Source organism: Streptomyces sp. NPDC033229 (assembly GCF_055576875.1).
This window is the reverse complement of sequence record NZ_JBVIQR010000014.1, coordinates 70,585-128,255: the sequence shown is the minus strand read 5'-3', so window position 1 is coordinate 128,255 and position 57,671 is coordinate 70,585. Positions and strand designations below refer to the sequence as shown.

35 protein-coding genes and 1 pseudogene (1 of these 36 running past the window's edge) are annotated in these 57,671 nt (G+C 70.0%); 19 read left to right on the top strand and 17 right to left on the bottom strand.

All coding sequences use genetic code 11. The features are described from left to right. From ACZ53N_RS15285 to ACZ53N_RS15240, 10 genes are all read left to right on the top strand, one after another. A protein-coding gene (locus ACZ53N_RS15285; protein WP_469141322.1) for a condensation domain-containing protein crosses the window boundary here: on the top strand, window positions 1-115 show its final stretch. It extends 1,256 nt beyond the left edge of the window; only the last 115 of its 1,371 coding nucleotides appear in the window; its start codon lies off the left edge, out of view; it ends in the stop codon at window positions 113-115. Between the two features lie 535 nt (window positions 116-650). Further along, the gene (locus tag ACZ53N_RS15280; protein WP_469141321.1) at window positions 651-7,886 is read left to right on the top strand and encodes an amino acid adenylation domain-containing protein; all 7,236 of its coding nucleotides are present in this window, start codon (window positions 651-653) and stop codon (window positions 7,884-7,886) included. Next, window positions 7,883-24,061, top strand: coding sequence for an amino acid adenylation domain-containing protein (locus ACZ53N_RS15275; protein WP_469141320.1), 16,179 nt, complete (start codon window positions 7,883-7,885; stop codon window positions 24,059-24,061). Before ACZ53N_RS15280 ends, ACZ53N_RS15275 begins: the two co-directional genes overlap by 4 nt. Further along, entirely contained in the window at window positions 24,054-24,938 is an 885-nt protein-coding gene (locus ACZ53N_RS15270) for a proline iminopeptidase-family hydrolase (protein ID WP_469141319.1), read from the top strand. Before ACZ53N_RS15275 ends, ACZ53N_RS15270 begins: the two co-directional genes overlap by 8 nt. Before the next feature lie 253 nt (window positions 24,939-25,191). Continuing rightward, the gene (locus ACZ53N_RS15265; RefSeq protein WP_469141318.1) at window positions 25,192-26,391 is read left to right on the top strand and encodes an MFS transporter; all 1,200 of its coding nucleotides are present in this window, start codon (window positions 25,192-25,194) and stop codon (window positions 26,389-26,391) included. 148 nt (window positions 26,392-26,539) lie between these two features. Next, entirely contained in the window at window positions 26,540-27,514 is a 975-nt protein-coding gene (locus tag ACZ53N_RS15260; protein WP_469141317.1) for a diiron oxygenase, read from the top strand. Window positions 27,515-27,584: 70 nt separating this feature from the next. Continuing rightward, window positions 27,585-28,502 carry a class I SAM-dependent methyltransferase gene (locus ACZ53N_RS15255; protein ID WP_469141316.1) on the top strand — a complete coding sequence of 306 codons (918 nt, stop codon included), beginning with the start codon at window positions 27,585-27,587 and terminating at the stop codon, window positions 28,500-28,502. A 161-nt stretch (window positions 28,503-28,663) separates the two neighbouring features. Continuing rightward, complete coding sequence (locus tag ACZ53N_RS15250; RefSeq protein ID WP_469141315.1) at window positions 28,664-30,259, top strand: ABC-F family ATP-binding cassette domain-containing protein; 1,596 nt, start codon at window positions 28,664-28,666, stop codon at window positions 30,257-30,259. Further along, complete coding sequence (locus ACZ53N_RS15245; protein WP_469141314.1) at window positions 30,256-31,143, top strand: alpha/beta fold hydrolase; 888 nt, start codon at window positions 30,256-30,258, stop codon at window positions 31,141-31,143. Before ACZ53N_RS15250 ends, ACZ53N_RS15245 begins: the two co-directional genes overlap by 4 nt. 194 nt (window positions 31,144-31,337) lie before the next feature. Next, the gene (locus ACZ53N_RS15240; protein ID WP_469141313.1) at window positions 31,338-32,048 is read left to right on the top strand and encodes an aspartate/glutamate racemase family protein; all 711 of its coding nucleotides are present in this window, start codon (window positions 31,338-31,340) and stop codon (window positions 32,046-32,048) included. 57 nt (window positions 32,049-32,105) lie between these two features. Here ACZ53N_RS15240 and ACZ53N_RS15235 read toward each other — a convergent pair whose 3' ends face one another. After that, a complete protein-coding gene (locus tag ACZ53N_RS15235) occupies window positions 32,106-33,140 on the bottom strand; it encodes a PucR family transcriptional regulator (RefSeq protein ID WP_469141312.1) in 1,035 nt (344 codons plus the stop codon). Between the two features lie 165 nt (window positions 33,141-33,305). Between ACZ53N_RS15235 and ACZ53N_RS15230 the strand changes: the two genes are divergently transcribed. Then, a complete protein-coding gene (locus ACZ53N_RS15230) occupies window positions 33,306-33,431 on the top strand; it encodes a hypothetical protein (RefSeq protein WP_469141311.1) in 126 nt (41 codons plus the stop codon). Between the two features lie 82 nt (window positions 33,432-33,513). Beyond that, entirely contained in the window at window positions 33,514-33,903 is a 390-nt protein-coding gene (locus ACZ53N_RS15225) for a cupin domain-containing protein (RefSeq protein WP_469141310.1), read from the top strand. Between the two features lie 241 nt (window positions 33,904-34,144). Here the strand turns inward: ACZ53N_RS15225 and ACZ53N_RS15220 are convergent, their stop codons facing one another. Beyond that, the gene (locus tag ACZ53N_RS15220) at window positions 34,145-36,907 is read right to left on the bottom strand and encodes a discoidin domain-containing protein (protein WP_469141309.1); all 2,763 of its coding nucleotides are present in this window, start codon (window positions 36,905-36,907) and stop codon (window positions 34,145-34,147) included. Window positions 36,908-37,083: 176 nt separating this feature from the next. On the opposite strand from ACZ53N_RS15220, the gene ACZ53N_RS15215 reads away from it, so the two are divergent. The 3 genes from ACZ53N_RS15215 (at window position 37,084) to ACZ53N_RS15205 (ending at window position 39,723) form a co-directional block, all read left to right on the top strand. Beyond that, entirely contained in the window at window positions 37,084-37,737 is a 654-nt protein-coding gene (locus tag ACZ53N_RS15215; RefSeq protein WP_469141308.1) for a maleylpyruvate isomerase N-terminal domain-containing protein, read from the top strand. A gap of 274 nt (window positions 37,738-38,011) precedes the next feature. Then, on the top strand, window positions 38,012-39,016 hold the full coding sequence (locus ACZ53N_RS15210) for a helix-turn-helix transcriptional regulator (protein WP_469141307.1): 1,005 nt from the start codon (window positions 38,012-38,014) through the stop codon (window positions 39,014-39,016). 158 nt (window positions 39,017-39,174) lie between these two features. Beyond that, window positions 39,175-39,723, top strand: coding sequence for a hypothetical protein (locus ACZ53N_RS15205; RefSeq protein WP_469141306.1), 549 nt, complete (start codon window positions 39,175-39,177; stop codon window positions 39,721-39,723). A 77-nt stretch (window positions 39,724-39,800) separates the two neighbouring features. On the opposite strand, the gene ACZ53N_RS15200 is transcribed toward ACZ53N_RS15205, so the two are convergent. After that, window positions 39,801-40,463 (bottom strand): MerR family transcriptional regulator, encoded by a 663-nt coding sequence (locus ACZ53N_RS15200; protein ID WP_469141305.1) that lies wholly within the window; start codon window positions 40,461-40,463, stop codon window positions 39,801-39,803. 133 nt (window positions 40,464-40,596) lie between these two features. Here ACZ53N_RS15200 and ACZ53N_RS15195 point away from each other — a divergent pair, with 133 nt between their 5' ends. Further along, window positions 40,597-41,940, top strand: coding sequence for a YhgE/Pip domain-containing protein (locus ACZ53N_RS15195; protein ID WP_469141304.1), 1,344 nt, complete (start codon window positions 40,597-40,599; stop codon window positions 41,938-41,940). A gap of 114 nt (window positions 41,941-42,054) precedes the next feature. Here the strand turns inward: ACZ53N_RS15195 and ACZ53N_RS15190 are convergent, their stop codons facing one another. The 14 genes and pseudogenes from ACZ53N_RS15190 to ACZ53N_RS15125 all read right to left on the bottom strand — a co-directional run bounded on the left by ACZ53N_RS15190 (window position 42,055) and on the right by ACZ53N_RS15125 (window position 53,731). Continuing rightward, window positions 42,055-42,597, bottom strand: coding sequence for an RICIN domain-containing protein (locus ACZ53N_RS15190; RefSeq protein ID WP_469141303.1), 543 nt, complete (start codon window positions 42,595-42,597; stop codon window positions 42,055-42,057). A gap of 268 nt (window positions 42,598-42,865) precedes the next feature. Further along, on the bottom strand, window positions 42,866-43,465 hold the full coding sequence (locus ACZ53N_RS15185; protein ID WP_469141302.1) for a 2'-5' RNA ligase family protein: 600 nt from the start codon (window positions 43,463-43,465) through the stop codon (window positions 42,866-42,868). A 127-nt stretch (window positions 43,466-43,592) separates the two neighbouring features. Then, entirely contained in the window at window positions 43,593-44,804 is a 1,212-nt protein-coding gene (locus ACZ53N_RS15180; protein WP_469141301.1) for a cytochrome P450, read from the bottom strand. A gap of 144 nt (window positions 44,805-44,948) precedes the next feature. Continuing rightward, window positions 44,949-45,215 carry a DUF4235 domain-containing protein gene (locus ACZ53N_RS15175; protein ID WP_469141300.1) on the bottom strand — a complete coding sequence of 89 codons (267 nt, stop codon included), beginning with the start codon at window positions 45,213-45,215 and terminating at the stop codon, window positions 44,949-44,951. Then, a complete protein-coding gene (locus tag ACZ53N_RS15170; RefSeq protein WP_469141299.1) occupies window positions 45,215-45,652 on the bottom strand; it encodes a DUF3618 domain-containing protein in 438 nt (145 codons plus the stop codon). The genes ACZ53N_RS15175 and ACZ53N_RS15170 overlap by 1 nt, the downstream gene beginning before the upstream one ends. Continuing rightward, a complete protein-coding gene (locus ACZ53N_RS15165) occupies window positions 45,649-46,068 on the bottom strand; it encodes a phage holin family protein (protein ID WP_469141298.1) in 420 nt (139 codons plus the stop codon). The genes ACZ53N_RS15170 and ACZ53N_RS15165 overlap by 4 nt, the downstream gene beginning before the upstream one ends. 89 nt (window positions 46,069-46,157) lie before the next feature. After that, complete coding sequence (locus ACZ53N_RS15160) at window positions 46,158-46,739, bottom strand: phosphatase PAP2 family protein (protein ID WP_469141297.1); 582 nt, start codon at window positions 46,737-46,739, stop codon at window positions 46,158-46,160. Between the two features lie 32 nt (window positions 46,740-46,771). Beyond that, the gene (locus ACZ53N_RS15155; RefSeq protein WP_469141362.1) at window positions 46,772-48,625 is read right to left on the bottom strand and encodes an ABC transporter ATP-binding protein; all 1,854 of its coding nucleotides are present in this window, start codon (window positions 48,623-48,625) and stop codon (window positions 46,772-46,774) included. Between the two features lie 74 nt (window positions 48,626-48,699). After that, window positions 48,700-49,134 (bottom strand): lasso peptide biosynthesis B2 protein, encoded by a 435-nt coding sequence (locus ACZ53N_RS15150; protein ID WP_469141296.1) that lies wholly within the window; start codon window positions 49,132-49,134, stop codon window positions 48,700-48,702. Beyond that, window positions 49,131-49,388 (bottom strand): lasso peptide biosynthesis PqqD family chaperone, encoded by a 258-nt coding sequence (locus ACZ53N_RS15145; protein WP_469141295.1) that lies wholly within the window; start codon window positions 49,386-49,388, stop codon window positions 49,131-49,133. Before ACZ53N_RS15145 ends, ACZ53N_RS15150 begins: the two co-directional genes overlap by 4 nt. 76 nt (window positions 49,389-49,464) lie before the next feature. Beyond that, window positions 49,465-51,308: pseudogene (locus ACZ53N_RS15140) on the bottom strand (lasso peptide isopeptide bond-forming cyclase). A gap of 25 nt (window positions 51,309-51,333) precedes the next feature. Beyond that, complete coding sequence (locus ACZ53N_RS15135) at window positions 51,334-51,444, bottom strand: keywimysin-related RiPP (RefSeq protein WP_469141294.1); 111 nt, start codon at window positions 51,442-51,444, stop codon at window positions 51,334-51,336. A 412-nt stretch (window positions 51,445-51,856) separates the two neighbouring features. Beyond that, entirely contained in the window at window positions 51,857-53,212 is a 1,356-nt protein-coding gene (locus tag ACZ53N_RS15130) for a phosphatase PAP2 family protein (RefSeq protein WP_469141293.1), read from the bottom strand. Window positions 53,213-53,545: 333 nt separating this feature from the next. Beyond that, window positions 53,546-53,731 (bottom strand): hypothetical protein, encoded by a 186-nt coding sequence (locus ACZ53N_RS15125; protein ID WP_469141292.1) that lies wholly within the window; start codon window positions 53,729-53,731, stop codon window positions 53,546-53,548. 566 nt (window positions 53,732-54,297) lie between these two features. Between ACZ53N_RS15125 and ACZ53N_RS15120 the strand changes: the two genes are divergently transcribed. From ACZ53N_RS15120 to ACZ53N_RS15110, 3 genes are all read left to right on the top strand, one after another. Then, a complete protein-coding gene (locus ACZ53N_RS15120; protein ID WP_469141291.1) occupies window positions 54,298-55,842 on the top strand; it encodes an alpha/beta fold hydrolase in 1,545 nt (514 codons plus the stop codon). A gap of 66 nt (window positions 55,843-55,908) precedes the next feature. Further along, a complete protein-coding gene (locus ACZ53N_RS15115) occupies window positions 55,909-56,616 on the top strand; it encodes a response regulator transcription factor (RefSeq protein WP_469141290.1) in 708 nt (235 codons plus the stop codon). Continuing rightward, window positions 56,616-57,671 (top strand): HAMP domain-containing protein (locus ACZ53N_RS15110; RefSeq protein ID WP_469141361.1); only part of this gene is annotated, 1,056 nt, incomplete at its 3' end. The genes ACZ53N_RS15115 and ACZ53N_RS15110, both read left to right, overlap by 1 nt.

Below are 57,671 nucleotides of genomic sequence, written 5' to 3'. Positions count from 1 at the left end.
CCTGGTGGTCAGCATGCCGGACACCCCGGAGGCCGCGACGGGGGTGCCGAAGTACCTCGACCGGGTGCGGGAGATCATGCTCACCGCCTTGGCCGGTACGCGCCCGGCGCCCTGATGGGCGCCCGGGCCGACCGGCAGGCCCACGACGTCGCGACCGAGTCCCGCATGCGCGCCGTATCGCCGCGCTTCGCCATTTTGACGTTCCCAGCCCCCGGGAACGCACGGCGGGGGCGGCGACCCGGCGAATATAAGTCCGGCTATCAGAATCTCCTATGCAGCCTTATGCCGCGAAAGTGAGTGGGCCCGGCGCGATCAACTGACCAGTTTTCTCTTGACAGTCGACGACGGCGGCTGTTTCCTTGACCGTGGCCGATACACCCAACTGATAGATGCAACTCGAAATACGATGACGCACTCGCCGAGTGCATAACTCGGGTACCCCTCATTCGGTGCACGTCCGACCGCAATGACGGGTCCCGCCATTCATCCTGTGCTCTCTTGCATGTCGCGCACAGGAGAATTCAAAGCAAACAGTCGGGTACCCGGCGTTTTCGCTGAAAGGTGCCCGTGCACGGGGGAGCACGAGCCGATGACACTCCCTGCGTGCCGCCATATCGTGGAAGCAGGGGGCAACAGTGAAGGTTCTCCATGTGTTGGTCGGCGCAGAGTTGGGCCTGCTGGGCCAGGACATCGCCGATTATCTTGTGGATGCCGGCCACTTTGTTTATGCGCTGGACGGTGACCCGTCGGTCGACTCCGGCGTATGGCGTGAGCGCTTCACGCACAATGCGAGCGTCATCGGGGAGGACGCGTTAGCGGCTTCGCACATCGACTACGAATTAGCCCCCGCAGGCTCCCCGGGCCGCTCCTCGGCCCCCGTCCTGGCGCTCGAACTCCAGTCGGCCGAGAGCGAGTCGGCGTACCGCTGCTTCCTCCAGACGCCCGACCGCGAGGCCCTCCTGTGCAGCGGCACCGACGCAGGACACCGGCCCGGCGGTGCCGCCGGCCCCTCGGCGGGCGACCTTCGCGCCGGGCTCCTGGACACCTGCGTCGACGCGCTGATACGCCTCTCCCGCGAGGGCCACGAGTCCCTTGAATTCCACCCCCGGCAGAAACGTCCCCATGGCCTTTCCGAGCTGATCGGATGGGAATCGACTGCCGCCACACTTGCCGAGCGCTCCCGTTCCGCGGATGAACGCGAGGACCGCTTCGACATCGCGGATCTGATCGGCGCCGACCACCCGGGCCGTTCCGCCGACGTCTTCGAGTATCGGCTGGGCGAACACGCGGAGCCGCTCACCGTCGACCGGCTGGAGTGGCTCTGCGTCGCTCTGCAGATGCTGCTCAACTCCCGTAAGGCGGGCATCTACAGCTACGATGTGAGCACCCCCCAGGGCCGTGTGCGCAAATATGTGGAGGCGAACCGGAGTCTTCGGTCCGCTGATGTGAAAAGGCAGCTCGACCACCCGGTCCACCATGCGCACACCAATCCTTTCTATGATTTCGGCGCCGTTTACCAACACGCCCGGGACCCACGGGTCACAGTGGAGTTCGACACCGCCGAGATCACGGCCGATGCCGCCGACCGCGCGCCCGTGCTGAGCCTGCGCTACCGCAGCGGCAGCGATTCCCTGGACATCGTCACCACCGGCCGGCTCCCCTTCCTGAGCGTGCTGCGCGAGCACCTGGACAGCTTCTTCGCCGGACTCCACCGATTCGCCGAGGGTGCTGCCACCCTGGGCGAGCTCCTGGCACTTCCCCCGGAGCTGCACCGCCGTTTCCATGCCGAGCTGCACCGGACGCGCGCACCGTTCCGCGACGACCAGCCCATCCACCACCTGATCGAGGAACAGGCCGCGCGGTACCCGGAGCACACGGCCGTTGTCCACGAGGGGCGTTCCCTCACCTACCGGCAGTTCAACGAAGCGGCCAACCGATTCGCCCGGCTGCTGCGCGAGCGGTACGCACCCGAGCCGGGCGATCTGATCGCGCTGTATCTGGACCGTACCGAGAATCTGCTGATCGCCGCGGTGGCCGTCCTCAAACTGGGCTGCGGCTATGTGCCGTTGGACCTGAACTCTCCCGTCAACCGCACCGCCGGGATCCTGGCCGGCGGCCGGATCGTCCTGGCCGTGAGCGACACCGCCCATTCCGCACGGCTCGACGGCATCTCCGGCGCCCTGCCCGTGATCGCCATGGACTCCGACGCGGTCGCCGACGCGTGGGCCGGATACCCGGGCGGGAACCTCGACACACCCGTGGCCGGCAGCGACATCGCGTACGTCATCTACACCTCGGGTACGACCGGCAAGCCGAAGGGCGTGGCCGTCGAGCACAAGAGCTATGTGAACATCGCCACCGACATCGGCCGTTGCGTCGACTTCCGGCCGGGTGAGCGGATGCTGGCGGTGACCACGATCGCCTTCGACATCTCCACGCTCGAGATCTTCATGCCACTGCTGCACGGCGGGACCGTGGTCCTGGCGGGCCGCTCCGATCTTCTCGACGTCGGCAAGCTGATCGGCCTGATCGAGCAGGGCGTGTCCATCGTCCAGGCCACGCCCTCGCTGTGGCACCTGATCACCCAGAGCCTGGACGGCAAGCGACTGCCCATTCGCGCACTGTGCGGTGGCGAGGCCCTCTCCCCCCAGCTCGCCCCCGTGCTGGCCTCGTCCGTCGACACCTGCTGGAACGTCTACGGGCCGACGGAGACCACCGTGTGGTCCACCCGCCGTCTCCTGTCGCCCGAGGCCCCCGAGCCGCTGATCGGCAAGCCCGTCGCCAACACCCGCTGCTATGTCCTCGACGAGGACATGCAGCCCCTGCCCCCGGGCGTCGTGGGCGAATTGTTCATCGGCGGCAGCGGGCTGGCCCGTGGCTACCTGGACGAGCCGGAACTGACGGCGAAAGCGTTCGTCACGCCGCCGCCCGCGGCGAGCGGCAACGGACCGGCCGTACCGGAAGAGCGCATCTACCGCACCGGCGACCTGGTACGCGCGCTGCCGAGCGGGGACCTGGAATTCATCGGCCGTAACGACTTCCAGGTCAAGCTGCGTGGGCATCGCATCGAGCTCGGCGAGATAGAGAGTGCGCTCAGCGCCCACCCCGCCGTCGAACAGAGCCTGGTCGTCGTCCACCAGCCGGACGTGTCACTGGGCGACGAAGCCCGCTCCCTGGTCGGCTACTACGTCTGTGAGGAGCCGGTCGACAGCGAGGAACTGCGCGAACACCTGGCCTCAGTGCTCCCGGAGTACATGATCCCGGCCGTGCTGATCCACCTGGAGCGCATGCCGCTGAACGTCAACGGCAAGGCCGACAGAAACGCTCTGCCGGACCCCGCGCAGTTCCTGACCCACGGCTACGTCGCACCGGCGACCGAGCTGGAAACGCGGCTGTGCGGCATCTGGGACCAGGTGCTCGGCAGCGCCGCGAAGGGCGGCCACTGTATCGGCGTCACCGACGACTTCTTCAGCTTCGGTGGCAACAGCATCCTGGGCATCAAGCTCGTCAACAAGATCAACAGCGAGCTCGGGTCCGACATCCGGATCCGCGACGTCTTCCGCGAGAAGACCATCCGGCGCCTGGCGCCCTTGGTCGCGGCCAGCCTCGGTGACTTCGCCTACCGCGACTTCGTGCTCGACGGCATCGACACCGACCACCTCCACGAGCCGTTCCCGCTCACCAATGTGCAGCAGACCTACTACCTGGGCCGGTTCAACAGCTTCGAGCTGAGCAGCGTCTCGACCCACGTCTACAGTGAGTTCCGCTACCACAGGATCGACCACGAGCGGCTCGAGGCGGCGTACAACCGGCTCATCGAGCGGCACCTCGCGCTGCGCACGGTCTTCACCGACGGACAGCAGCGCTTCCTGCCCGAGGTGCCTCACTACCGCATCGCCTTCCATGAGCTGCGGGACCAGGACGAGCTGGAGCGGCTCCGGGGCACGTACTCCCACAAGCTGTACGACCCCGAGCAGTACCCGCTCTTCGACATCGTGCTCAGCCGCCTCGACGGCATCTACCGGCTGCACATCAGCTTCGACGCGCTCATCATCGACATGGGCAGCTTCGACATCCTCTTCGACGAGTGGGCGCAGCTCTACGCCGACCCGCAAGCCTGCCTGCCCGACCTGGGCATCAGCTACCGCGACTATGTGCTGCAGTACGAGCGGGTCCGCGAGAGCCCGCTCCTGCTCGAGGCCCAGCAGTACTGGCAGGACAAGGCCGACGACTACCACCTCGATCTGAGGCTGCCGCTCAAGGAACGCCCCTCGGCCGTCGACAGCCCCGTCTTCCGGCGCAAGAGCCGGGTGATCCCCGCCGCGGTGTGGGGCGAGCTGGCCGCCAAGTGCAGCCGGCACGGCATCAGCCCGACCGCGCTCGTCGTCGAGCTGTTCAGCCGGGTGCTCAGCCAGTGGAGCGGTCAGGACCGGCTGTGCATGAACCTCACGCTCTTCAACCGGCTGCCGCTGCACCCCGACATCAACGGCGTCATCGGCGACTTCACGGTGCTGGAGCTCTTCGACTACCGGGCCGAGCGCGACCTGGGCATCGCCGACAAGCTCCGCCGGGTGCACGGCGATCTGCTCCAGGACGTCGACAACAACCTCTTCGACGGCGTCGACTTCCAGCGCCTGCTGAAGATGCACCACTCCATCCCGGTCGGCAAGATCGTGGCTCCGGTCGTCCTGACGAGCACGCTCGGCGCCAAGGGCAATGCGAGCATGTTCGAGCTGCCCCTGGACGACTCCTATCAGGGCGTCGACTACTCGATCTCGCAGACCCCGCAGGTGTGGCTGGACAACAAGGCGTACGAGACCGATGAGGGCTTCGTCGCCGAGTGGGACTATGTCGAGCAGCTCTTCGACACGGCCGTCATCGACGCGATGCACGACGGTTACTGCCGTCTCATCGAGCAACTGGCCGAACTGGACTGGGAGACGGCCTCTTTCCCGTCGCTCCCCGTACCGGCCGAGGACCTCGCGCTCATCGAGGCGGCCAACGCGCACGACCGGCCGATGGACGAGCGCACCCTCTTCGGCCTCTACGAGAGCAGGCTGGACGAGGCCGACCGCTCCCGGGCCATCGCCGTCATCGACGCCGCCGCGGGCGCCTCCTTCACCTACGGGCAGCTCCACCACGACTCCGTCCGGCTCGCGGGAGCGCTCCTGGCCCCCGGCACGCTGGGCGAGGAGCGTGAGACCGTCGCCGTCCTGGCGGAGAAGGGCTACCTCCAGACGGTCACCACACTCGCCGTGATGAAGGCGGGCTCGGCGTACGTGCCGATGAACGTGGAGTGGCCCGGCGCACGCATCGGCGAGGTGCTCGAATCGGCGGGAACCCATGCGTTGTTGGTGTCGCGTGGGCAGTTCGCACGGGCGGACGTACAAGCTCTGGGATCGGTGTGCCGACTGCTGGTCATCGAGGATCTGCTGGAACAGAACCACCCCGCCGAGGAATCCTCGCTGCCGGTGGTGGGCCCCGACGACGTCGCCTACGTCATCTTCACCTCGGGATCGACAGGCCGCCCCAAGGGCGTGACCATCAGCCACCGCGGCGCGGTCAACACCCTCCTCGCCGTCAACGAACGCTTCCACATCACACCCCAAGACCGCGTCCTGGCCCTGTCCGAACTCAGCTTCGACCTCTCCGTCTACGACCTCTTCGGCACCCTCGCCGCCGGCGCCACCATCGTCTTCCCCGCACAAGAAGAAACCAAGAACCCCGCCTACTGGGCCCACCTCATCGAACACCACCAGGTCACCGTCTGGAACAGCGTCCCCCAGCTCGCCGGCCTGCTCATCGACGAAGGCGGACACCTCCAGTCCCTACGGGTGTTCCTGCTCAGCGGCGACTGGATCCCCACCAGCCTCCCCGACCGCATCCGCCAACACATTCCTGACGCAACAGTGATGAGCCTCGGCGGCGCCACCGAAGGCAGCATCTGGTCGATCTGGTACAAAATCGACCACGTCGACCCCGCATGGAACAGCATCCCCTACGGCGTCGCCATGCCCAACCAACGCATGTACGTCCTCAACACCCAAGGCGAACACTGCCCCACCGGCGTCATCGGCGAAATCCACATCGGCGGCACCGGCGTCGCCCTCGGCTACTGGCGCGACGAACAACTCACCACCGAGCGCTACACCGAACACCCCACCCTCGGCCGCCTCTACCACACCGGCGACCTCGGCCGCTGGACCCCCGACGGACACATCGAATTCATCGGACGCAACGACTTCCAAGTCAAACTCAACGGCTACCGCGTCGAACTCGGCGAAATAGCCGCCAAGCTGACGCGGTTGCCGGGGGTCGACCGTGCCGTGGCCAGGATTCAGCAGGGTGACAAGCACGACCGGCTGGTCGCGTATCTGGTTCCCGACGCCGACTACGCCCCCCTGGCCGGGGCCGGTGAGCCGGGCCTCGACAAGCAGGCGTTCCTCCTGAGCGGGCATGGCGTGCTGGAGTCGGCGTCGTCCGGGTTCCGGCTGGAGTCCCGCCTCGATCCGGCCGCGTACGCCCTGGCCAAGAGCTACCGGCACTTCCTGGACGACGACATCGCGCCCGAGTTCCTGCACAAGCACTTCTCCAAGGTGGTGGCATCCGCAGCGCACAGCCCCGCGGCGGGCCGGGCGACCCCGGATCTCGAGGACTGGTCCGCCGTGCTGGGGCAGCTGTCCGCCGTGTCGCTGCCCGACCGGGCGCTGCCGAAGTACCGGTACCCGTCGGCGGGAAGCGCCTATCCGGTGCGTACGTTCGTCCATCTGTCGGGCCGGGCCGAGGGCCTGGTCGGCGGGGACCACTACTATCACCCGCCGACCGGTGAACTGCGCCCGCACAACCTCACCGCGATGGCCGGTCCGTCGTCCGGGGCCGAGAGCGACGAACTGCACCTGGTGGTCCACTGGCCCGCCATCACCCCCCTCTACGGGGAGCGTGCGCGGCACCTGGCGCTGTTGGAGACCGGGCACATCCTCGCCCTGCTGACCGGGGCCCTGGACGCACGCGGTATCGCGTACGAGGTCCTGCTGGACGAGCGGCCGCTCGACGACGAGCACACGGCGGTGTGCCGCATCGTCCTGGGAGGCACGGGCGGCTTCGAGCCGGCCCGGCTCGACCTGACCTGCTTCCCACGGGAAACCGGCACCACGCGGTACGTCGAGCAGGGCGGCGACCGCCACTACGCGGCCGACGAGCTGCCGGTCTTCGACCGCACCAGTGATGTGTACGCGATTCTCCGCCGGGCGCGGTGCCTGCTGACGCTGGAAGGCGAGGGCGGGGCCCACGAGGCGGTGTCGGCCGGCTTCCTGTTCCAGCGGCTGAGCGAGCGGCTGCGTGCCGACGGCATGGGCACCTGCCCGCTGGGGCTGCGCATCACCGAGCACGGCGTCTACACCATGGCCGTCGGGATGGTGGACCAGCAGGCACGCGAGGCCTCGGACAGTCCGGCCGACCCGCAGACGCTGACGGAGGCGGTGACCCGGGAACTGGCCGAGGCACTGCCCGACTACATGCTGCCCAGCGGTTACGGCGTCCTGGACGCGCTGCCGCTGAGCGCCAACGGCAAGCTGGCCGCCGACCGGCTCCCACCGGTCGAATTCGCCGGCGTCCACGTCGAGCCCGCGCCCGGGACCGAACGCACCCTGGCCGAAGCCTGGTCCGACATCCTCGGCCGACCGGTCACGGCGATCAGCGCGAACGACAGCTTCTTCTCGATCGGCGGCAACTCGCTGGCCGCCATGAAATTGGTGCGCCTGCTCCAGCAGGACCTGGGGTTCGAGCTGAAGCTCCGGGACCTGTATCAGAACGACACGATTCTCAAGCTTGCTGAGCACGTCGGCACGGCCCAGGCGGACGCCGTGCGCGAAGAGGGAGAGCTGTGAACCCCGAGCTGGAACTGCTGAACGACCTCCGGTCCGCCCGCGTTCTCATCTGGAACAAGGGCGACGACCGGCTCGGCTTCTCCTTCCCCCAGGACACCGGCTTCCCCGCGGAGCTGAAGGACCGGGTGAAGGAGCACAAGGAGCGACTGCTTCGCGTCCTGGAGCTGACCGGCATCGACTCCCAGGAGCGCGCCCGGCAGGCCACGCACTACAAGCTGCCGGACGGGGCGCACGACAGGTCGATCCGGTCCATCCAGAAGGGGATGTACCTGCAGAGCAGGATCGACGAGCTCGGCCATACCTACACCATCCCCCTGTTCGTCGAGCTGACCGATGCCGACGCGGAGTCGGCCGAACGGGCGGTCCGCGCGCTGCTCGCGGCCGAGCCGATCCTGCGGATGCGCGTCCACGAGGACCTGTCGTACGAGCTGGTGCCGGCGGACTCGTACGAGATCGCCCGCAGCCGGGTGGCAGCGAGTGAGCTGGACGCACTGCGGGACGACCGGGCCCGTACCGTCTTCCCCCTCGCTGACGGACATCTGATCCGCCCCGAGGTCATCGAGCTGAGCGACTCCACATCGGTGACGGTCGGACTGACGCACCATCACATGCTGTCGGATGCCTACTCGATGGAACTCATCGGCACCCGACTGGCCTCGATCCATGAGGCCTTGGTGCGCGGCATGGACCCGAGCGACGCAGGCAAGTCCTCCCCTGCCCTGAACTATTTCGACCTCGCGGCGCAGCAGCGGATCGAGCTGGCCCGGCCGGAGTACACGGCCGCCCGCGACAGGCTCGCCGAACGGTTGGCCGCCGCCGGCAAGCTGCGTCTGAAGCGCAACCCCGCACGCGGGGCCGACAACCGGGCCGGCACCCTCGACTACACGCTCGCATCGGAGACCCACCGGGCGCTGTCCGAACTGGCCGGGCAGCACGGGCTGAGTCTGTACGCGCTGCTGTTCACCGGTCTGTACCAGACGCTGAGCAGCTTCGCCGGCGGCCAGCACGACTTCGCCGTCGGCATCACCGTCGCGAACCGGCCGCCTGCCTTCCAGTCCGCCGTCGGCCCGTTCATCAACACACTGCCGCTGATACCGGAGTTCCGGGGCGGCGACCGTTTCCTGGACAACGCGCGCCGGGTCAACGAGGCGGTCATCGATCTCAACCAGCACCACCAGCTGAATCTGGACATGCTGACCGGCTCCCTGCCGGGTGGGGCCGCGGACCTGGCCGACGTGCTCCAGGTCCTCTTCACCATGCACAACTTCGCCCCGGTGGAGAAGGCCGGCGCCGCCACCGGCCACCGCGTGCTCCCCTACCGGGATCTCGCGGAGAAGTTCGGCATCTCGGTCATCGCCAAGGAGGACGGCGACCGGGTCTCCTTCACGGTCACCTACGCCGAGGCGCGCTACGAGCGCGACTACGTGCGGGCGCTCTTCGACACGTACCTCACCGTGTTGCGCTCGGCCGCGGCTACGCCGGACGAGGTCACCGACCGCCTGGACCTGGTGGATCCCGAGGGGCTGCGGCAGATCGCGGAGTGGAACCGCACCGCATGGGACCACGGCACCGTACGGACCGCGGTCGAGATGTTCGAGCGCCAGGTGGGGCGGACCCCGGACGCCCCCGCCGTGATCTACCGCAACCGGGTGCTGAGCTACCGCGAGCTGAACGAGAGCGCCAACCGGCTGGCCCATCTGCTCACCGAGCGGCACGGGGTCTCCGTCGGCAGCCTGGTCTGTCTGCTGCTGGACCGCAGTGAGCACATGCTGATCGCGGTTCTGGGCGTCATGAAGGCCGGCGGCGCCTATGTGCCCGTCGACCCCGGCTCACCGCACGAGCGGATCCGGTTCATCCTCTCCGACACCGGCAGTCCGCTGCTGCTCACCGACGAGCGCAACGCGGCCGGCTGCCACGACGCCGCACTGCCGGTGGCCGTGCTGTCCGTCGACGGCGCCGCCGACGAACTGGCCGCACAGCCCTCCGACGACCCGGGCCTGCCGCTCACCGGAGCCGATCTCGCGTACGTCATCTACACGTCCGGCACCACCGGAAAACCCAAGGGCGTGCTGTGCGAGCACGGCGGCCTGGTCAACCGCATCCAGTGGATGAACCGGGCGTTCCCGCTCGACCCCTCGGACCGGGTGCTGCAGAAGACGTCGTACGTCTTCGACGTGTCGGTGTGGGAGCTTTTATGGGCCAACTGGTTCGGTGCGGCTGTCGTCTTCGCCGAGCCCGAGGACCACAAGGACCCCTATGCGCTGATGGAGATCATCGAGCGCGAAAACGTCAGCGTCATGCACTTCGTGCCCTCGATGTTCAGCGCCTTCCTGGAGACGGTGGAGGCGTCCGCCGAACCGGTCCGGCAGGGGCTGGCGAGCCTGCGCTACCTCTTCTGCAGCGGCGAGGAGCTCAAGCTCGCGCAGGTGCGCGCCACGCACGCGCTGCTGCCGGATGCGCGTCTGCACAATCTGTACGGGCCGACCGAGGCGTCCATCGACGTCCTGCACCACCCCTGCACCGACCCGGCGATCGACACCGTGCTCATCGGTACGCCGATCGACAACACGCAGGCGTACGTGCTCAACCCGGGCCGCAGGCCCCTGCCCGTCCAGGCGATCGGTGAACTGTACCTGGGCGGCGCCGGTCTGGCGCGCGGCTACCTCAACCGGCCCGAGCTCACCGCCGAACGCTTCGTCGAGAACCCCTTCGGTGACGGGCGTCTGTACCGCACGGGCGACCTCGTACGGCGGCTGCACGACGGCGCCATCGAGTTCATCGGCCGCGACGACTTCCAGGTCAAGATCCGCGGCTATCGCATCGAGCTCGGCGAGATCGAGGCGGCCCTGGCCGGGTACCCCGGCGTCAAGCAGGGCATCGCCCTGGTCCAGCAGCCCGACCCGCGGCGGCCCGAGCACAAGTACCTGGTGGGCTACTACGTCGCGGACCGTCCGTTGGACGAGACCGCCATGGCGGGTGCGCTGCGTGCGACCCTGCCGTCCTACATGGTTCCCAGCGCCTTGGTGCACCTGTCGTCCCTGCCCGTGACCGTCAACGGCAAGCTCGACCGCAAGGCGCTGCCCGACCCCGGCCCCTCCGACGCCGGCCAGGAGCACATCGCGCCCCGCACCCCCTTGCAGGAGCGGCTCCGTGACCTGTGGGCCGAGTGCCTGGGCCTGCGCCCCGGCGACGTGGGCATCCGCGACGACGCGACCCGGCTGGGAATGGACAGCATCGTCGCCATCCGGCTGGCGAGCCGACTGCGCCGGCAACTCGATCTGGCGATCAGCGTCCGGGACGTGTTCTCCCTGCCGACCATCGAGCAGTTCGCCGACTTCGTCGAAAGCCGCCAGGAAGCCGCGGCCGAGCCGCGGGCCGACGTCCTCACCGAGCAGGGGACCCTGGCGGGCGAGCTGGAGCTGCTTCCCATCCAGTCCTGGTTCTTCGAGCAGGGGTTCCCCCGGCCCGAGCACTGGAACCAGGCGTTCGTGGTCCGTGCGCCGGAGCTGTCGCTGCCGCGGCTGGAGTCCGCCCTGCGCGCCCTCGTCGCCCGCCACGACGCCTTCCGGCTGCGCTACCGCGGCACCACGCAATCCTATGAGCCGGGCGCCCCGTTCCCCGGCTTCAACGTCCTCGACGTGCGCGGCCTGCCCGGCGGCGAGGGCACTCCCGAGTTCACCGAGGCCCTGCACCGGACGCTGACCGGCTGGCAGCGCGGTTTCGACCTCGAGCACGGCCCCGTGTACGCCCTCGGCTATCTGCACGGCTACGCCGACCACAGCAGCCGGGTGTTCTTCGCCCTGCACCACCTGATCACGGACACGGTCAGCTGGCGGATCCTGGCCGAGGACCTGCGCGCGCTGTACGAGGGGCAGCAGCTCGGGAAGAAGGGCACCAGCTTCCGGCAGTGGGCCGGCGCCGTATCCGCGTACGCGCAGGAGCGGCCGGAGCAGAGGGCCTACTGGGAGGAGCTGCTCGGCGACTTCCGACCGGGCACGCGGGCCCGGATCGGCTCCACGGTGGCACACACCGAACAGTTCACCCTGAACGAGCAGGACACCCGGGACCTGCTGGGACCGGCGCACCGCGCGTACCACACGCACGTCGACGACCTTCTGCTGACGGCGCTCGGCCGGGCTCTGGAGGCCGTCGGCGGCGGGCGCACCCATCACGTCATGCTCGAAGGCCACGGGCGCGAGGACATCGGCCCCGCGCTCGACGTCACCGGCACCATGGGATGGTTCACCACCCTGTACCCGGTGCGGCTGCCCCTGGGCAACGACATCGGCGAGAGCGTTCGGAGTGTCAAGGAGAGCCTGCGCGCGGTGCCCGACAAGGGCATCGGTTTCGGCCCGCTCGTCGGCTACCGGGACCGCGCGCTTCCCCACGTCTGGTTCAACTACCTGGGCCGGCTCGACAGCGAGCAGCCGGGGGCGGGCGACTGGCAGCTGGTGATGGAGGACAGCGGCGAGGCCATGCCGCCGTGCAACGCCTCCGACGCGCTGCTGTCCGTCTTCGCGTATGTGACCGAGGACCGGCTCCAGGTCCGTGTCGACAGCCGGCTGGCCGCCGAGGACACCGGCGCGCTGGCCCGGGCCCTCGAAGCCGCTCTCGCCGAGGTCGTCGGCCACTGCGCGGGCCGGACGGCACCGCGCTACACGCCCAGCGACTTCCGCGAGGTCCGCGGCGAGGCCGATCTGACGGCCCTGCCCGCGGGCACCGGCGCGGACCCGGGCGGCTGGTTCGACATGACCGAGATCCAGAAGGCGTATCTCGTCGGCAGGCTCGGCAACTACGAGATCGGCAACGTCGCCAACCACGTCTACAACGAGTATCTGTACCGGGACCTGGACACGGACCGGCTGGCGGACTCGGTCCGCCGGCTCGTCGCCGAGTGCGACGTGCTGCGCACCGTCTTCTCCTACGACCGGCTCCAGCAGCGTGTGCTCGATGCCGCGGATGTCCCGCCCTTCGAGCTCGTGGTCAACGACTTCACCGCGCACGACTACGACGAGTCGCAGCTGACCGCCGTACGGGAGCGGCTCTCGCACCGGCTCTACGACCCGGAGCGGTTCCCGCTGTTCACCCTGGAGGTGAGCCGCTTCCGGGACCGCTGCGTGCTGCACCTCAGCTGGGACCTGATCATCCTCGACGTGCAGAGCAGGCTCGCCGTCCTGCGTCGCCTCGATGACCTCTACCGGGGCACGGAACGGCGTCCGGAGCTGCCGCGGGCGAGCTTCAAGGACTACCAGGACTACACCGGTCTGCTGAAGCACTCGCAGTGGTACGCGGACGACCGCGCCTACTGGCAGGACCGGCTGGCCGATATGCCGCTGCGGTGCACCCTGCCGTTCAAGGAGTCGCCGGACGCCGTCGACCATCCGCGCTTCGACGAGCACACCCTCCACGTCGCCCCCGACATCTGGGACCGGTTCAAGGAACAGGCGCGGCAGCGCGGAGTGTCCACGTCGTCCGTCCTGCTGAGCCTGTTCGGCAGCGTGATGTCCTACTTCTCCGGGTCCCGTGAGTTCCCGCTCACCCTCACGCTGTTCAATCGCCATCCGGTCCTCGAGGGCGTCGATTCCCTCCTCGGCAACTTCACCTCGACCGTGCTGTTCCACTACACCGACCACGGTGCCGACGTCGCGTCGCTGACCCGCCGCACCCACGACAGGCTGTGGGAGGACATCAGCCACGCCCTGTACTCGGGGGTGGAGGTCCAGCGCGATCTGAGCAGGCTGCACGGTCTGGACACGACCAAGGCGGTCTCGCCGATCGTGTTCACCGGCGTGATGGGCAACGAGACCCGTGACTTCGAACGCGCGGCCTACCTGGACGACAGCGAACTCGTCGAGGAGCGCCGCTGGAGCGCACAGACCTCACAGGCCTGGATCGACCTCCAGGCGATCGAGGTCGACAGCGGCTTCATGAGCAAGTGGCTGTACGTCGAGCAGCTCTTCGACCGCGCTTTCATCGAGCACCTCAACCGCCTGTACTGCCTGCTCATCGAGCGTCTCGCGGGCGGCGACTGGGAAGCCGGTCTGCCCAGGGACCGGTATCTGCCAGACACCGACCGCGCCCTGGTCGCGGCGGCGAACGCCTTCGACGGCGAGGCCTGCGAGCAGACGATGTTCGGTCTCTACGAGGAGCGGTGCCGCATCGAGGGCCGGGAGGGGGCGACGGCCGTCATCGACGCCGGGACGGGTCGTACGCACACCTACGGCGAGCTGATCGAGCAGAGCCGTACGCTCGCCCTGCGGCTGCGCGGGGAGCTCGGCGACGGCTCCGGTGAGCGGCTCGCCGGCGTCCTCGCGGAGAAGGGCCACAGCCAGGTGCTGGCCACCGCCGCGGTCATGAAGGCCGGCCTCGGCTATCTGCCGCTGCACGTCGACTGGCCGGCCGGCCGGATCGAGGAGATCCTCGCGCAGGCCGATGTGCACACGTTGTTGGTGTCGCGTGGGCAGTTCGCACGGGCGGACGTACAAGCTCTGGCTTCCGTGTGCCGACTGCTGGTCATCGAGGACCTGCTGGAACAGAACCACCCCGCCGAGGAATCCTCACTGCCCGTCGTGGGCCCCGACGACGTCGCCTACGTCATCTTCACCTCGGGATCGACAGGCCGCCCCAAGGGCGTGACCATCAGCCACCGCGGCGCGGTCAACACCCTCCTCGCCGTCAACGAACGCTTCCACATCACACCCCAAGACCGCGTCCTGGCCCTGTCCGAACTCAGCTTCGACCTCTCCGTCTACGACCTCTTCGGCACCCTCGCCGCCGGCGCCACCATCGTCTTCCCCGCACAGGAAGAAACCAAGAACCCCGCCCACTGGGCCCACCTCATCGAACACCACCAGGTCACCGTCTGGAACAGCGTCCCCCAGCTCGCCGGCCTGCTCATCGACGAAGGCGGACATCTCCAATCACTGAGGGTGTTCCTGCTCAGCGGCGACTGGATCCCCACCAGCCTCCCCGACCGCATCCGCCAACACATTCCTGACGCGACAGTGATGAGCCTCGGCGGCGCCACCGAAGGCAGCATCTGGTCGATCTGGTACGAGATCGACCACGTCGACCCCGCGTGGAACAGCATCCCCTACGGCGTCGCCATGCCCAACCAACGCATGTACGTCCTCAACACCCAAGGCGAACACTGCCCCACCGGCGTCATCGGCGAAATCCACATCGGCGGCACCGGCGTCGCCCTCGGCTACTGGCGCGACGAACAACTCACCACCGAGCGCTACACCGAACACCCCACCCTCGGCCGCCTCTACCACACCGGCGACCTCGGCCGCTGGACCCCCGACGGACACATCGAATTCATCGGACGCAACGACTTCCAAGTCAAACTCAACGGCTACCGCGTCGAACTCGGCGAGATCGAGAGCGCCCTCTCCCAGGACCCGCGCATCTCCCAGAGCGTCGTCCTCATCAAGGAGTACGACACCGCGGCCGATCGCCGTCGGCAGGCTCTCATCGGTTACTACGTCTCCGACACCGCACTCGACCCCGCTCCCCTGCTGGAGCGGCTGTCCGCGAGCCTGCCCGCGTACATGGTCCCCGAGGCACTGGTGCACCTGCCGGAGCTGCCGTTGAGCCCCAACGGCAAGCTGGACCGCAAGGCCCTGCCCGACGCCCCCGGGACCGCGGTCGCCGCCGAGCACGTCCCGCCGCGCTCCGAGCGCGAGCGGCAGCTGCGCGACGCGTGGGCCGACATCCTGGGCGTGCCGCGGGAGCAGCTCGGCATCACCGTCGACCTGATGCACCTGGGCATGGACAGCATCATTGCCATCCGACTGGTGAGCCGGCTGCGCAAGGAGCTCGGGCTGCAGGTCAGTGTGCGTGATGTCTTCGCCCACCGCACCATCGAGCGCTTCCACGACCGGGTCGTGGTCACCGCCGGGCCCGGCGCCGGGCCGGCTGTACGGACCGAGCAGGGCACCCTGGAGGGGAACGCTCCCCTGCTGCCCGTCCAGTCGTGGTTCTTCGCCCAGGACTTCCCCCGGCCCGGGCACTGGAACCAGTCCTTCCTGGTTCGCACGCCCGAACTGGCACTCCCGCGGCTGGAGGAAAGCCTGCGGGCCCTGGTGGCCCACCACGACGCGTTCCGACTGCGCTACGACCTGTCCGCACCGGGCGGGCCGCGGCAGTACTACGACACCGCGGCCGATTTCGCCGGGGTGCGGGTGCTCGACGTGCGCGACCTGCCCGGCGGTGAGGGGACCGCCGAGTTCGACGCCGCTGTGGAAAGCGTTCTGACCGCATGGCAGAACGGCTTCGACCTGGCGAGCGGGCCGACGTACGCCTTCGGCCTTCTGCACGGCTACGCCGACGGCAGCAGCCGGGTGTTCTTCGCCCTGCACCACCTGATCGTCGACACCGTCAGCTGGCGGACACTCGCCGAGGATCTGCGCACGCTGTACGAGGGAGGACACCTCGGGGAGAAGGGCACCAGCTACCGGCAGTGGGCCGACACGGTCGCCGCGCACGCCGAGCGGCACGCGGACGAGCGCGGCTACTGGGAAGGCCTGCTCGCCGACATGGACGAGGCCCCGGTCCTGCGGCAGGACACGGGTGTCCCCGTCGAGATCGGGATCTCCCTGGACGCCGAGCGCACCGCGCTGCTGCTGGGCGCGTGCCAACGCGCCTACCGCACCCGCGTCGACGAGTTCCTGCTCACCGCCTTCGGCCAGGCACTGACCGAGCTGACCGGCCGGTCCGTCAGCCATCTGATGGTCGAGGGCCACGGGCGCGAAGAGCTCGACGCGGGCGCGGACGTCAGCCGTACCCTCGGCTGGTTCACCACGCTCTACCCGGTACGCCTGGGTGCGGGCGGCGAGCCGGCGGACGCCCTGAAGTCGGTCAAGGAGAGCCTGCGGGCCACCCCCGCGAAGGGCATCGGTTTCGGGCCGCTGATGGGGTACGCGCGCGAGCTTCCCCAGGTCTGTTTCAACTACCTCGGCCGGATCGACGCCGACGAGCACGGCGACTGGCAGCTGGACGACGGTCCGAGTGGCGACTGGCTGCACGAGGCCAACCTGTTGCCGTACACGGTCTCCGCGGCCGGCATGGTCGTCGGCGGCCGGCTGCGGTTCACGCTGCTCAGCAGGCTGCCGCGGCAGGACGCGGAACGGCTGGCCCGCGCGTTCGAGGAACGGCTGGCGGCGCTGGTCGAGCTGACGGCGCGCAGTCCGCGCACCTACCTGACGAGCAGCGACATCGACGGCCTGCTGCCTCAGGAGCACCTGGACCGGTTGCAGGCGGCCGACGAGCTGGACGGGGTCTTCGCGGCCAGCAGCCTCCAGCAGGGCTTCATCCACCATGCCCTGAGCCAGGGCGACGTCGACGACGCCTATCGCGTCCAGGCCGTGTGGGACTACCACGGCGCCGTCGACCCCGAGCTGCTCCGGCAGGCGTGGGGGCAGGCACAGCAGGCCCTCAGTGCCCTGCGGCTGCGCTTCGACTGGCAGTACGAGATGGTGCAGGTCATCGACCGGCGGTCCCACCTGACATGGGAGTTCGTGGACCTGGGCGACCACCCGGACCCCGCCGCGGCCTTCGAGGAGCTGCTGGAGCGCGACCGCGGCATCCCCTACGACCTCGGCACGAGCGGTCTGTTCCGGGTGTATCTGGTCAAGCAGGGGGCGGAGCACTTCACCTGTGTGCTCAACACCCATCACGCCATCCTCGACGGCTGGAGCAGCCCGCTGCTCCTGCGGAACGTGCACGCGTGCTACCTCGCGCTGTGCGACGGCGAGACCGCGGTGCTCCCGGCGGAGAACTACGCCGGGATCCAGCGCCATCTGCACCGGCACGCACGCGACCACGAGGCGTTCTGGCGGAGCTACGTTGCGGACGCCGAGGGAGGCTGCGATCTCGGGGGGCTGCTGACCGCCGGGTCCCGCCACCTCGACCTCGGCGCCTACAAGCACATACGCCGCCAGGAGCAGCGGTCGCTGTCCCTGCGACCGGAGCTGCTCGCGGCACTGCGGTCCGTCACCCGGGAACACGGGGTCACCTCGAACGCCGTTCTGCAGTACGCCTGGCACAAGGTGCTGAGCGTCTACGGCCACTGCGACACCACCGTGGTGGGCACGGTGCTGGCCGGGCGTGATCTGCCGGTGGACGGGATCGACACCTCGGTCGGTCTCTACCTCAGCACCGTCCCGTTGATCGCCCGGCACGACACCGGTGCCGACAGTCTGATCGAGGAGATCCAGCGGCTGCAGGAGGACATCCACGAGGTCGGCCGGCGCAGCATCGTCGACCTCGCGGCGCTGCAGCCGGGCGGCCGCCGGCTGTTCGACAGCCTCTTCATCAACGAGAGCTACCCCGCGGTCGAGGACGCCGAGCACGAGCGCCTGCTGCGCCCGCGGTTCCGGTTCCGGTACCAGAAGCGGGACTACCCGCTGGTGGTGTCGGTCGCGGAGAAGGACGACGAGGTGGTGCTCACGCTGGACTACGCGGGCGAGCTCTTCGAGCCCGCGACGGTCCAACGGCTCCTGACCGGAATGGAGTCGGTGCTGGACCACGTCGCCCGCGCACCGGAGAGTTCCCCGGCGGACCTGGAACCGGCCGGCGCCGAAGGGATCGAGGCGCAGCGGCGGTGGAACGACTCCGGCGTCGCCGAGCCCGCCGAGCCGGTCATCCACCGCGCCTTCGAAGCACAGGCCGCCCGCACCCCCGACGCGCCGGCCGTCAGCCACGACGGCCGGACGCTGACGTACGCGCAGGTCAACGCTGCCGCCAACCGGCTGGCCCGCGTGGCCCGGCAGCAAGTGCCGATGGCACCGGAGGAGCCCGTACTGCTGCTGCTCGACCGCGGGGTGGACACGGTGATCGGCCTGCTCGCGGTGCTGAAGGCCGGAGCGGCCTATGTGCCGCTCGACCCCGGTTACCCCGACGAGCGCACCGCGCGCATCGTCGAGGGCTGCGGCGCCCGGCTGCTGCTCACCCACGCCCGGCACCGGGAGCGGGTGCAGGCGTGCCACCCCACGCTGACCGTGATCGCCGTGGACGACCCGCGGACCGAGGCGGCATGCGCCGCGGAGAGCGGGGACGACCTGGACCTGCCGGTCGGCGGGGACGCGCTGGCGTACGTCCTCTACACCTCCGGCACCACCGGGCAGCCCAAGGGTGTGATGGTCGAGCACCTGGCCTTCACGTCCACGGTGGCGGCCATGCGCCGACGGCACTTCCCGGACTCCGGGGCCCTGCACACCTACAGCCTGACCAACTACGTCTTCGACATCTTCGGGCTCGAATACGGGCTGACGCTGCTCGGCGGCGGCAGTGTGGTCATGGGTGACCACCTCTTCGAGGAGCTGGACTGCGCGGCGTACGACTTCGTGCAGATGACCCCCAGCCTGCTGGAGATGAAGTTGGAGGCGCTGCGCGGCCTGTCCGGCACCCGGCTGCTCGTGGGCGGCGAAAGGCTCGAACGCCACTTGTTGCACGCGGCGTTGGAGCGCTGCCCGCGCGTGGTCAACGTCTACGGCCCGACCGAGACCACCATCTGGTCGACGTCCCGGGAATACGTCGCGGACGCGGCGGACAACCCGATGGTGACGATCGGCCGGCCGCTGCCGAACGAGCGGGCGCACATCCTGGACGCGCGGCTGCGGCCGCTGCCCGTGGGGGCGGTCGGTGAGCTGTATCTGAGCGGCGGCGCGCTGGCCCGTGGCTACTTCGGCGACCCCGGCCTGACCGCCGAGCGCTTCGTCGAGAGCCCGCGCGAGGGCCACGGGCGCCTCTACCGCACGGGCGATCTGGCCCGCCTGCTGGACGGCGGCGAGATCGAGTTCGTCGGCCGCGTCGACACCCAGGTCAAGCTGCGCGGCCACCGCATCGAGCTGGGCGAGGTGGAGAGCGCGCTCTCGGCCCACCCGGGCGTACGGCAGAGCGCGGTGATCGTCGGGACCCTGGACGGCGGTACGGACACGTCCGCCGCCGCACAGAGCCTGATCGGCTACTACGTCGCCGAAGCGGCCCTGGACGAGGAGGCGCTCCAGACCCATCTGGCCGGTCTGCTGCCGGAGTACATGCGACCGGGCGCCCTGGTGCACCTGACCGAGCTGCCGCTGTCGTACAGCGGCAAACTCGACACCAAGGCGCTCCCGCGGCCGCGCCGCAGGCGGGCGGCCGCGTCCGTGGCCCCGGCCGGGGAGACCGAGCTGACGCTGGCCCGGCTCTGGCAGGACGTGCTCGGCCTGGACCGGGTGGGCGTGCACGACCGCTTCTTCGAGGTGGGCGGCAACTCCATTCTGCTGACCAAGCTGCACGCCCGGCTGCCGGAGGAGATCCGGCGGGCGGTCAGCCTGACCGAGATGTTCGCCCACCCGACCATCGCCTCCCTCGCCGCCCACGTCGGCGGAGTCCGTGACGAGGTCCGGCCGCGCCGCGAGCCGGTGGTGCGCGAGGCCGCGGAGGCCGGCGGCCGGGACATCGCGATCATCGGCATGGCCGGGCGTTTCCCGGACGCCGACACCCTGGAGGAGTACTGGCGGAACCTGACCGCCGGCCATGAGTCCGTCGTCCACTACAGCCGGGAGGACCTGCTCGCGGCCGGCGTGCCCGAGGCGGAGCTCGACCGGCCCGGATACGTACGGGCCCAGAGCGGCCTGCGGGACATCAAGGGCTTCGACGCGGCGATCTTCGGGTACTCCCGCCGGGAGGCCGAGACGATGGACCCGCAGCACCGGGTGTTCCTGGAGTGCGCCTGGCACGCGCTGGAGGACGCGCACTGCGACCCGTACGCCTACGGTGGCGACATCGGGCTGTACGCGGGTGCGGGGCAGAACGACTACGCCACCGGTCACGTCCTGCCCGGCCTCGGCGATGCCGACCTGGCCACCCGCTACCAGGCGATGATCAACAACCAGGCGAACTTCCTGGCCACCAAGGTCGCCTACAAGCTCGACCTGACCGGCCCCGCGGTGACCGTGCAGACCGCCTGCTCCACCTCGCTGGTCGCGGTGCACCAGGCGTGCGTCGCACTGCTCGCGGGAGACTGCGACATCGCCCTGGCCGGTGGTGTGTCGATCGGCAAGCTGGGCAAGGAGGGCTATCTCCACCAAGAAGGCATGGTGTTCTCCCCCGACGGCACCTGCCGGGCCTTCGACGAGGCCGCGCAGGGCACCATCGAGGGGCAGGGCGTCGGCATCGTGGTGCTCAAACCGCTCGACCGGGCGCTCGCCGACCAGGACCCCATCCGCGCGGTCATCAAGGCAACGGCCATCAACAACGACGGCCAGAACAAGGTCGGTTACACCGCGCCCAGCCAGGCGCGGCAGGCCGCGGTGATCCGCCGCGCCCATGAAAGGGCCGGCATCGACCCGTCGACGGTCAGCTACGTGGAAGCGCACGGCACGGGCACCGCGCTCGGCGATCCCATCGAGGTGGCCGCCCTGCGCGAGGCGTTCGGTGCCGACGACGGCACCAACCGGAGCGTCGCGCTGGGCTCGGTGAAGACCAACATCGGCCATCTCGACGTCGCGTCCGGTATCGCCGGGCTGATCAAGGCCGTGCTCTGTCTGGAGCACCGCACCCTGGTCCCCACCCTCCACCACACCGCCCCCAACCCACGGCTCGAGCTGGAGAAGGGCCCGTTCCACGTCACCACCGCGTGCACACCGTGGACGAGCGAGCACCCGGTGCTGCGCGCCGGTGTCAGTTCCTTCGGGATCGGCGGCACCAACGCCCACGTCGTCCTGGAGGAGGCGCCGGCGTCCGCACCACCGGCCCACGGAACCGAGCCCGTACGGGCGCAGCGGTTGCTGACGGTGTCCGCACCCACCGTGGAAGCGCTCGGGGAGCAGGCGCGGGCCCTGGCGGGCTATCTGGCCGAGCACCCCGACGTCCCGCTGGAGCGCGTGGCGTACACGCAAGCCACCGCCCGGCACCGCTTCCCGTACAACCGGGTGGTCGTCGGCAGCGGTCGGCAGGAGCTCGTCGACCGGCTGGCGGCCGAGGAGCGGGAGCCGATCGCGTGGCGAGCGGACCGCCCCGCGGTGTTCATGTTCCCCGGGCAGGGCGCGCAGTACCAGGGGATGGGGCAGGCGCTGTACGACGCGGAGCCCGCCTTCCGGGCCCATGTCGACACCTGCCTGGAGATCATCCGGCCGCACCTGCCCGAGGGGGTCGACGAGGCCGATCTGCTGGGCCGGACCGCACGGGTGGGGGACACCCGGTACACACAGATCGCCCTGTTCATCGTCGAATACGCGCTGGCGCGGTGGTTCATGGACCTCGGCGTCCGGCCGGCCGCGATGATCGGGCACAGCCTGGGCGAGTACGTGGCCGCCTGCCTGGCGGGAGTGTTCTCGCTGGAGGACGCGATGACGCTGGTCCTGGAGCGCGGCCGGCTGCTCGCGGGCACCGCGCCGGGGGCGATGCTCGCCGTGCCGCTGCCCGCCGGGCAGGTGCTGCCGCTGGCACAGCGGCACGGCCTCGACCTGGCCGTGGTCGACGACGCGGGCAGCTGTGTGGTCTCCGGTCCGCCCGGGGCCGTCGACGCGCTGGCAGCGCAGTTGTCAGCGGACGGTGTCACGGGCAGGAGGGTCGCCGTGGCGCACGCGTTCCACTCGCGCCTGCTCGACCCGGTGCTGGAGGAGTTCGCCGCGGTGCTGGGACGGATCGAGCTGCGCAGGCCCACGATCCCGTACCTCTCCAATCTGACCGGTGACTGGGCCGACCCCGACCAGGTCCGCAGGCCCGAGTACTGGACGGCGCAGCTGCGCGGGACGGTCGAGTTCCACCGCGGGCTGACCACGCTGTACGGGTCGGAGACCGGCCGGGGCGGCGTCCTCCTCGAAGTGGGGCCCGGCCGGATCCTGAGCCGCCCGGCGCGCCGGCACCCGGACCGCGCCGAGCACCTGGTGGTGGCGGCCATGCCGCGGGCCGGACAGGGCGGCGAGGAGGCGGCCGTGGCCCTGACGGCGCTGGGAACGGCGTGGGCCGCGGGCGTCGGTGTCGACGCGTCGGCGTTCCACGGCCTCACGGCCCGGGACCGGGTGCGGCTGCCCGGCTACGCCTTCGACCGGCAGGAGCACTGGATCGACCGTCCGGGAACGGTGTCCCGCGCACCGGCGCGGACCCCACAGCCGGCGGCGCACGATGTGGAGGGGGACGAGGTGGGCACCGTCGTCGCGGAGGCCTGGCGCGCGGTCCTGGGCGTCGACGACGTCCGGCCCGACGACGACTTCTTCGCGCTGGGCGGGGACTCGCTGGCGGCCGTGCAGCTCGTGGCGCGGATCCGGGAACGGGTCGGCGTCCGGGTGGAGTTCATGGAGCTGGAACAACCCACGCCGCAGGCCCTCGCTTCCCGGCTGGCCGAGCACCTCGACGGCCGGTACACGCCCGAGGCCGCCGCCGGGGCGGTGGTCGTCGTCAAGAAGGGCGACCCGCAGTCACGGCCGCCCCTGGTGCTGGTGCACCCGATCGGCGGCGACGTGTACTTCTACCGGGAGCTCGCGGCCTGCCTGCCGGAGGACCAGGCGGTGTACGCGCTCCGCTCCCCGATGCTCGACGGCACCGCGGAGTTCACCACGGTCGAAGCCATGGCGGCCCACTACCTGGAGCAGCTGGAGGACTTCGGCCTCAAGGCCCCGTACCGGCTCGGGGGCTCCTCCTTCGGCGGCATCGTCGCGTACGAGATGGCCCAACAGCTCGACGCCCGCGACGGATACCGGCCGGAGGTGGCCCTCATCGACAGCCCGGCCCGCGGCAATCTGCCCGCCGACATGACCGGCCAGGACATCATCGACTATCTGCTCCGCTACGGCCTGGCACGGCTGGACTTCTCCATGGCGGAGCTCGAGGCCCTGGACACGGTCGAGGGGAAGATCGGCTACATCGCGGAGAAGGCACGCGGCACGGAGTTCGAGGACATGCTCTCCGCCGACTTCCTGCCCCGCTACATCCACGCCTGGCAGCGGCACAGCCAGGCCATGCACGGGTATGTCCCGCGCCCGTACTCCGGCGACATCGTGTTCTTCTCGCACCAGGAGGAGATCCCGCAGTTCCCGGCGGGCCAGGCCCCGCGCTGGCGGGAGCTGGCGCGCGGCGGCTGGACGCAGGTGCCGGTGACCGGCAACCACCTGAGCATGAACGGCATGCCCCATGTGGCGACGATCGGCGCCCACCTCGCGACGAACCAGGGAGAACACAGTGAGTGAGAAGACGGCCGGCGCGATGTGCGACGTTCCCGGCGGCAGGATCTGGTACGAGATACTCAACGGCGACGCCCCCGGAACACCGGTGGTGACCGTCCACGGCGGTCCCGGCACACCGCACGACTATCTGCGTCCGCTGGCGGACCTGCTGCCGGGCCATCCCGTCGTCGTGTACGACCAGCTGGGCTGCGGCCGCTCGGCGGGGCCCACGGACCCCGGCCTGTGGCGTCTGGAGCGCTTCGTCGACGAACTCGACGCACTGCTCGACGGCCTGGGCCTGGAGCGCTTCCATCTGCTCGCACATTCCTTCGGCACGATGATCGCCTGCGATTTCGTCCTGCGCGGCGGTCCGCGCCGCCCCGACCGGCTGGTCCTGATCTCGCCGGTGCTGAATGTCCGCAAGTTCGAGGACGACATGCGGCAGCTGCTCTTCAGGCTCCCGGCGGAGACGGCCCAGGCACTCAGCGACGGCATGCGGACGGGGCAGTACGACACACCCGGGTTCGCGGAGGCGGCGATCGTCTTCGCCGAGCGGCACATGTGCCGCACCGACTGGCCGGACGCGCTGATGGACGCCACCCTCGCCACCGCGGCGCACGTGCGTGACGCCATGTGGGGCCGCACGGAGTTCCGGCTGACGGGCAATCTGCGGTCGTACGCGCCTGCCGGGCAGCTGGCCGGGCTGGGCCCCGGCACCCTGTTCGTCGTCGGAGAACACGACTTCGTTCCGCCGCGGGCCTGCCAGGCGTACGCGCGTGCGGTCCCCGGTGCGGATGCCGTGATCATTCCGGGTGCGTCGCACATGCCGCACCTGGAGAAGCCGAAGCAGTTCACCGAGGAACTGCTGTCCCGCATCGGTGACTTCGCAGGTCAAAAATGACTTGTGGGACCAAGTGGCCGCGTGCTTACGTTGGGGCGACAGCCTCGACTCCCAGAAGGGGACACGGTGCAACCGGCGTTATCTGCCGCAGGTGGTGTGAGGGCGAGCCGCAGGCCTCTGAACGCCCACGCCATCTGGTGGCCCTTGGTCCGAAGACCGGTGCCGGCGCATCGCTGAGTCCTGCCGACCGCGGCAGGGCTCGGCTCGGCGTGTCCGCAGCCCCTTTCCCTTCAGGTCCGTCCCTCATGAGGCCATGAACACACACAGATTTCTGCCTGCCCTGCTCGTCATCACCCTCATCGGCACGATCATGGAACTGGACATGTCCGTGCCCAGCTTCCCGGACATCGCCGAGGCCTTCGACACCTCCGGGTCCTCGGTACAGCTGACGATCACGTACAACTTCTTCGGCTACTGCCTGGGCGCCCTGGCCTACGGCCCCTTGTCGGACCGGTTCGGCCGGCGCAAGGTCATGCTGACCGGCAACACGATCATGCTCGTCGGCGCACTGGGCTGCGCGGTGGCACCGAGCATCGAGTTCCTGCTCGCCTCCCGGCTCGTCCAGGGCGTGGGGGCGAGCACGTCGGTGGTCCTGGTCTTCGTCATCATCGGCGATGTCTACCAGGGCAACCAGCTGTTCAAGATGTTCGGGCTCACCAATGCCGCGATGTCCGCCTTCATGACGGCGGCACCGGCGCTGGGCGGTCTGATCAACCGGGCGATCGGCTGGCGCGGCAACTACGCGACGGTATTCGCCATCACGCTGGTGTCGTTGCTGCTGATGATGTTCTTCCTGCCCGAGACGAAGGGCGAGCTGGAGAAGGTCAGCGCGAGGAAGGTCGCCGGTGACTACCGAAAGCTCCTGTCGAGCAAGGAGTTCATCGCGGCGTCGCTCGTCCCCAGCCTGCTGTTCGCCGCGTACATGGTGTTCATCGCGGCCAGCTCCTTCCTCTACACCGACACCTTCGGCCTGTCCACCGTGGAGTTCGCCGGCCATCTGCTGATCGTCGTGGCCTCCTTCGCCGTGGCGAGCCTCCTCGCCTCGAAGGTCGTCACCGTCCTGGGCGGTCCCGAGCGCACCGTGGTCTGCAGCATGGCCGTCACGGTCGTCGGCATCGCCTTGTTCCTGGCCTTCGGCGAGGGCGCTTGGGCGACCACCGGTCCGATCGCCGTCTTCTGCGTCGGCTTCGCCACGGTCTACCCGGTCGTCTTCGGGCGCTCCATGGCCGTCTTCCCCGAGCTCCAGGGCGCGGCCTCCTCGCTGACCATGAGCGGACGGGCGCTGCTCGTCACGCTGCTCACGGGCATCGCCAGCAGCCTGTTCACCGGCGACTCCATCGTGACCGCCGGGGTGATGGCCGCCGCCGTCGCCGTCGCCGCGTCCCTGGCCTTCCTCAAGCCCAAGCCGGCCAAGGACGGGGTGGAGGCCGAAGCGGTCGCCGAGACCGGCTGAACCGTCCGCCTCACCGCCCGTTCGTTCGTTCCTTCCTTTCCCCTTCCGTCAGTACGGCGGCGACTCCGGTCGCCGCCGTGCACGGACGCCCACGCACCGAGGGCGCGGGGCTGCTCCGGCATGCCCCGCGCCCGGAAAGAGACCCGTCATGAGCGTCATCGGCCAGGAGAACACCGAAGCCGACCGGAAGCTGTCCAGCCTGACCGCGGAGTACGTCGCCAGGTGGGAGTCCCGCGCTTCCGTCCGTACCCGCCCGCGCAAGACCATCGATTTCACGCAGGAGGGCTTCTTCTTCCCCGAGGACAAGCAGCCGCTGCTGCTGGCCGACGAGGTCGCCTCGCTGGACCGGGCGGGCAAGGAAGAAATCCTCGTGCAGTCCTTCTACAAATACCTGCACGACATCGTGAACCTGGAGATCAAGGAAATCGTCTCGGCCTGCTCGAAGATCCTCTACTCGGATCTTCCGGTGGAATTCTCCGCCGAGACGAAGCTCAACACCCACTCGGTGATCATCGACGAGTACTACCACGTCTATATCGCCCAGGACATGATCCTGCAGCTGCAGAACCACTATCCGGACCTGCGGACGATCGACCACCCGATATCGGACTCGCAGCGCGCGGTCGCCGAGATCAAGAAGAAGCTCGATCCCAAGTACCACGACATCTTCGAAATCCTCGCCAACTGCTGCTTCGAGACCACGCTCGTGCGGGAACTCGTCGAGTTCTTCAACAGCCCCGGCGTGCACCCGTCGATCAAGTACTACGTCAACGACCACATGAACGACGAGTCCCGGCACTACGCGTTCTTCTACGACTTGATGACCTATCTGTGGGCGGAGATCCCCGAGGACTACCGGGAGGCGATCGGCACGCACCTGGCCGAGTTCACCACGCTCTATCTTTCCGTGGAGTCGGAGAAGCTCTTCAACATCGAGCTTCTCGACTCCATCGTCGGGAACCGGCAGCAGGCGCGGAAATCCGTCGAAGCCCTCTACGCGGGCTTCGAGATCACCCCGGACGTGCCGATCGTCAAGAACGTCCTGCGTGCGCTGCGCAACGCGGGAATGCTCGACCACCCCTCCGTCCGCGAAAGCTTCGCCCGGATCGGCTGGAACGTCTGACTCCCGCCCCCGCCCCCTCTCCCACCCGGCCGAGGAACCACTCCGGCCAAGGAACACTGAGGACGTACCGATGACATCCACGATTTCGCACCACACCGGCACCCGGATCGCCGACGACGCCGGCACCGAGAAGATCGCGGCGGAGATCGAGCACCGGCTCCGCCGGGCGGACCAGCTGGTGCTGCCGCTCGACGAGACGCTGGACATCCTCGAGCAGCTCCAGCAGTTCGAGCTCGGCCGTTTCCTGCTGCACAACCGGGGCCTCAACGGCTACTGGACCTCGTACATCTTCCGCAACACACCTTCCGGCCCCACCACGCCGATGGAGCACTGGCTGCTCAACAACTCCCTGCTGTGCCAGGCCCGCGAGCGCTTCCACCGCTTCAAGGAGGAGATCGCCGGCTCCGTCACCGAAGGAGCGACCCTGGCGTCCGTCCCCTGCGGGGTGATGGACGACCTGCTGCAGCAGGACTACCGGGGCATCGAGAAGTTCACGCTCGTCGGCATCGACATCGACGAGGAGTCCATCGGCTACGCCAAGGAGAACGCGGCGGAGCACGGCCTCTCCGACCACACCGCGTTCGAGGTGCGCGACGCATGGAAGCTCGGCGTGGACGGCGAGTTCGACCTGATCGTCAGCAACGGCCTGAACATGTACGAGTCGGACCCGCAGCGGCTGATCGATCTGTACCGCAGCTTCCACCAGGCACTGCGCCCCGGCGGCCGGCTGCTGCTCAGCTTCCTCACCCCGCCGCCCCCGCCGCCGTGGGTGGCGCCCGAGGAGGCCGCGGCCTGGGAGAAGTACGACATCCCCGAGCCGGACCTGCGCCGGGAGCTGGCCATCATGGGCGACATCGTCCAGGCGACCTATCTGAACTTCTCCAGCGAGGACGAGGTGCGCGGCCAGCTCGAAACGGCCGGCTTCACCGTGCACGCGGTCCGCTACAACGACCACGGCGTCCTGCCCATCATCACCGCGGTCAAGTGACGTACCCGGCCTGACGGGAGCCCTCGGGGGCCGGTGGCGAGCAGGACCCGCCCGCAGCGCGCGGGCGACCCTCGCGAGCGCACCGGCTCCCGCCGGGGCCCCGCCCCGGCCCCCGGAACACCGCACCACCCCCGAACTACGGCCTTGGAGCCCCACTTCTCATGATCACCGCCACCGGTCTCGAACTGCGCGCAGGCGCCCGCGTCCTCATCGAGTCGGCGTCCTTCCGCATCGCCAAGGGCGACCGTATCGGCCTGGTCGGTCGCAACGGCGCCGGCAAGACCACCCTCACCAAGGTCCTCTCCGGTGAAGGCATGCCCGCGAACGGCACCGTCACCCGCTCCGGCGAGGTCGGCTACCTGCCGCAGGACCCACGCACCGGCGACCTGGACATGCTCGCGCTCGACCGCGTGCTGTCCGCCCGTGGCCTGGACACCGTGCTCCGCTCGATCCGCGAGTGCCAGGAACGCATCGCCACCGGCCGGGGCGCGACGCGCGAGAAGGCGATGAAGAAGTACGAGCGGCTGGACACCGAGTTCCTCGCCAAGGGCGGCTACGCGGCCGAGGCCGAGGCGGCCACCATCGCCGCCAGCCTGGGCCTGCCCGAGCGGATCATGGAGCAGCCCCTGCACACCCTCTCCGGCGGCCAGCGCCGCCGCGTGGAGCTGGCCCGCATCCTCTTCTCCGGCGCGGACATCCTCCTGCTGGACGAGCCGACCAACCACCTGGACGCGGACTCCATCGCGTGGTTGCGCGACTTCCTCAAGACCTACCAGGGCGGTTTCGTCGTCATCTCGCACGACATCGACCTGGTCGAGACCGTGGTCAACAAGGTGTTCCACCTCGACGCCAACCGCGCCGCCGTCGACGTCTACAACATGGGCTGGAAGCAGTACCAGGCCCAGCGCGGCGCCGACGAGCGCCGCCGCAAGCGCGAGCGGGCCAACGCCGAGAAGAAGGCGGCCGCGCTCAGTTTCCAGGCGAACAAGCTGCGCGCCGGCACCAAGGCGGTCGCCGCCCAGAACATGGCCCGCCGCGCCGAGAAGCTGCTGAGCGACCTGGAACCCGAGCGCCGCTCCGACAAGGTCGCGAAGCTGCGCTTCCCCGAGCCCGCTCCTTGCGGCAAGACCCCGCTGACCGCCGAGGGGCTGTCCAAGTCCTACGGTTCGCTGGAGATCTTCACCGACGTCGACCTGGCCATCGACAGGGGCTCCCGCGTCGTCATCCTCGGCCTCAACGGTGCCGGCAAGACCACCCTGCTGCGTCTGCTCGCCGGTGTCGACAAGCCGGACACCGGCCGGGTCATCGAGGGCCACGGTCTCAAACGCGGCTACTACGCCCAGGAGCACGAGACCCTCGACGGCGACCGCACGGTCCTGGAGAACATGCGCTCGGCGGCCCCCGGCATGGACCTGGTCGAGATCCGCAAGGTGCTCGGCTCGTTCCTCTTCTCCGGTGACGACGCCGACAAGCCCGCAGGTGTTCTCTCCGGCGGCGAGAAGACCCGGCTGGCCCTGGCCACCCTGGTGGTCTCCGCCGCCAACGTCCTCCTGCTCGACGAGCCCACGAACAACCTCGATCCCGCCAGCCGCGAGGAGATCCTCGGCGCCCTGCGCACCTACAAGGGCGCCGTCGTGCTGGTCACCCACGACGAAGGCGCCGTCGACGCCCTCCAGCCCGAGCGCATCATCCTGCTCCCCGACGGTGTGGAGGACCTCTGGGGCGCGGACTACGCCGACCTCGTGGCCCTCGCATGACCACGGGGCCCGTCGGCATCGCGCCTCCCGAACGGCTCGGCAGCAGCCGCCTGCCGGACGGCCGCAGACTGGCCTGGGCGGAGTGGGGCCCGGCCGACGGGCTCCCGGTGCTGCTGTGCCCCGGCGGGGCCACGAGCCGGTGGCTGGGGTTCGGCGCGGACGCGGTGGACGCGCTGGGCGTCCGTCTGATCTCGGTGGACCGCCCGGGCCTCGGCGCCTCCGACCCCGCCCCCGGGCGGACCCTTCGCGACTGGCCCGACGACGTGAGCAGCCTCGCGACGGCGCGAGGCCTCGACGGGCTGCGGGTGGTGGGGTATTCGCAAGGGGCGCCCTTCGCGCTCGCCTGCGCGGCGCGCGGCATCGTGGTGGGGGCGGCGGTCGTCTCGGGCAGCGGCGAACCGGCCGCGCCGGAGCTGGCCGGGGCCCTCGCGCCCGGGGTGCGGAGCATGGTGGAGGCCGTGGCGGCGGATCCGCCCGCCGCCGAGGCCGCCTTCGCGGCTTCGGCCGATGCGGACGCGATGTGGGCCCTGGTGACGACCGGTTGCGCCGCACCCGACCGCGCGGTCTTCCGGCAGCCCCTCTTCGCGGCGGCCTACCGCCGGGCCATCACCGAAGGCTTCGCCCGGGGCCCGGCCGGCTACGCGCGGGACACCGTACTGACCATGGGGCGCTGGCCGTTCGACATGAGCGCCATCACGACCCCGGTCGATCTCTGGTACGGCGAACAGGACACCAGCGTGTTCCACTCCCCCGGTCTGAGCACCGCCCTCGCCGACGCCATCCCCACAGCGCGCCGCCATGTCGTCGCCGACGCGGGCGGCTTGCTGCTGTGGACCCATGCCGAGCCCATCCTGCGCTCGCTGGTCGCACGGGGGCCCGCGTGACCGTGCCGGGGGCGGCCGTCGCCCGCGACACCGTTCCACCCTTGCCTGACCTGCTCATCGACGGGCGTGGCACGGACCGCGCATTGTCCGGACGCCCGACAAGGAAGACATCAAAGCAATACTTATAGATATATGAAATACCCATCCCCTGCCTTATGGTGTGCGCAGGTAATGACGCCACGAGGAGCGGGGACATGAGCGTGCATACGGGCGGGAAGACGATCGGGCTGATCGGTGGGATGAGCTGGGAGTCGACGGCGGAGTACTACCGGATCCTGAACGAGCGGACGCGTGAGCGGCTCGGCGGTCTGCACTCGGCCCGCTGTGTGCTCTACTCCGTGGACTTCGCCGAGATCGAGCAGTTGCAGGTCCAGGGGCGGTGGGCGGAGGCCGGCGAGGTACTGGCCTCCGCCGCCCGGTCGTTGGAGGCGGCCGGCGCCGATCTGCTGCTCATCTGCACCAACACCATGCACAAGGTCGCGGACTTTGTCGAGGCGGCGGTCTCGGTCCCGCTGCTGCACCTCGCGGACGCCACCGCAGCCGCCGTCCGCACCGCGGGGCTGCGCCGAGTGGGGCTGCTGGGCACCGCGTTCACCATGGAGCAGGACTTCTACCGGGGCCGTCTCACGGCGAACGGTCTCGACGTCCGCGTTCCGGACGCCGAGGGGCGCGCGCTCGTGCACCGGGTGATCTACGAGGAACTCTGCCTGGGCGTCGTCCGCGACGAGTCGCGTGCGGCCTACCGCCGGGTCGTCGAGAACCTCGTGGCCGAGGGCGCCGAAGGCGTCATCCTGGGATGCACCGAGATCGAGCTCCTCATCGGCGCCGAGGACAGCCCCGTACCGGTCTTCCCCACCGCCCGCCTGCACGCCGAGGCGGCGGTCGCCGCGGCCCTGGCCCCCTGAGGACGGCCGGCCTCCGTGCCGCGGATCACCGGCGAACTCGGGGTCGAGGGCGCTTCCTCAATCGTTGAGCAGCCGCCACGCGGTGAGGGCGAGCTCGGCCCGTATCAGTCCGCTGGGCGCGGTGAGTTCGACGCCCAGCGTCTTTCCGATCTGTTCGAGTCTGCGGGCCACACTGCTGTGGTGCAGATGGAGCAGGTCGGCGGCCCGGCGCAGGGAGCCGGTGGTGCAATAGGCGTCCAGAGTCTCCAGATCCTCCGGGTTGTCGGCCATGCGGGCGATCGCCGCCACGTCGGGGTTGTCTCGCGCGACCTCCCGGGGGACCTGTGCGAGCAGCGCCAAGGACCCCAGGCCGTCGTAGTGGACGACCGGCCGGCGTGGGGTGGTGAAACGGAGTGCGGTGCGTGCCTCGCGCCAGGACCGGTCGGGGCTTTCGGCGCTGCCGATGCCCGCGTGTACGCCTGCCGGGAACCGTGCCGGGTCGACGGTGGTGGCCAGGATGACGCCCACGTCGGCGAGCGGTGCCGCCTTCACCGGGCGGCCCGGGCAGATCAGAGCGCCGAGCCGGTCGAGCGGAAGCCGCGACCGTACGGCGACGACGCGGACCGGCAGGTCGGCGGCGAAACCGAGGAGCCGTAGCGCCCGTGCTCGGGCCGCCTCGTCGCTGTCGGAGCTGATCACCAGCTCGAGGAGGGCGGGGTCGGCCATCGTGGTGCGGGCCGGGCCGTACCGCTCGACGACGGCTCCGGCGGCGATGGCGAGCCGTTCCAGCAGCAACTCGTCGAGCGGGCCGGGCGCGTCGGGGCGTTCCAGCCACACCGTGCCGATCTTCTCCTCGTCGAGTGTGATCGGCACGGTGGTGGACGCGGGTGACGGCGGCGCGGACGTTTCCCTGCCGTCGGGCGAGATGCGGATCGCCCGCCCCGTGCTGTGCAACCGGATCCCGGCCACGCACGAGGCCAGGCCCGCCGAGGCCCGCGCGAGCGCCGGGAGATCCACCCGTCGGCGCATCAGCGTGTCGTAGAACATGACGACGCGGACCACGCCTTCCGCTTCCGAATCCAATTGCGACAGCCGTACGGCCAGTGCCTCCATGTCAGGAGGATAGGGCCCTCCCCAGCAGCAAGGGAGGCGCCGACCGGCGCGTGATCCCGGCGGGATACCCGACGAACGTCGGCTGATCCGGACGGGTGGCGACCGCCAGGATGGCCGACATGGATCCCGAACCCCCCTTACACGCGGCGCCTGCTCCGGAAGGGCGTGTCGGTCGAGCCGCACCAGTGGCCCGGCACCGTGCACGACTCGCAGGCAATCCCGTCCGCCGACGTGTCACAGCGACAGACGGCCGGGCTCACCGCGGCGCTGCGTCGTGCCCTGGCCGACTGAGGTGACCACGGCCGACCGGACCGGCCGTCTCCCGGCCACACACCCACCCGATGAAAGACCACCGAAAGAAGGGCGTTCCGCCATGACTGTGACTCCGATCGATCTCTTCGCGTCCGCCCTCCACCTGCGCCAGGACGGCCAAGTGCGCGTCGAGCAGCAGATGTTCGATCCCGACCGGGACGGCTGGCAGTTGTTCGCCTTCCATGTGGAGACCGACGCCGACCTCCACGCCGACCATTGGGAAGTGCACCCCGACGCGGACGAAGTCGTCGCGTGCCTCACCGGCGGAATACGCCTCTATCTCCGTCCGGAGCAGCCGGGAGACGAGGAGGAGGAGACCAAGCTGACAGCCGGAACCGCGGTTGTCGTGCCGCGCGGGCGATGGCACCGCATCGAACTGGACGCCCCCGGCGACATGATGGCCCTCACCCTGCCGCGCGGCAGTCGCCTGGAGAAGCGGACCGAAGCCTAGTCAGGACCGACATGGCACAGGCGAGGGGCCGGGCAGCACGAAGCTGCCCGGCCCCTGCCGGTCCCTGGGGTGTGCCCGCAAATTCGCGTCTGGCCCGCGACGCCTGGCACGCGCGCTCGCTGCGTTGTCGGGCTCGCCCGAGTACGCCCGGTACGAGGGCGACCCTCCGCCTTGCGATCGCACGCACCAGACGCCGCGGGCCACGCCCTTCGGGCGTACGCCGCGACTTCGCGGACACACCCTAGGACACCGTGAGCTCGGCGATGCCCGTACGGGCCGTGGCAGCGGCCTCACCGCGCACCACCACCCGTACGTACCGAGCGGAGACGGGCGTGCCATTGCCCGCGTCGGCAGTGGCATCACGCCAGTGCCGTCCGTCGAGGGACAGCTGGACGTCGAACGAGGCCGGCGCCGGACCGCTCCAGGTGGGGCGGACCTTGGTGACGCGCACGGGCTTGCCGAGGTCATTGGTGAGGCTGCCGCTTCGCCCGTCCGGAACCCAGGCCGTGGCCGGGTTGCCGTCGACGGCGGCGTCCGCGTACATGCCGGGTTCCTCGGACGAGGCGGTCACGGTGGTACAGCGGGCCAGGTTGTCGGTGGGAGCGAGGTCGGGACGGCGGGTGGTGAGAACGGCCGGAGCGGTCCTGGTGACCACCTTTGCGCCCTGCGGGGTGTCGAGGGTCATGGGTCGGCCGTCGGTGAGCCGGACCGTGGTGCGGTGGGAGCCCAGCTCGATGTCGTAGGTGCGGCCCTGCCAGTGCAGACCGCGCAGGGTGACGCCGTCGCCGCTGAGTTGTGGGGGCAGCATCGGGTCGAGGTGGAGCCGGTCCTCGCGCATCCGCAGGCCGGTCAGACCGTTGGTGAAGATCTGCAGGAAGCCGCCCTTGCCGGTGAGGAAGTCGTGCGCGGGCGAGCCGGCCAGCGGGTCCTCGGCACCCGCCTTGGCGCCACGGGCCTCCGAGAACTGTGCGAAGGGACCACGAACGAACGGCCTGATGGAACGTTGCAGATAGGTGTACGTCGAGCAACCCGCCTCGCCCGTACCGGCGGCGGCGATGGCGTGCACCGAGTCCGTCATGGCGGGGCCGTCGGGGTCTGTCCGCTGGGCGTAGTAGTCGAGGGTGCTGGCCGCGGCACCCTCGGGCATCCGCCACTCCAGGGGGTACATCAGCAGGACCGTGTCGGCCTGCTTTATCTTGCTTCCCCGGTAGCCGTCGTACTGCTGGAAGACCTTGCGTTGCGCGTCGTACGGGATTTTGATCCGGTCGGCGATCGTCGTCCACTCCCCCGGGACGCGCTCGCCGAGCAGTCGAGCGGCGCGGGTGGCATGGCGCAGTGCGGTGACGGCGCCGGCGTTGGTGAAGACCGCGTCGTCGACGCCGTTGCTGTACTCGTCGGGGCCGGCGGTGTCCTTGATGGAGTAGCTGCCGTCCGCGTTGCGGTGGACGCGCCCGGCCCAGAACTCGGCTATGCCCTTCATCACCGGCCAGCCGCGCTCGCGGAGCCAGTCGGTGTCACCGGTGGCGAGGTAGTACTGCCAGGCCGCGAGGGATATGTCCGACTGGAGGTGGACTTGAGTACGGCAGTGCGGCGGGTCCACGCTGTGGCACTCCCGGGCCAAGTCGCCCTTGCTGCCGCTGTTCCAAGGGTAGAAGAGTCCCTGGTAGCCGAGCTTACGGGCGTTCTCCCGCGCTCCCGCGAGGGTCCGGTACCGGTAATCGACGACCGTCTTGGCGAGTTCGGGTGCGGTGGCCAGCAGGGCCGGGTACATCCAGGTCTCGGCGTCCCAGAACACGAGGCCCGCGTAGTTGTCGCTGGTCAGCCCGGCCGGACTGACGCTGTTGGCGGCGCCCTCACGGGTGCTGGACAGCAGCCCGTACTGTGCGGAGCGCACCCATGCCTGCAGTTCGCGCTGCCCCGGCACCTCGATGTCGGCACGCCACAACCGGGCCCAGGTGGCGGCGTGGGCGCGCGACAACTTGTCCCATCCGCGCCGGGCGGCGCGCTGGGAGGCGGCGGTGGCGTCCCGGCGGGGTGACTGCGAGGTCAGGGCGGTGTCGACACCCACGTACTTGGTGATCTCGTACGCGTGCCCCTTGCGGACAGGGAAGGTGAGGGACTGCCGCGCACTCAAGTCGCGGGCACTGTCCGCGCGTCGGGTCCCGGTCGTACGCACGCCGGGCCCCGCCCGCAGGGTGGAGGCGACAGCACCGTCCGTGTCCGTGCCATCGGTACGGAAGGCCACATCCATGGTCCGGCCGTCCCGGCCGGCCCCACCGGTGCGATCACCACCGCCGGTCTGCCGGACGCGTCGGGCGCCGCGTCCGTCGAGCTGGTCGGTGACGGTTGCTTCACCGCTCCAGCGCGGCGTCATGCTCAGTCGAACGGCACCCACGTGCGGGTCGTTGCGGTCGGCCAGCACCTCATAGACCAGGTCGGTCTTCCGACCGTCGGCGGCGGTCCAGGTCAGGGAGGTCCGGACGAGGCCGCAGTGCAGGAAGAGGGTCTGACGATACTCGGATATTCGACCCGCTTTCGTCAAAGAGTTGAACGTATCCCCGCGTTCGCCGCCCGTGCCGACGGTGAGCGCGGACCAGGTCGGCACGGCCGCCACGGCCTCCCGGTCAGCGGCGGTCTGCTGGTTGTGGGCGTAGAGCCCGGAAACGAACGAGCCGTCGTAGCTCGGGGTGAACAGCGGCCAGCCGGTCTTGGCGTCACTACCGGTGTAGCCGGCGCCGTTGGACGGTACACGCTGCCCGAGGTAGCCATTGCCCACGTACGCGTGGTGGGTGTCGGCGCTGTTGATGCGGGTGGTCTCGAGTGTCCAGCCGTCGCCCGTCCGGCAACTGCCGGTCGGGGAGGCGGAGGTGGGGGGACGGTCGGCGATGGGGGGCTGTGGCGCCTGCACGGCGGCCGCGGGCGGCACCGAAGCGACGAGCACGCCGACGAGCAGTAGTGCGGACAGGCGGGCGGGGCGCGACCGCACGTCGGGAGAGGGCGTCATTGGTCTCCGTCGTCTTGATCTCCTGCGAGAGTCCCGAGACCATAAATTTTGTGAACGCTAAACGTCAACAGCCTTGGTGATTCGTACGGTTCTCGAAGGCTATGGGGAGCACCACGGCCCCGGTTGGCCCGCGTCCGCACTCACCGCCGGGGGCCGGGCGCTGCTAGCTTGCGGGCGTGGACCTCTTCTCACGCTCTTGGGCGGCGTTGCGCACGGCGGTCGCCGAACTCCCCGACGAGGACTTCACGCGCCCGTCCGGCTGCACCGGCTGGCTCGTGCGGGACCTGGTGTGCCATCTGGTCATCGACGCGCAGGACGTCCTGATCACCCTCGTCACCCCCGCCGAAACGGAATCGACCCGGGACGCGGTGACTTACTGGGAGATTGTCGAAGCGCCGACCGGTGACGACCCGCTCGACGCGCTGACCGTCCGCCTGGCCACCGCGTACGAAGAGCCGGGACTGCTCAAGTTCCACCTCGACGACGTCGGTTCCGCCGCCGGTCGCGCCGCCGGGCTCGCGGACCCCGCGGTCCGGGTCTCCACCCGCGGCCAGGTGCTCACGGCGGGCGACTACCTCTCCGCGTACGTGCTGGAATGGACGCTGCACCATCTCGACCTGATCGCGCATCTCCCGGACGCGGCGGAACCGCCCGCCGAGGGGCTCGCCCGGTCACGCGAGTTGCTGGAGGGGATCGCCGGTGCGGCGTTCCCCTCGTCGTTCTCCGACAAGGACGCGTTGCTGATCGGCACCGGACGGCGTGCCCCGTCCGCAGCGGAGAAGGATCGACTGGGCGAGTTGTCCGCGGAGATCCCCCTCGTCCTCGGCTGATCGCCAGTCGGCCGGCCCCGGGACCGTCGGGGATCTTGACGGTGGTGCGCATCCGGGCGAGCTGCGCGGGCCCCAGCAGCTCGCCGCCGAGCAGGGCGGGCCTGCGGGCCGCGATCCGCGATCCGCGATCCGCGATCCGCGATCCGCCGCGAAACTCTGGTCCTGGCCCGCGCCCTGGCACCAGAAAGGGGCACACAGGCTCAACCACGGTGGCCCGTTCGCCCCCGTTCGCCCCCCGTTTGACCGCCCATCAACGGATGATCATGCTGAGCGGATGACAGCGAAGCAGAGCACGACGGACGTGCTGAGCGCCGCCCTGCACGTACGGGAGGCGGCGCGCCGCGCCGTGGGCGGCACCGGCGGCGCGGACACCGTCCTCACCGCACTGTCCGCGGTGATCGACCACGACCACGCGTCGCTGTCCCGGTGGGATCCGCTGCGCCGCCGTCACCTCACGCTGGCCGGCAGCTACCCGGCCGATGCCACCCGGTACATCGAGAACCGCCTGCACGACGACCCCGGCTTCTCGCTGATCCGGTACTCGGCGGACACCACGCGCTGGTGGCGCGACGTGCCCGGCCCGGTGCGACGGACCTCGGCGGGGCTCCGTGCCGTTCTCGACCCCCTGGGTGTCGAGGACGGCGTGGCCCAGTGCCTGTTCGCCGCGGACGGCAGGTACGTCGGCATGCTCAACGTCAGCACCACACGGAAACGGTGCGACCGACCGGCCGTCCGGGCCGTGATGACCCTGCTGGGCGAGTGTCTCGCGGCCGTCACCGACCCGCTGCTCGGACCCCGCTCCTCCGGAGGACCGGGCGGACCCGACGACGCCGTGGGCAGTTCCTGCGCCGTACTCGTGCCGCGGGACGCGGACACCGCCCCGGTCGTGCTGAGCGGCGAGCCGCTGCCCGGGCTCACCGACGCCGGCTCCCCCGTGGCGGCCCTGGTACGGCGGACGGCCGCCCGGCGGGGGACGGCGGCCACCGTGCTGGTGCCGTACCGGCGGTGGACCCTCGAACTGCACCTGACCCGCCAGGACGCCGGGACGGTCGTGGTGTGCCGTACCGTCGCCCGCCCCTCGGCCCTCTCCCCGCGCGAACTCGAAGTCCTGGCGGAACTCACCCAGGGGCGGACCAACCGCGAGATCGCCGCCCGTCTCTTCCTCAGCCCGCGCACGGTCGCCACCCACATCGAGCACATCCTCGCCAAGCTTGATGTCCCCAACCGCGCCGCCGCGGCAGGACGAGCCGTCGCCTGGGGTCTCGAACCGGCGTCCTGACCCCTGTTCGCGGTGCGGAGCTCAGTCGACGGGAAGAGGGCGGGAGGGGGCGGGTACCCTGCCCGTCCCGCGCCGGTATCCGACCGCTCCCCCTACCGCGTTTCCGCCCGCTTCCCCGGGCGCAGTATCGAAAGGTCGGTACAGCGGAGGGAGAGAGCATGACCGTGATCGTCGGGCTCGTGCACAACGGGCGGGTGCATCTGGGCGGGGATTCGGCCGGTGTCGCCGGCCTGAGGCTCACCGTCCGCCGGGATCCGAAGATCTTCCGCAACGGCCCCTACGCCATGGGCTTCACCACCAGTTTCCGCATGGGACAACTGCTGCACCACGCGTTCAAAGCACCCAAGCCCAAGGGCGACTTGGACCGGTTCATGACCACCGTCTTCGTCGACAAGCTGCGCAAGTGCCTCAAGGACGGCGGCTGGGCACGCAAGGACTCCGAGCAGGAGCAGGCCGGGACGTTCCTCGTCGGTGTGCACAGCCGCCTGTTCGCCGTCTACGGGGACTATCAGATAGCCGAGCCCGCCGACGGATACGCGGCCGTGGGGTGTGGGGACGAGTTCGCCCTCGGCGCTCTGCACGCCACCGCGGAGCTGTATCTCAAACCACGTGAGCGGCTGGCTCTGGCCCTCGCGGCGGCCGGTCACCACAGCGCCGGAGTCTCCGCGCCGTTCAGCTACGTCACCACGCCAAAGCGTCTGCCCTGATCAGGGACGATCACATCAAGCCGGCCGCCGCTGCCTTCCCGAAGCGGCCCGCGGCCGGACGGACGCCATCATGACGATCACTGGGCGTCAGGGCGGTCGGCTGCGGCCCGGCGGCGGACCTGGTCCTCCTGGGCCAGCCGTCGCAGCAGTTCGAGCATGGGGCCGGAGAGGGCGAGGACGATGACCGCCTGTTCGGCCAGGGTCGGCGAATCATCGAAGGCGGCCGCGCGTTCGAGATCCAGGCGCGCGATGGAATGGGCCAGTTCCGCGTACGCGACGAGCCTTTCCGGCCGGTAGTCCGCGTCGAGCCGCCTGAGCTCTCTGAGCGCGGTCGTCAGCCCCCGGACGTGGGGGGAGGTGCTGGGGACCTGCCAGTCCATGGCCGCGATCAGACCCATGACGTCCTCTTCGGCTGCCGACTCGGCAGCCGCGTCCCGGTCGGCGTCCCCGGCCGAGGCCGCCGTGACCGGTACGGGCAGGGCGTAGCTGATCGCCTCAAGGGTCTTGTCGGTGTTCTCGGCCTGGTCGACCGTTGCCAGTACGTCGCGGGTGGCGGCGATGGACAGGCCGCCCAGGGTGGTGAGCGCCTTGATCAACCGCAGGCGCTGGACGTGCTCCTCCCCGTACTCGGCCAGCGTCGCGGCCGTCGCCCTGCCGGCGGGCAGCAGTCCTTCCCGCCGGAAGTACTTGATGCTGGCGACCGGCACGCCGGTCCTGCGGCTGAGCTCCGAGATCTTCATGCGGCGTCCTCGCTGGTGGTGCGGCCGGGCATCCACCGGTGAACGACTGGACACCCAAGGAAGATACTGCCACTATCCAGTAGCTGGATACCTGAAGTATCTAGCTACGCTATGTAATCATCACGGAGAAGTCATGCCTTCCCCTCAGCCCTCCTCCGCGCTCCGCAGCCCGCGGCTGTGGATCGGCTCGGGCCTCATCCTCGCGGTGGTCTCCACCTTGTTCGCCCTGCTCTATGTGGGTGGCAACGTGGACCCCAAGGGCAATCTGCGCGACCTGCCGGTCGCCCTGGTCAACAGCGACCGCGGCGCCGACGCGGGCGGCAAGCGCATCAACCTCGGCGACCAGATCGTCTCCGGCATCGAGAAGAAGGCCGCGGACAACCACAGCTTCGACTGGCAGGTCCTCAGCCGACAGGAAGCCGACAAGCGGCTGGGCCAGGGCAAGGTCTTCGGCGCGCTCGTCGTGCCGAAGGACTTCACCGCCGCGGTGACGGGGCTGACCAACCCGAAGCAGAAGCAGGCCGTCCGGCCGACCCTGACGGTGCTGACCAACCAGTCGGCCGGCAGCATCGGTTCCTCCATGGCCAGCCAGGCGTCCCAGAAGGCCGCCCACGCCGCCTCCGCCCAGATCGGCAAGGACCTCCTCGACCGCGCGAAGAGCCAGGGGGCCAAGCTCGCTCCGGCCGCCCAGCTGATGCTCGCCGACCCCGCGACCGTGGAGGTCGCCGACGGCCACCCGGTCGGCTCGCACAGCGCCATGGGCCTGAGCGCGTTCTACTACGCGCTGGTCCTGGTCGTCTGCGGCATGCTCGGCGCCAACGCGATCAGCTCGCAGGTCGACACCGCCCTCGGTTACGTGCACACCGACTTCGGGCCCTTCCGCCAGCGCATGCCCCTCCAGCACACGAGCCGGGTGCGCACGCTGGCGATCGGCACGGTCCTCATGCTCGGCCTCTCGGTCGTCATGGGATCGCTCGTCCAGGCCGCCACCGTCGGCATCCTCGACATGGACGCCTCCCACCTCGGTCTGCTGTGGCTCTACTCCGTGGGCACCATCGCGGTCGTCGGCGTGAGCGCGCTGGCGCTGCTCTCCGTCTTCGGCACCCCCGGCATGCTGCTCTCGGCCATCATCTTCGTCGCCATGGCCGTCCCCTCCTCCGGCGCGACCGTCCCGCTGCAGGCACTGCCGGACTTCTTCCGCGCGCTCGCGGCATTCGAGCCGCTGCGGCAGATCACCGGGGGCCTGCGCTCCATCCTCTACTACGACGCCCAGGCCGACGCCGGCCTCACCCGTGCCTGGGTCTCCATGGGCATCGCCCTGGTCGTCTCCGTCCTCTTCGGCTTCGGCGTCACCCGCTTCTACGACCGCAAGGGGATGCACCGCATCCCCCGTCCCGCCGAATCCGCCGATTCCGCGGAAGCCGCTGCCGAGGGTGACGAGGCCGCCGAGGCCGCACCGGCACCTGCGACGGCCTGACAGGTGTAGGCACGACACAACACCCCTCGTGCACCACACGGACGTGCCCGGCGAAGTGGATTCGCCGGGCACGTCGTTGTGCGTGGACCTGAGCACAGGGGCGGGTACGGGAACTCAGATGTTCCAGTAGTGGTCCGCCCAGGTGCCACAGGGCCATTGGATGGCCTTCTCACCCTGAACGCGGCTGGCGCCGGGGATGGCCAGGCACTGGCCGCTGTTCCAGTTCACCAGGCGCGTGCCCCGGTCGGTGTACTCGATGCCCCAGTAGTGGTCCTTCCAGGTGCCGCAGGGCCACTGGATGACCTGGGTGCCCGGGTTCGTGCTGGCACCCGGTACGGCGAGGCACTGCCCGCTGTTGAGGTTCCGCACGCGGTAGTAGCTACGGCCTCCGTTGTTGAAGGCGTACTCGAACTGCCAGTAGTGGTCCCGCCAGTTGCCACAGCCCCACTGGATGAGTCCGATGCCGTTCTCGGTACTGCCACCGGGAACGGCCAGGCAGTGGGCGCTGTTCGCGTTGCGCACCCAGCCGTAGGCGGTGGCACCGCTCGGTCCGGGCTTGCTGTCCGGGGCGGCCGCCGAAGCGTCGGCGATCCCCGAAGTGACGAGCGTTGCTGCGGCGGCCGCCAGGATTCCCGGCAGGCGATAGCGCGACTTCATGTGTCCCCTCCGTCGTTCGACGCGAGTGCATGGGTCACGAGCCGTACATGCCGTGCGTTCCGGTGCCCGTCGAACGGGCTCCGGCCACGCCGCAGGCTACCGACCGCACGCGGGGAAGGGGAGCCGCCGAACGGCATCCAGGGAACTTGGCGGGAAGCCAACGCCCCGACCGGGATGCGCTCCGACGTCGCCTGAGCGAAGAGGCAATCCCAAGGGTGTGTCCGCAAAGTCGCGCCCGGCCCGCGACACCTGGCACTGGGAGCGCCCCTTAGCCCTCCAGCGGGCGGTGGACCTCACCCGTGCCCAGCGTGATCACGGCCCGGGGCCGCATCGGCTCCTCGCCTCGCCGGGAAAGCAGGACCACCTCCTCGACCACGGCCGACAGCGAGCCGAGCCGGGCGCCGCACTCGGCGGCCAGGCGCTGCGGTTCCTGTGTGCGGCCGAGGGACAGATGCGGGGTGAAGCGGCCGCCGCGGCCGCGGCAGAGCGGGAACCGCGCCCCCAGCGCCCGGTGGAGACGGGCCCACGGTGCCAGGCCCGCCGCTGCCGGATCGAGCCACACCGTCGCGCCATGCCGGTGCCGGAAGTACCGCACGCCCGCCAGACGAGCCGTGAAGGCCGCGCTCTCCGCCGCCCCGGCGGACAGCAGCGGCACAGCCCGCGCGAACTCCTCCTCCGGCACGAAGCCGAACAGCAGATTCACATGCGGCGGCCACCGCCGCATGTGCGGATCGTGCTCCCAGCGGATGTCCTGGATCGCCGGCCAGAGCTCCTGCGGCGGCAGCCACGCCACCGCCGTCCGGGCCGTCGGCGCCGCCTCGAGGGCGTCCACCGGCTCAGCCCCACCGAAAACCCGGTTCCCGTCCACACTGCCATGGTCCGCACCGCTTCCCCATTCCACGAGTCGGCGGGCAACCCGCCCGCGCCCGACACCGGCTGGACGGGTGAATCGTCACGTCGTGCGGAGTCGTCGCGAGGTGAGGGGTGAGATGACGTCAGCACGCGATGAGAAGCTCCCGCAGCCCTCGGATCACAAATCCCGGCTTCCACTCCGGTTCCGCGGTGAGCCGGAGCCGGGGCGCACGCCGCAGCAGTTCACCGAAGGAAGCGATGAGTTCCAGGCGGGCGAGCGGCGCGCCCAGGCAGTAGTGGATGCCCGCCCCCAGGCTGAGGTGGGGATTGTCCGCGCGGGTGACGTCCAGGCGGTCCGGGTCGGGGAAGCGGGCGGGATCGCGGTTGGCGGAGCCGAAGAGGAGGGCCACCTCGCTGCCGCGCGGGATGACCGTGCCGGCGATCTCGATGTCGTCCAGCACCCACCGTTCGAAGAGCTGCAACGGGGTGTCGTAGCGCAGGAGTTCCTCGACCGCGCCCGGCAGGAGCCCGGGGTCCGCGCGCAGGGCGGCGAGCTGGTCCGGGTGGCGGAAGAGCGCCCACCAGCCGTTGCCCGTGGTGTTGACCGTGGCCTCGTGGCCGGCGTTGAGCAACAGGATGCAGGTGGAAACCATTTCCTGCTCGGTGAGCCGGTCCCCTTCGTCGTGCGCGTGGACGAGCGCGGTGATCAGATCGTCGCCGGGGCGGGCGCGACGGTCGGCGATCAGTTCCCGCAGATAGGCGGAGAAGTCGAGGGAGGCGCGGACGGCGCTTCGCGCCTTCTCCTCGTCCGGGTTGAGCTCGTACATCCCGCAGATCGCCGCCGACCAGGGCCGCAGCAGGTGCCGGTCGGCCTCGGGGATGCCCAGCATCTCGGCGATGACGGCCACCGGCAACGGCTCGGCGAGCGCGCCGATGAGGTCCCCGCCGCCCTCGGCGAGCAGCCCGTCCACCAGCTCGCCCGCCAGCCGGGTCACGACCGGTACCAGGTTCTCGACCGTGCGCGGAGTGAACGCCTTCGACACCAGGCGCCGGATGCGCGTGTGGTCGGGCGGTTCGAGGTCCAGCAGGCCGTTGCCGTTAAGGACGTGGAACGGCTCGTGGGCAGCCGGGGGCGCCGGGCGTCCGAACTCCTCGTGGGAGAACCGGTGGAGATACGTCCGGCCCAGCCGCCGGTCGCGCAGCAACGCCCGGACATCCTCGTGGTGCGGCACCAGCCACTGCCGGCTCGGCTCGAACCAGTGCACCCGTCCGGCGTCCCGCAGCCGCTCGTATCCCGGGTAGGGGTCGGCGACGAACCGGGGTGACCACGGGTCGAAACCAGTGTTCGCATCCATGTGCGGATGCTAGGGCCTGTCCGGCGGATCGTCGCGGGCTCCCGAGCTGATCCACGAAGATCCGCCGGACAGGCCCCGGCGGTGAGAACCTCCCGCAGGCGCCGGAACAGGCAAGGCGACCGACCTGGACCGCCCGCACGGCAGTCAGGCCGGCCAGGTCCCGGTCAGGCGGTGCACAGTGGTGGCGCCGCCACGATCGACGGCCGCTTTGACCACCGCGAAGATCGCACCCTGGAGGGCGGCGGCGATCAGGATTTCCTGCCAGCCGCGGTCCTGGTCCGTGGCGTCGGGGGCGTCCTCGTCGTGCCCGACTGCCGTCCATACCTGTCTGAAGACCGCGCCGGCCAATGCGCCGCTGACCGCACCGAGCAGCATGCCGACCGGCTTGTAGGCGACCTTGGACGCTTTCATCAGCACCTCCTGCTGCGGCGGGCGGCGACGAACGCGACGGCAAGCGCACCCAGCCGCCCTGCGGCAAGGAGCACGCCCCGGTTCCCACGTACGGTTTCTGCCGCCTGGTACGCCTTCTCGCGGACCGGATCCGGCGTGCCGTCCTGGATCCTCTCTCCCAGGGTATGGGCAGTCCCGGTCAGCTGCTCCATCGTGTGGGCAGCCTTCGCCCGTACCGCCTCGGGGGTCTTTTCCTGTGCGGCGTGCAGCGCCTGTGCGGCCTTGTCCTGCACCTGGCTCTTGACCTTCGCCGCCTTCTGCTGCGCCTGGCTCTTGACGTCGGCCTTGGCGGCCAGCGCCTCGACGGTCCCGCCGAGCTCCTCGCGGGTGCCTTCGATCCGCGCGCGCAGTTCCTCCGGGGTGGGGGTGGGCTCGTTGTCCTGGGGGTTGATGGTCATCGGTGGGCCCTTTCCTTGATCTCGGCCGCGTCGGCCTTCACGCCTGCGATGGCTTGTTCGGGGGTGGGCGGGGTGGCTCGGCGGACCTGCTTCCTGCCCATGGTGGCGAGCACACCGGCGAGCGCCGCCAGGAGGACGGTCACGGTCAGCGCCGCGGCCCACAGGGGCCAGACCAGGTCAAGGGCGACGATCGCCGTGGCAGCGAGGGCCTGGAAGGCGACGAAGCCGACCACTCCCGCTCCGCCGAACAGGCCGCCGCCGATTCCGAACCGTTTGCCCTTCTGCCGCATTTCCGCCTGCGCCAGCCGCAATTCCTCCCGCATGAGTTGCGAGAGCTGCGCCGATGCCTGCTTGACCAGATCACCCACTGTTTCCTCGGTGCCCCCGCGGGGCGGGGGGCCGGCGGACGTGCTCATCTTCGTCACCTGCCTTTGCGGTCGTGTCACGGCGCGTACCCGAGCCGTGCCCGGCCATTCCCCCGCTCGATGCCGGGCCCGACGGAATTTCAGAGGGCGGCGCGGAGCAGCGGCCGTGGCGCACGGTGGACCAAGAAGGCCGTGGTCAGACCGATGGCGGCGCCGACGGCGACGTCGCTGGGGTAGTGCGCGCCGCTGTGGACACGCTCGAGTGCCACCACCGCGGTGGGGACCGCGGCAGCGGCTCCCCACCACGGGGAGGACGCGGCCACGGCGGCGGTGAAGCCCACGGCGGCAGCGGTGTGCCCGGAAGGGAAGGACGAGGAGTCCGGACGGTCCTCGACGCCATCGTGGGGAATCAGCTCCGCGGGCGGCCTGCGTCTCTCGTACAGCTGCTTGCACACCGCATTCGCGATCAGCTGTGAGGCGAGCATGCTGGCCACCCCCGCCGCCGCTGCCTTGCGCTCCATCCGCCCGCCGACAACTGTCATGATCAGGGCCGTTCCCCACCACAATTTCGTTCCCTCGGCCGCCGATTCCACCGCCGGAAGCACCTGGCGCGCACCTGCGGAGTCCCAGGAGGCGACCCGGCGGGTCAGTCGGCGGTCGAGGCGGCGGAGGTCGTCGAGAAAGCGCATGATCGTCAGCTTCCCGCCATGGGCGCCGGCCACGCCTGTCGACTCTGTGCGGCGCGGCGCACCTCTCAGCGCGCGGGCAGACGGCCCACTGAGTCCGTGGCAGTGGCGCGCAGGGTTTGGCCGGCCGCCAGCTCGCGGTAGGTGACGTCTTGGGCGAGGAGTTCCTCGTGCCGGCCGCGGGCGAGGACGTGGCCGGTGTCCAGGACGACGATCTGGTCGGCGTGCTGGACGGTGGACAACCGGTGCGCGATCACCAGGAGCGCGCATTCCTGGGTGATCTCCTTCAGTACGCGGCTCAGCGCGGCCTCGTTGATGGCGTCGAGGTGCGAGGTGGGTTCGTCCAGCAGGAGCAGCGAGGGCCGGGTGAGGAGGGCCCGGGCCAGGGCGACGCGCTGCCGTTCCCCGGCCGAGAGCGTGTTCCCCCTCTCCCCCAGCATGCCGGTCAGACCGCCGGGGAGGCGTTCGACCACTTGGTGGAGGTTGGTGAGTTCGATGACGCGCCGCAGGTCGGCCGGGCTCGCCGTGGGGGCGGCGTAGGTGAGGTTGTCCCGGAGCGAGCCGTGGACGACGTGGGTGTTCTGGTCGACGACGGCGATACGGGCCCGGCATTGCGCGCGGCTCAGTTCGGCTGCCGGCCGACCGTCGAACAGCAGTGTTCCGGAGTCCGCTTCGTAGAAGCGTGCGACCAGGGCGAAGATCGTGCTCTTGCCGGCGCCCGAGCAGCCGACCAAGGCGACCTGTCGCCGGTGCGGCACGGTCAGGGAGACGCCTCGCAGGACCGGGCGGTCCGGGTCGTAGCCGAACCACACGTTGTCCAGGGCGAGGGCGGGTTCCTCGCCGCCGTCCCGCGGCGATGCCTTTCCCGTCGGAGTCCCGGGGGGCGTGGTCCGGCGTGAGGACGAGCCCTCGGCTTGCTCCGGCGGAGGCTCGGGCGCCGGCGTCGGCTTCGCTTGCGCGGGTCCCGCGGGTTCGGCCGCTTGCGCGGGTCCCTCGGGTTCAGCCTGGAGCGCCAGTGCTTCCTCGATGCGCTGGAAGGCGCCCATCCCCCGTTGAATCAGGCCGACGGCGCGGAAGACCGAGGACAGGGGCACCACCAGGTAGGTGGCGTAGAGCAGGAAGGCCACCAGGTCGCCGAGGGAGTTGGCGTGGCCGTTGACCCGCATGCCTCCGATGACCAGAACGAGCAGGAAGGAGCCGTGCACCGCGAGCTCGACGGCCGGACTCATCACCGATGCCAGGCGTGCGGTCCGGACCCCCGCTTCGTAGGCCGTGTCGACGCACTGTCCGATGCGCGCTGCTTCCCGCTCCTCGGCGCGGTGGACCCGCACCATGGGCAGTGCGCCGAGGGCCCGTTCGAGGTCGGCGGCGATTTCCCCCACGGCGTTCTGCATGCGCTCGGCGGCGGCGCGGATGCCGGCCAGCAGGGAGGTGACGATCGCTGCGGCCGTGAGGACGGTCAGCGTCACCAGGATCAGCAGCAGGGGGTCGATCCAGATCATCAGGGCGACGGCTCCCACGGCGACGAGGGCGCCCGTCACCAGGTCGACCAGCGCCTGGGAGACGACCTCGCGGAGCAGGGAGGTGTCGGTGGTGACCCGGGAAATGAGGTCACCGGTGCGGTGCTTGTCGTACTCCCGCATCTCCAGTCGCAGCAGGTGGCCCACCAGGCTGCGACGGAGTCCGCGGACGATCCGCTCCCCCATGCGTTCCAGGACGAAGCGGCCCACCGCGCCTGTCGCCGCCTCGGCGAGGAAGAGGCAGGCCAGGAGCAGGAGGGGCCACGCGATGCGGCCGCTTCCCGTGGCGTCCACGATCTTCTTGGCGAGCAGCGGCTGGGCCAGTCCCAGAGCGGATCCCACGAGGGTGAGCACGGTGGCGACGGCCATGGAGGAGCGGTGGCCGACAGTGAGCCGGAACATCGTGGCGACGGCGCCCCGTGCGGAACGGTCGCCCTCGTGCCGTGTCTTCCTGTCCGCCTCGCTCCCGGGGTCCGTCACGGTGCCGCCCGTTCCACGGGCGGCACCGTGATGAGGCGGCTGAAGTAGTCGTCCGGTACGCCTTCGTCGACCGGGTGGCCGTCGACCTCGGCCCAGGCGTGCGCGGTGAAGGGCGGCACCACGCGCACTCCGGTGCACCAGGTGGGCCAGGTGCCCCGCAAGCGGCAGAGCAGGGCGGTGGCCAGGGAGCGCGGGAGGCAGCCGCGCGGGCCGGCGCAGAACAGGCTGACCGCGCAGACCGCCTCCCGCGCGGACCTCGTCTGCGCGGCGGAGGCCGGCACGGCTCCGCGACGCACGAAGCAGAGCACGGTCCGGATCCGGCGCGGTGGCAGGAGCGAGAGGGCGAAGGCCGCCGTCAGAACGAGCCGGGCCGCCAGCCGCCGTTTGAGAGGAACACCGGTCGGCCGGTGCAACGCGCTCGGAGTGGTCATAGGACGACCAGCCCCGCCTGCCGCAATTGGCCGATGAGGGCGGCGACGTCCTGGGCCGCCCGGGGCCGGTCGATCGCGAATTCCGCGATGACCGCGTCGACCGCGTCCGCTTCCCCGCCCCCCTCCATCAGGGTCTGCACCACCAGCGTGCCGGTGGGGTTGAGTTCCCAGTACTGGCCGCTGCGCTGGTCGAGCAGGACCGTGCCGTAATCGGTCTTCGCAGTGGAGACATCCTTGGCGAAGCGCACTGCCATGAAGCGTTTCCCTTTCCGCGAGGCACTGGTTCCGCGAGACGCCGATCCCGCGAGGCACCGGGGAGATTCCGTCCCGTCAGAAGCCGACGGCTTTCTGCTGCGGCAGATTCCGCAGCCATACTTCGCAGGCGATCGTGGAATAGAGGATGGCGTCCTGGAGCCCCGGCGTCGAAGGCCTTTGAGCCAGCGCCCGCAAGGTGCCGGCGTCCACCAGTCCCCTGCGGGCCAGCTGCGAGTCCTCCCACAAAGCCATCAGGTCGCCCCGGTGCTCGCGCAGCCCGTTGGAGGCGTCCATCGAGGCATGTGCCTTGTTGGAGCGCTCCAGGCACACGTCCGGGACGACGCCGCGCATGGCGCCGGCCAGCAGGGGCTTGTACGCCCACGGGGTGACGCGCTCGGCGGGATCGACCGCCAGGCATTCCTCGATCACGCGGTCGTCGAAGAACGGTGAGGCCATCGGCACCCCTGCCCGGGCGGCCGTCCTGTCCCACTGGCGGACGATCCGCGTGCAGATCCGGATCTGCTCCAGGTCACGGTGCATGCCGCGGTCGGGGTGCAGGGGCACGGCGTCCCGGGCGGCCTCACGCAGGACGCGCGTCACCGTATGTGCCGCCTCGGGTGTGACCCAGTCGAACAGCCGCGGCGGCGTTCCCCAGCCCAGGGCGCCACTGGCCCCGGGCGGCAGCGGGTCACGCAACCGCCCGCCGGAGGAAGCGAGCCACCGCCCGTACGGGCGGGAGTCGGTCAGCACCCGTGCGGTGTCGAGGAGCGGCCAATGGAACAGCGTCCTGAAACCGCGCAGTTGCCGCAGGGCGAACAGCGGACGGGTGCGTATCAGGCGGTGGTAGTACGCCTCGGAGCACCAGGCCACATGATCGCCGCCGATGCCCGTCAGATGCAGCCGGCTGCCGCGCCGGGCGAGCCCCGGAAGATGGTGCAGGGCCCGTGCCCGGTCCATCACCCCGATGGACGGCTCGTCCATGAGGTCGCCGATACCGAGCAAGTCGGTGTAGACCAGAGGGGCTTCGTCGGGGTCCCAGACGACGTGTTCGACGTCCGGGAGGAAGCCGGCGGCCTTCCGGGCCCAGGACAGGTCGCTGTCCGCGGGGTCGCGTCCCGGCCAGGTACTGGCCACCACATGGGCGGGTGAGGCGGCTGCCAGGAAGCAGACCAAGGTGGAGTCGAGACCGCCGGAGAGGTCGCAACTGACCACTCCCCCTTCGCCCGTACGGGCCTGCACGGCCTCCGACAACGCCTGCCGCACCCGAGGCGCACCCTGGGCAAGAGACCGTGTCGGTTCCGGCGGCGTCCACCAGCGCGATCGCCTGACCGTCCGTCCGTCAGGGGCGATGACCAGCGCTTCCGCCGGGGGGACGGCGGTGACGTCACGCCACAGCGACGTCTCGAACAGTGGGTAGGGGACGGGCCACATCAGCCGGGCGGCGAGCTGTTCCTCGTCCAGCTCCGAGCCGATCGCGGCGGCGAGGACATCGGCCCGGGTCGCGGCCGTGTGTACACCGCCGACCAAGGCGTGGAAGACCAGGCGCAGACCGGACGCGGTCCCCTGCACGCGCGACCGGCCGTCGAGCGTCGCCACGAGATGGAAGCTCCCGGGCAGTCGTCGGGCCAGCGCGTCGAGATCGGCGAGATCGCGCATCCGGGCCGCGTGTCGCTCCAGCTCGGCGGGCTCGACCGGGCAGCAGCCCACGATCGCGATGGCGGCCCGGCCCGCACGAGCCGTGACGATCTCCTGGTCGCTCCACCGGCTGATCAACCAAGGACGGCCCGAGGCGTGCTCGAGGGTTCGGGATTCGGTTCGGGGGAAGGAGCGGGCCGCGGCGAGCGCGTCCGCGCAGTCCGGGGGACCACGAAGTGCGCGTCACCGGGCCCCACTCCCCCCGTCTCAGAGGACGGTGGCATGGTGTCGAATCAGCCTACCGGCGCCTCAGTTCTTGCTGAGGATCAGACGGTCGTTACCGCTGGACTGCAGGAGTCCGGTCTTCTTGCGGAAGGTGCCGAGCTGGACGAGCGTCGGGGCTTCGTACGCCTTCTTCATGACGTCTCCTCAGAGTCGGTGAATCTGCAACCCTGACCGATTTGGGGGACCACGTACTCAAGCCCCGAATCGGTGGAACTCGCGCTATTGGATCCGCGCGCCAGGGCAATGAACGTATGAGCATACTAGCCGCACCCCCGAGAGACTCCGCAACCCCTGTCAGGAATTCGCCTTCCCGGAAAGTCTAAGTAATACCATCGGCGAATACGTCTGATGCCAGGGTGATTTCCGATATCGCGCGAGAAGGAAAAGCTCGCACGCCAGTACAGAGAGAACCGGACGCGCATTCATTTTTGGATACCTCATTCGACTGGGCGGGCGCGCCACGAAGGCGGTGGCTGCCCTCGCGGCCACCGTGACCCCACCACGCCGGCCCGTGCGCTTCTACTGCCGCTTACTGACGCGACATGGCTCACACGAGTTCGGGTTGCAGTTCCGGTTGTCGCACCGGTGCGGCCTTCGGTTCCCACAGCCTGGTGGTGCGTACGTAGCCGTAGATCACTGAGGTCATGGCAAGAATGACAAGTGGTCCGGACACCCAGGGATGCCGGGCCATCTCCATCGGCAGACAGCGATAGGACACCAAGAGCGCGGCGAAGACACTTGCGCCGTAGGCGACCAGTTGGACTCCCGACCGGTCCCAGCCGCGTTCCTGCGCGCGCAACGCCGCCTCGATCGTGAGCGCGAACACCACGCCGGCCACGAGATCCACGCCGTAGTGGTAGCCGAATCCCAGCGTCGCACCGAGCGTGGCGATCAGCCAGAACGTCCCTGCGATGCGCAGCATCCTTGGGCCCTTGCGGGAATGAAGGAAGATCGCGGTGGCCCACGCGGTGTGCAGGCTGGGCATGCAGTTGCGAGGGGTGATCCCGTCGTACGGCACCGGGTGCGGGGTGGCGATCACCGGCGGCGTGTTCGGCCACAGGTCGGCCACCGCCCACTGCACGCCGCCGGTGCCGGAGGTGCCCGGGCCGTAGGCGAAGATCGGTCCGACCACCGGGAAGATCATGTAGATGGCCGGCCCGAGGAGACCGATCACCAGGAAGGTGCGCACCAGATGGTGGCTCGGGAAGCGGCGCTCGGCCGCCACATTGCGCAGTTGGTACAGCGCGACGACGACCGCGGCCACCGCGAGCTGCGCGTAGACAAGGTCGAGAAGGTGGGTGCTGATCGGGCCGGTGGCCTTGAGGATCCGGCCCGCCACCCACGACGGGTTGCCCAGCGCGTGATCGGCGGTCGCCAGATACGGGTCGAGCACTTCCGGGCGGGTCCTTGCCGTGATGAGCAGCCAGGTGTCACCGGTCTTGCGGCCGGCCACCAGGAGCAGGCCCAGCCCGACGGCCTTGAGCAGCAGGACACGTTCCCGGCCGGTGCGCCGCGTGACAGCGATGACGGCACAGCCCAACATGACCCACAACGCGCCGTTGCCGAAGAAGTGACCGTCGGGCGTCTTGGCGTCGACCGCCCACCGCACCAACACGAAGACCACGTCGATGCCGATCGCGGCACCGGCCGCGACGAACCGTTGCCGCCAGGTGAGCGCCACCATCATCAACGCCATACCGGCGTACAGCGGCCCCGGCTTGGGGGCGAATATCACCTCTCGCGCCAGGGTGGCCATCGGCCCCGGCACGCCGCCGTAGCGACGCGCGGCGATCTCCAGGGTGATGAAGAACCCGAGGGCCACCACGCCCACCGTGGCCCACAGGATCACCCGTGGTTGACGCCAGGCGGCGAGCTTGGTTCTGCAGTCTATTCGCGAAAACACCCGCGTCACTATAGGTATCAATTGTTTGACCGATTTGTTCGATGTCAGCCGGAGAGGTCACTCTTCGTAATGATCAGTATGGTTTTACGATGAAGTATGGCCGATGGGGATGCTTGTCAAGAGTCCGATCATGCCATCGAGCGGTGCGGGCCTCGCCGGGCACGGGTGGCACGAAGGTCGGTCGAAGGCAGTCGATCCGTGCGGAAGTCGAGGCCTCCGGGCCTGAGCCGGGAGCGAATCTCCCCGCCCCACGACCGGAGGCCCTCCTCCTTCACTGTGACCACCTTCACCTGCGGTCAGGAGCGACCGACGCCCCACCGCCGGGCCGGATGATCACGAGGCGTTCAGGCCCACGTCCGCAGCCGTGAGGGGACGACGGACCGGGGCCGACGTCGAGTACTGGTCCGCGCCCACGTCACGGGCACTGCCGCGCGGATGACCATCGATGTCCTCGGTGACGGAGGGGCTCTTCAGCGTCGCCGCTCCGATCGCGGGGCTGCTCGCCGACAGCCGGAACACCCCGTCGGATTCCTGCCGGAGCAGCGGGTCGACCCGGCGGTATCCTGCGGCGCGTCGTCGCGACCCTCGCCCGAGAGTGTGCCCTTGTTGCCGACCAGCGTGTTGTGCAGGATCACCGCACGGTCGCACGCGTCGTTGCCCCGCCTCTCGTCCTTCGACTCGCCGGCGTGGTGGTCGCGGGTGGTGCCGCTGCCGATCACCAGGGCACACCCCCGACAGGCCGCCGAGGTAGTTGTTGACGACCAGATGGTCGTTGCCTTCCGTGCCGCCGAGCGTCGCACTTCTCGAACAGGTTGTACTCCACGATCGCGGCAGCGCTGAGCAATGCCCGGGCACTGTCGCCCAGCCGGACCGCCTCTCCGCCGTTGTCGCCGGCGAAGCCGTGATGGGAGAAGTGGTTAGTCATTGCGCGTCAGCCGGATGTTCGACGCCAATCGCGACCGCATCCGGTTCTTACAGGCTTTTGCCGTCGCTCTGCCGTGCCTGTGAAACGCGCCCGGCAATGTGGTGCCCGCACCCGAGGAATACCCGGGGAGGCCGAGGAACCCGAGGCAGAGGCGATGGCAATGACCTACAAGAGCACGGCGCGGAGTGCGGGGCTGGCTGTGAGCATGACGGCGGTGGTGGCCTCGGTGCTGCCGACGGCGACCGCCACCGCCTCCGCGCCCGTGAGCGGCCCCGCGGCCACGGTGGCACCCGCCTGGTGCCCGACCGTCGACGGGCACCAGGTCGACTGCGGCCGGCTGGACCGCCCGCTCGTCGCGGGGAAGCCGGCCCTCGGCAAGGTCGAGGTGAGCTACGCGGTCGTACGCCACAGCGCGCCCGGTCCCGCCAAGGGCACCGTCGCCGTCAACCCCGGGGGCCCGGGCGAGACCTCGATCGACAAGGCCGAGGCGTTCGCCTGGGGGCTGGAGAGCCTGCTGAAGGACCACGATCTGCTGCTCGTCGACCCGCGGGGCACCGGGAAATCACAGCCGGTCCCGTGCGGGGTCACCGACGCCGAGTACCGCTTCGGCACGCGGGCCCAGCAGCGGTCCGCGGTCGAACGGTGCGCCACGAACCTCGGGCCCAAGGCCGCCGGTTACACCTCGGCGGCCACCGCCGACGACATCGACGCGATCCGCGCCCACCTCGGCGTACAGAAGCTCAGCCTGTACGGGCTGTCCTACGGCACGTACCTGATGCCGGTGTACGCCTCCCGCCACCCCGGGCGCGTGCGCTCCATCGTCCTGTCCGGCGCCTACCCGCTCCAGCTCGATCCCCTGGCGCGGCCCAGCGCCCAGGCGGTCTCCTTGAACCTGCACCGGGTGTGCGAGCGCAGCGTCCCCGTCGCGTGTGACGGCAAGCAGGCCGTGAAGGACCTGGCCACCACGGCCGCGCGGCTGCGGGCCGAGCCCATGACGGTGCCGATCACCACCGAACACGGCGTCTACAAGAAGCGGTTCACCGAGGACAAGCTCGCCAACCTGGCGTTCGAGGCGGCCAGCAGCCAAGTCGGTTTCGAGCCGGAGAAGCCCTCGCTGCTCGGTCAGCTGCCGCACGCCCTCGACCGCTTCGTGAAGGGCGACGCCGCGCCGCTGCGGAAGCTGGTCCAGGAGGAGGGGAAGACGGGCAGCACGGTGGACCAGGCGCCGTACATCGCCGTCACCTGCAACGACTACCGCAAGGCATGGTCGAAGGACGCGTCACCGGCCGCGCGGTGGCGCCAGTACAACGCCGCGTTGGACGCCGTACGTCCCGGTGAGCACGGGGCGTTCAGCACCAAGGGCTTCACCGAGGGCACCACGGACGCCGGCGACGTGTGCATCGGCTGGCCGCGGGAGAACACCCCTGACCCGCAACCCACGAAGCCCGAGCTGCCGGACGTCCCGGTCCTCGTGCTCTCCGGCGACCTCGACGCCAACACGCCTGACGCGAGCGGGAAGAAGGCCGCCGAGCAGTTCCGTGACAGCCGGTTCCTCTCGGTCCGCAACATGGGCCACGTGCCCGAGCTGGAGCTGAGCCGCTGCGTCACCGGGGTCTCCTCGCACTTCCTCCGTACCGGCGAGCCGGGCGACACCTCCTGCCTGCGCGCCCTCCCGCCGATCGGCGTCACCCCGGTTCGCGGCTGACGGGCCGACGCACGACCGTTTCCGCCATGCTTCCGCGACGCTTCCGCCACCGACGAAGATGATCACATGACTGAAGAAATGGGACACCGCCGGACGGTGCTGGTCGTCGAGGACGATCCGGGAGTGCGCAGCACCCTGGACCAGTTGTTGCGCTTCGAGGGCTACCGGGTGCTGCTGGCCTCCGACGGCCTGGAGGCCCTCGGGCTCCTGGAACAGGAGCGGCCCGACCTGGCGGTGGTGGACGTGGTCATGCCGGGCCTCGACGGCCTCGGCCTGTGCCGGATGCTGCGCAGGCGCGGCGACCGGTTGCCCGTCCTGGTCCTGACGGCCCGGCACGAGGTCGGCGACCGGGTCGCGGGGCTCGACGCGGGCGCCGACGACTATCTGGCCAAGCCGTTCGCGACCGAGGAGCTCTTCGCCCGCATACGTGCGCTGTTGCGCCGCACCGAGCTGCCCGACGGCAGCGAGGACGGCGGGGCCCTGACGGTCGCGGACCTCGCCCTGGACCCCGCGTCCCGGCAGGTGTTCCGCGGGGAGCGGCAGCTGGACCTGACGAAGACCGAGTTCGATGTGTTGGAACTGCTGCTGTGCCACGTGGGCGTGGTCCTCACCCGGTCGCAGATGTACGAGCGCATCTGGGGATTCGACTTCGACACCACATCCCGCTCCCTCGACGTCTATATCGGTTATCTGCGCCAGAAGACCGAGCAGAGCGGCGAGCCCCGGCTGATCCACACCGTCCGCAACATCGGCTACACGATCCGGCCCGTGTGATGCTCCGTACGAAGATCACCGCCGTTGTCGCCGCGGCCGCCGCGCTCGCCATCTCCCTCGCTGCCTTCATGTCGTACCGGGGTGTGAGCGACCTGGTCGCCGACGAGCTCGAGCGGGGCCTCGACGACCGTACGAACATCGTCGTCACCCTCCTCGGCGCCGACCTGACCCCGCCCACCCGGCCGGACATGATCGAGCAGGTCGTGTCCGCCCAGGGGACGGTCAGGCCGCTGGCGCCCGGCCGTGACGCCCTGCCGGTCCCGCCGGAGGCACTGCGCGTGGCCCGGACGGGGAAGGGAACAAGCCGCGCGGACGTCGTTGTCTCCGGCACCGAGTACGGCACCCTGACCAGGCCGTTGCCGGGTGGCGGGGCGGTCATGGTCGGCCAGAGCTACGAGGGCGCCGCGCGTGTCGACCACCGGTCCCTGTGGCGGATCTCCTGGACCACCGCGGCTGCCATCTGCTTCGCGGCACTCCTCGGCTGGCTCGTCCTGGGCCGGATCCTGCGGCCGGTCCGCCGGCTGGCCGGCGCCACCCGGCGCATCACCACCACGCAGGACCTCGCCACGCCGCTGCCACCCGCCGGATCCGACGAGATCGGCCAACTGACGCACAGTTTCGCGCACATGCTCGCCGCGCTGCGCCGCTCCCGCGCCCAGCAGCAGCAGCTGGTCCAGGACGCCAGCCACGAACTGCGTACGCCGCTCACCTCGGTGCGCGGGAGCGCCGAGCTGCTCCAGCGGGCGCGCGGCAGGCTCGACCCGAAGGACGAGGAGCAGATCCTCACGACCCTGGTCACCGAGACCGCCGCTCTCGACGACCTGGTCCGTGAGCTCGTCGAGCTGGCCACCGACCGCTGCACGGAAGAGGAGCCGGAATCCGTCGACCTGGCCGTCGCCGCGGAGGACAGTGCGCAGCGCTTCCGGCTGCGGACGGGGCGGGGGGGGGGGGGGGGGGGGGGGGGGGGGGGGGGGGGGGAAAAAAAAAAAAAAACGAAAGAAAAAGGACCAAAAGGGGAACACAAAACCCCCCCACAACCACAAAGTCGTCAACCC

Bases quoted from the DNA above. Each gene is read 5' to 3' on its own strand.
- ACZ53N_RS15265 (WP_469141318.1), top strand. From the start codon at position 25,192: ATGAACACACACAGATTTCTGCCTGCCCTGCTCGTCATCACCCTCATC.
- ACZ53N_RS15260 (WP_469141317.1), top strand. From the start codon at position 26,540: ATGAGCGTCATCGGCCAGGAGAACACCGAAGCCGACCGGAAGCTGTCC.
- ACZ53N_RS15255 (WP_469141316.1), top strand. From the start codon at position 27,585: ATGACATCCACGATTTCGCACCACACCGGCACCCGGATCGCCGACGAC.
- ACZ53N_RS15250 (WP_469141315.1), top strand. From the start codon at position 28,664: ATGATCACCGCCACCGGTCTCGAACTGCGCGCAGGCGCCCGCGTCCTC.
- ACZ53N_RS15245 (WP_469141314.1), top strand. From the start codon at position 30,256: ATGACCACGGGGCCCGTCGGCATCGCGCCTCCCGAACGGCTCGGCAGC.
- ACZ53N_RS15240 (WP_469141313.1), top strand. From the start codon at position 31,338: ATGAGCGTGCATACGGGCGGGAAGACGATCGGGCTGATCGGTGGGATG.
- ACZ53N_RS15235 (WP_469141312.1), bottom strand. From the start codon at position 33,140: ATGGAGGCACTGGCCGTACGGCTGTCGCAATTGGATTCGGAAGCGGAA.
- ACZ53N_RS15225 (WP_469141310.1), top strand. From the start codon at position 33,514: ATGACTGTGACTCCGATCGATCTCTTCGCGTCCGCCCTCCACCTGCGC.
- ACZ53N_RS15220 (WP_469141309.1), bottom strand. From the start codon at position 36,907: ATGACGCCCTCTCCCGACGTGCGGTCGCGCCCCGCCCGCCTGTCCGCA.
- ACZ53N_RS15210 (WP_469141307.1), top strand. From the start codon at position 38,012: ATGACAGCGAAGCAGAGCACGACGGACGTGCTGAGCGCCGCCCTGCAC.
- ACZ53N_RS15205 (WP_469141306.1), top strand. From the start codon at position 39,175: ATGACCGTGATCGTCGGGCTCGTGCACAACGGGCGGGTGCATCTGGGC.
- ACZ53N_RS15200 (WP_469141305.1), bottom strand. From the start codon at position 40,463: ATGAAGATCTCGGAGCTCAGCCGCAGGACCGGCGTGCCGGTCGCCAGC.
- ACZ53N_RS15195 (WP_469141304.1), top strand. From the start codon at position 40,597: ATGCCTTCCCCTCAGCCCTCCTCCGCGCTCCGCAGCCCGCGGCTGTGG.
- ACZ53N_RS15190 (WP_469141303.1), bottom strand. From the start codon at position 42,597: ATGAAGTCGCGCTATCGCCTGCCGGGAATCCTGGCGGCCGCCGCAGCA.
- ACZ53N_RS15180 (WP_469141301.1), bottom strand. From the start codon at position 44,804: ATGGATGCGAACACTGGTTTCGACCCGTGGTCACCCCGGTTCGTCGCC.
- ACZ53N_RS15175 (WP_469141300.1), bottom strand. From the start codon at position 45,215: ATGAAAGCGTCCAAGGTCGCCTACAAGCCGGTCGGCATGCTGCTCGGT.
- ACZ53N_RS15170 (WP_469141299.1), bottom strand. From the start codon at position 45,652: ATGACCATCAACCCCCAGGACAACGAGCCCACCCCCACCCCGGAGGAA.
- ACZ53N_RS15165 (WP_469141298.1), bottom strand. From the start codon at position 46,068: ATGAGCACGTCCGCCGGCCCCCCGCCCCGCGGGGGCACCGAGGAAACA.
- ACZ53N_RS15155 (WP_469141362.1), bottom strand. From the start codon at position 48,625: ATGTTCCGGCTCACTGTCGGCCACCGCTCCTCCATGGCCGTCGCCACC.
- ACZ53N_RS15150 (WP_469141296.1), bottom strand. From the start codon at position 49,134: ATGACCACTCCGAGCGCGTTGCACCGGCCGACCGGTGTTCCTCTCAAA.
- ACZ53N_RS15145 (WP_469141295.1), bottom strand. From the start codon at position 49,388: ATGGCAGTGCGCTTCGCCAAGGATGTCTCCACTGCGAAGACCGATTAC.
- ACZ53N_RS15135 (WP_469141294.1), bottom strand. From the start codon at position 51,444: ATGAAGAAGGCGTACGAAGCCCCGACGCTCGTCCAGCTCGGCACCTTC.
- ACZ53N_RS15120 (WP_469141291.1), top strand. From the start codon at position 54,298: ATGACCTACAAGAGCACGGCGCGGAGTGCGGGGCTGGCTGTGAGCATG.
- ACZ53N_RS15115 (WP_469141290.1), top strand. From the start codon at position 55,909: ATGACTGAAGAAATGGGACACCGCCGGACGGTGCTGGTCGTCGAGGAC.